Origin of the sequence: Patulibacter defluvii, from assembly GCF_034096925.1 — a bacterium.
Taxonomy (GTDB): domain Bacteria; phylum Actinomycetota; class Thermoleophilia; order Solirubrobacterales; family Solirubrobacteraceae; genus Patulibacter; species Patulibacter defluvii.
The window spans coordinates 112,593-169,287 of sequence record NZ_JAWZSQ010000006.1 but is presented as its reverse complement, the minus strand read 5'-3'; the positions used below and the strand labels follow the sequence as shown (position 1 = coordinate 169,287).

Annotated in this window: 49 protein-coding genes, 1 tRNA gene and 2 pseudogenes (2 of these 52 only partly in view); 29 read left to right on the top strand and 23 right to left on the bottom strand. The window is 74.4% G+C overall.

Annotated features, from left to right (window positions below; all coding sequences use genetic code 11):
* Positions 1-939, bottom strand: the 5' end (the start) of a protein-coding gene (locus SH587_RS08765; protein WP_320670211.1) for an ABC transporter substrate-binding protein. The gene continues 1,947 nt to the left of window position 1, outside the view; only the first 939 of its 2,886 coding nucleotides appear in the window; its start codon is at positions 937-939; its stop codon lies off the left edge, out of view.
* A 7-nt stretch (positions 940-946) separates the two neighbouring features.
* Positions 947-3,298 (bottom strand): hypothetical protein, encoded by a 2,352-nt coding sequence (locus SH587_RS08760; RefSeq protein ID WP_320670210.1) that lies wholly within the window; start codon positions 3,296-3,298, stop codon positions 947-949.
* 292 nt (positions 3,299-3,590) lie between these two features.
* Between SH587_RS08760 and SH587_RS08755 the strand changes: the two genes are divergently transcribed.
* The 9 genes from SH587_RS08755 (at position 3,591) to SH587_RS08715 (ending at position 13,477) form a co-directional block, all read left to right on the top strand.
* Positions 3,591-4,445 (top strand): MlaE family ABC transporter permease, encoded by an 855-nt coding sequence (locus SH587_RS08755; protein ID WP_320670209.1) that lies wholly within the window; start codon positions 3,591-3,593, stop codon positions 4,443-4,445.
* Entirely contained in the window at positions 4,442-5,287 is an 846-nt protein-coding gene (locus tag SH587_RS08750; RefSeq protein ID WP_320670208.1) for an ABC transporter permease, read from the top strand. Before SH587_RS08755 ends, SH587_RS08750 begins: the two co-directional genes overlap by 4 nt.
* Entirely contained in the window at positions 5,284-6,546 is a 1,263-nt protein-coding gene (locus tag SH587_RS08745) for an MlaD family protein (RefSeq protein ID WP_320670207.1), read from the top strand. The genes SH587_RS08750 and SH587_RS08745 overlap by 4 nt, the downstream gene beginning before the upstream one ends.
* On the top strand, positions 6,543-7,775 hold the full coding sequence (locus SH587_RS08740) for an MlaD family protein (protein WP_320670206.1): 1,233 nt from the start codon (positions 6,543-6,545) through the stop codon (positions 7,773-7,775). Before SH587_RS08745 ends, SH587_RS08740 begins: the two co-directional genes overlap by 4 nt.
* On the top strand, positions 7,772-9,010 hold the full coding sequence (locus SH587_RS08735) for an MlaD family protein (RefSeq protein ID WP_320670205.1): 1,239 nt from the start codon (positions 7,772-7,774) through the stop codon (positions 9,008-9,010). Before SH587_RS08740 ends, SH587_RS08735 begins: the two co-directional genes overlap by 4 nt.
* Positions 9,001-10,326 (top strand): MlaD family protein, encoded by a 1,326-nt coding sequence (locus SH587_RS08730; RefSeq protein WP_320670204.1) that lies wholly within the window; start codon positions 9,001-9,003, stop codon positions 10,324-10,326. The genes SH587_RS08735 and SH587_RS08730 overlap by 10 nt, the downstream gene beginning before the upstream one ends.
* The gene (locus tag SH587_RS08725) at positions 10,323-11,708 is read left to right on the top strand and encodes an MlaD family protein (RefSeq protein ID WP_320670203.1); all 1,386 of its coding nucleotides are present in this window, start codon (positions 10,323-10,325) and stop codon (positions 11,706-11,708) included. Before SH587_RS08730 ends, SH587_RS08725 begins: the two co-directional genes overlap by 4 nt.
* Complete coding sequence (locus SH587_RS08720; RefSeq protein ID WP_320670202.1) at positions 11,705-13,030, top strand: MlaD family protein; 1,326 nt, start codon at positions 11,705-11,707, stop codon at positions 13,028-13,030. Before SH587_RS08725 ends, SH587_RS08720 begins: the two co-directional genes overlap by 4 nt.
* Positions 13,031-13,099: 69 nt before the next feature.
* Positions 13,100-13,477: a VOC family protein gene (locus tag SH587_RS08715; protein WP_320670201.1), complete on the top strand. Its 378-nt coding sequence runs from the start codon at positions 13,100-13,102 to the stop codon at positions 13,475-13,477.
* Between the two features lie 56 nt (positions 13,478-13,533).
* On the opposite strand, the gene SH587_RS08710 is transcribed toward SH587_RS08715, so the two are convergent.
* The 3 genes from SH587_RS08710 to SH587_RS08700 are packed head-to-tail and all read right to left on the bottom strand — an operon-like array spanning position 13,534 to position 16,992.
* Positions 13,534-14,865 carry a nucleotide sugar dehydrogenase gene (locus tag SH587_RS08710; protein WP_320670200.1) on the bottom strand — a complete coding sequence of 444 codons (1,332 nt, stop codon included), beginning with the start codon at positions 14,863-14,865 and terminating at the stop codon, positions 13,534-13,536.
* Positions 14,862-15,998 (bottom strand): Gfo/Idh/MocA family protein, encoded by a 1,137-nt coding sequence (locus SH587_RS08705; RefSeq protein WP_320670199.1) that lies wholly within the window; start codon positions 15,996-15,998, stop codon positions 14,862-14,864. The genes SH587_RS08710 and SH587_RS08705 overlap by 4 nt, the downstream gene beginning before the upstream one ends.
* A gap of 46 nt (positions 15,999-16,044) precedes the next feature.
* Positions 16,045-16,992, bottom strand: a complete 948-nt coding sequence (locus SH587_RS08700; RefSeq protein WP_320670198.1) for a peptidoglycan DD-metalloendopeptidase family protein — start codon at positions 16,990-16,992, stop codon at positions 16,045-16,047.
* A 135-nt stretch (positions 16,993-17,127) separates the two neighbouring features.
* Here SH587_RS08700 and SH587_RS08695 point away from each other — a divergent pair, with 135 nt between their 5' ends.
* From SH587_RS08695 to SH587_RS08685, 3 genes are read left to right on the top strand one after another with little or no spacing between them, the layout of a single operon-like run.
* A complete protein-coding gene (locus SH587_RS08695) occupies positions 17,128-18,018 on the top strand; it encodes an N-acetyltransferase (protein ID WP_320670197.1) in 891 nt (296 codons plus the stop codon).
* Between the two features lie 53 nt (positions 18,019-18,071).
* The gene (locus SH587_RS08690) at positions 18,072-18,875 is read left to right on the top strand and encodes a hypothetical protein (protein ID WP_320670196.1); all 804 of its coding nucleotides are present in this window, start codon (positions 18,072-18,074) and stop codon (positions 18,873-18,875) included.
* A complete protein-coding gene (locus SH587_RS08685) occupies positions 18,872-19,525 on the top strand; it encodes an RDD family protein (RefSeq protein WP_320670195.1) in 654 nt (217 codons plus the stop codon). The genes SH587_RS08690 and SH587_RS08685 overlap by 4 nt, the downstream gene beginning before the upstream one ends.
* Before the next feature lie 61 nt (positions 19,526-19,586).
* Here SH587_RS08685 and SH587_RS08680 read toward each other — a convergent pair whose 3' ends face one another.
* The 10 genes from SH587_RS08680 to SH587_RS08635 form a co-directional block, all read right to left on the bottom strand.
* Positions 19,587-20,900: an adenylosuccinate synthase gene (locus SH587_RS08680; RefSeq protein ID WP_320670194.1), complete on the bottom strand. Its 1,314-nt coding sequence runs from the start codon at positions 20,898-20,900 to the stop codon at positions 19,587-19,589.
* Between the two features lie 74 nt (positions 20,901-20,974).
* Complete coding sequence (locus SH587_RS08675; protein WP_320670193.1) at positions 20,975-21,847, bottom strand: ATP-binding protein; 873 nt, start codon at positions 21,845-21,847, stop codon at positions 20,975-20,977.
* A gap of 3 nt (positions 21,848-21,850) precedes the next feature.
* Entirely contained in the window at positions 21,851-23,377 is a 1,527-nt protein-coding gene (gene dnaB, locus SH587_RS08670) for a replicative DNA helicase (RefSeq protein ID WP_320670192.1), read from the bottom strand.
* A 256-nt stretch (positions 23,378-23,633) separates the two neighbouring features.
* A complete protein-coding gene (gene rplI, locus SH587_RS08665; protein ID WP_320670191.1) occupies positions 23,634-24,086 on the bottom strand; it encodes a 50S ribosomal protein L9 in 453 nt (150 codons plus the stop codon).
* Between the two features lie 390 nt (positions 24,087-24,476).
* Entirely contained in the window at positions 24,477-25,115 is a 639-nt protein-coding gene (locus SH587_RS08660; RefSeq protein ID WP_320670190.1) for a single-stranded DNA-binding protein, read from the bottom strand.
* Positions 25,116-25,369: 254 nt separating this feature from the next.
* On the bottom strand, positions 25,370-25,720 hold the full coding sequence (rpsF, locus tag SH587_RS08655) for a 30S ribosomal protein S6 (RefSeq protein ID WP_320670189.1): 351 nt from the start codon (positions 25,718-25,720) through the stop codon (positions 25,370-25,372).
* 744 nt (positions 25,721-26,464) lie between these two features.
* Positions 26,465-27,967, bottom strand: a complete 1,503-nt coding sequence (locus SH587_RS08650; protein ID WP_320670188.1) for an alpha,alpha-trehalose-phosphate synthase (UDP-forming) — start codon at positions 27,965-27,967, stop codon at positions 26,465-26,467.
* A 75-nt stretch (positions 27,968-28,042) separates the two neighbouring features.
* On the bottom strand, positions 28,043-29,239 hold the full coding sequence (locus tag SH587_RS08645) for a S1C family serine protease (RefSeq protein ID WP_320670187.1): 1,197 nt from the start codon (positions 29,237-29,239) through the stop codon (positions 28,043-28,045).
* Positions 29,236-30,651 carry a sensor histidine kinase gene (locus SH587_RS08640; protein WP_320670186.1) on the bottom strand — a complete coding sequence of 472 codons (1,416 nt, stop codon included), beginning with the start codon at positions 30,649-30,651 and terminating at the stop codon, positions 29,236-29,238. The genes SH587_RS08645 and SH587_RS08640 overlap by 4 nt, the downstream gene beginning before the upstream one ends.
* A 2-nt stretch (positions 30,652-30,653) precedes the next feature.
* Complete coding sequence (locus SH587_RS08635; protein ID WP_320670185.1) at positions 30,654-31,352, bottom strand: response regulator; 699 nt, start codon at positions 31,350-31,352, stop codon at positions 30,654-30,656.
* A gap of 72 nt (positions 31,353-31,424) precedes the next feature.
* Between SH587_RS08635 and SH587_RS08630 the strand changes: the two genes are divergently transcribed.
* Positions 31,425-33,203, top strand: a complete 1,779-nt coding sequence (locus SH587_RS08630) for a M28 family peptidase (RefSeq protein WP_320670184.1) — start codon at positions 31,425-31,427, stop codon at positions 33,201-33,203.
* A complete protein-coding gene (locus SH587_RS08625; protein ID WP_320670183.1) occupies positions 33,200-33,988 on the top strand; it encodes a class E sortase in 789 nt (262 codons plus the stop codon). The genes SH587_RS08630 and SH587_RS08625 overlap by 4 nt, the downstream gene beginning before the upstream one ends.
* 20 nt (positions 33,989-34,008) lie before the next feature.
* On the opposite strand, the gene thiL is transcribed toward SH587_RS08625, so the two are convergent.
* The 4 genes from thiL to SH587_RS08605 all read right to left on the bottom strand — a co-directional run bounded on the left by thiL (position 34,009) and on the right by SH587_RS08605 (position 40,015).
* Entirely contained in the window at positions 34,009-34,992 is a 984-nt protein-coding gene (gene thiL, locus SH587_RS08620; RefSeq protein ID WP_320670182.1) for a thiamine-phosphate kinase, read from the bottom strand.
* A gap of 394 nt (positions 34,993-35,386) precedes the next feature.
* Positions 35,387-35,605 carry a translation initiation factor IF-1 gene (gene infA / locus SH587_RS08615; protein ID WP_007577037.1) on the bottom strand — a complete coding sequence of 73 codons (219 nt, stop codon included), beginning with the start codon at positions 35,603-35,605 and terminating at the stop codon, positions 35,387-35,389.
* 105 nt (positions 35,606-35,710) lie between these two features.
* Positions 35,711-37,906, bottom strand: coding sequence for a transglycosylase domain-containing protein (locus SH587_RS08610; protein ID WP_320670181.1), 2,196 nt, complete (start codon positions 37,904-37,906; stop codon positions 35,711-35,713).
* Positions 37,907-38,053: 147 nt separating this feature from the next.
* Complete coding sequence (locus SH587_RS08605) at positions 38,054-40,015, bottom strand: transglycosylase domain-containing protein (RefSeq protein ID WP_320670180.1); 1,962 nt, start codon at positions 40,013-40,015, stop codon at positions 38,054-38,056.
* Between the two features lie 259 nt (positions 40,016-40,274).
* On the opposite strand from SH587_RS08605, the gene SH587_RS08600 reads away from it, so the two are divergent.
* From SH587_RS08600 to SH587_RS08575, 6 genes are all read left to right on the top strand, one after another.
* Positions 40,275-41,597 (top strand): mannosyltransferase family protein, encoded by a 1,323-nt coding sequence (locus SH587_RS08600; RefSeq protein ID WP_320670179.1) that lies wholly within the window; start codon positions 40,275-40,277, stop codon positions 41,595-41,597.
* Positions 41,598-41,699: 102 nt separating this feature from the next.
* Positions 41,700-42,503: a CPBP family intramembrane glutamic endopeptidase gene (locus SH587_RS08595; RefSeq protein WP_320670178.1), complete on the top strand. Its 804-nt coding sequence runs from the start codon at positions 41,700-41,702 to the stop codon at positions 42,501-42,503.
* Positions 42,504-42,614: 111 nt separating this feature from the next.
* A complete protein-coding gene (locus tag SH587_RS08590; RefSeq protein ID WP_320670177.1) occupies positions 42,615-43,685 on the top strand; it encodes a L,D-transpeptidase family protein in 1,071 nt (356 codons plus the stop codon).
* A 10-nt stretch (positions 43,686-43,695) separates the two neighbouring features.
* The gene (gene pyrE, locus SH587_RS08585; protein ID WP_320670176.1) at positions 43,696-44,247 is read left to right on the top strand and encodes an orotate phosphoribosyltransferase; all 552 of its coding nucleotides are present in this window, start codon (positions 43,696-43,698) and stop codon (positions 44,245-44,247) included.
* Between the two features lie 159 nt (positions 44,248-44,406).
* Positions 44,407-45,087, top strand: coding sequence for a helix-turn-helix transcriptional regulator (locus tag SH587_RS08580; RefSeq protein ID WP_320670175.1), 681 nt, complete (start codon positions 44,407-44,409; stop codon positions 45,085-45,087).
* A gap of 13 nt (positions 45,088-45,100) precedes the next feature.
* Positions 45,101-45,754 carry a class I SAM-dependent methyltransferase gene (locus SH587_RS08575; protein ID WP_320670174.1) on the top strand — a complete coding sequence of 218 codons (654 nt, stop codon included), beginning with the start codon at positions 45,101-45,103 and terminating at the stop codon, positions 45,752-45,754.
* A gap of 8 nt (positions 45,755-45,762) precedes the next feature.
* Here the strand turns inward: SH587_RS08575 and SH587_RS08570 are convergent, their stop codons facing one another.
* Positions 45,763-46,191: a hypothetical protein gene (locus tag SH587_RS08570; protein WP_320670173.1), complete on the bottom strand. Its 429-nt coding sequence runs from the start codon at positions 46,189-46,191 to the stop codon at positions 45,763-45,765.
* A 92-nt stretch (positions 46,192-46,283) separates the two neighbouring features.
* On the opposite strand from SH587_RS08570, the gene SH587_RS08565 reads away from it, so the two are divergent.
* The 4 genes and pseudogenes from SH587_RS08565 to SH587_RS08550 all read left to right on the top strand — a co-directional run bounded on the left by SH587_RS08565 (position 46,284) and on the right by SH587_RS08550 (position 48,910).
* Positions 46,284-46,355 (top strand) — tRNA-Arg (locus SH587_RS08565).
* Positions 46,356-46,516: 161 nt separating this feature from the next.
* Entirely contained in the window at positions 46,517-47,392 is an 876-nt protein-coding gene (locus SH587_RS08560; RefSeq protein ID WP_320670172.1) for a tyrosine-type recombinase/integrase, read from the top strand.
* Positions 47,393-47,416: 24 nt separating this feature from the next.
* Positions 47,417-47,800 (top strand): annotated as a pseudogene (locus SH587_RS08555) (tyrosine-type recombinase/integrase); the annotation flags it as partial.
* Between the two features lie 405 nt (positions 47,801-48,205).
* On the top strand, positions 48,206-48,910 hold the full coding sequence (locus SH587_RS08550) for a hypothetical protein (RefSeq protein ID WP_320670171.1): 705 nt from the start codon (positions 48,206-48,208) through the stop codon (positions 48,908-48,910).
* Positions 48,911-49,092: 182 nt separating this feature from the next.
* Here the strand turns inward: SH587_RS08550 and SH587_RS08545 are convergent, their stop codons facing one another.
* On the bottom strand, positions 49,093-49,314 hold the full coding sequence (locus SH587_RS08545; protein WP_320670170.1) for a helix-turn-helix domain-containing protein: 222 nt from the start codon (positions 49,312-49,314) through the stop codon (positions 49,093-49,095).
* Positions 49,315-49,632: 318 nt separating this feature from the next.
* Positions 49,633-50,847 (bottom strand): IS256 family transposase, encoded by a 1,215-nt coding sequence (locus SH587_RS08540; RefSeq protein ID WP_320670169.1) that lies wholly within the window; start codon positions 50,845-50,847, stop codon positions 49,633-49,635.
* 121 nt (positions 50,848-50,968) lie between these two features.
* Between SH587_RS08540 and SH587_RS08535 the strand changes: the two are divergent.
* The 3 genes and pseudogenes from SH587_RS08535 to SH587_RS08525 form a co-directional block, all read left to right on the top strand.
* Positions 50,969-51,280 (top strand): annotated as a pseudogene (locus SH587_RS08535) (ATP-binding protein); the annotation flags it as partial.
* Between the two features lie 341 nt (positions 51,281-51,621).
* On the top strand, positions 51,622-52,464 hold the full coding sequence (locus tag SH587_RS08530) for an integrase catalytic domain-containing protein (RefSeq protein WP_320670167.1): 843 nt from the start codon (positions 51,622-51,624) through the stop codon (positions 52,462-52,464).
* Positions 52,465-52,588: 124 nt separating this feature from the next.
* Positions 52,589-52,900, top strand: a complete 312-nt coding sequence (locus SH587_RS08525; protein ID WP_320670166.1) for a hypothetical protein — start codon at positions 52,589-52,591, stop codon at positions 52,898-52,900.
* A 75-nt stretch (positions 52,901-52,975) separates the two neighbouring features.
* Here the strand turns inward: SH587_RS08525 and SH587_RS08520 are convergent, their stop codons facing one another.
* Positions 52,976-53,902, bottom strand: coding sequence for an SDR family NAD(P)-dependent oxidoreductase (locus tag SH587_RS08520; protein WP_320670165.1), 927 nt, complete (start codon positions 53,900-53,902; stop codon positions 52,976-52,978).
* Positions 53,903-54,158: 256 nt separating this feature from the next.
* Between SH587_RS08520 and SH587_RS08515 the strand changes: the two genes are divergently transcribed.
* Both SH587_RS08515 and SH587_RS08510 read left to right on the top strand, forming a co-directional pair.
* Positions 54,159-55,700, top strand: coding sequence for an MlaD family protein (locus SH587_RS08515; RefSeq protein ID WP_320670164.1), 1,542 nt, complete (start codon positions 54,159-54,161; stop codon positions 55,698-55,700).
* Positions 55,697-56,695, top strand: the 5' portion of a protein-coding gene (locus SH587_RS08510; protein ID WP_375341742.1) for an MlaD family protein. 258 nt of this gene lie beyond the right edge of the window; the window shows 999 of its 1,257 coding nt (coding positions 1-999); it begins with the start codon at positions 55,697-55,699; its stop codon lies beyond the right edge, outside the window. Before SH587_RS08515 ends, SH587_RS08510 begins: the two co-directional genes overlap by 4 nt.

The following is a 56,695-nucleotide window of genomic DNA, read 5'->3' as shown; positions in this document are numbered from 1 at the left end:
CGCCCCCAGCAGGGCCGCGACGAGGGTCCCGTCGCCGAGCCCCTGGACGTGGCCGTCGGTGCCGTAGGCGATCAGCGCCACCACGCCCGACGCGGCCAGCAGCCCGTCGCTGCGCGGGTCGTTGCGGCGCCGCAGCCAGAGCCCGGCCCCGCCGAGCGCGGCCGCCAGCAGCAGCCGCAGCAGCGCGATCCGGCCGTTGCCGTTGCCGGTCAGCAGCGCCAGCGAGGGGTCGCCGACGCCGGCGGTCGCCAGCACGGCGACGGCCTCGGCGGCCCCGAAGAGGGAGAGGGCCAGGGCCAGCGTCGCCAGCCGCTGCCAGCGCCGCTCGGCGCCGGGACCCCGTTGGGCGCGCGGGACGCGCCAGCGCAGCAGCACCCCGCCGAGCAGCGTCGCCGCCCCCAGCAGGCCGAGCCAGCGGACGGCCAGCTCGAACCAGCCCTCGCCGGAGACGTCCTCGCCCCCGCGCGAGCCGATCCCGGTCGAGGCGCCGCCGCCGAGCCGCTCGGCTCCGGGCGGCGGGCTGCCCTTCGGGCCCGAGACGCCGAAGCGGAACGAGCCCGACGTGGTGTGCCCGTCGGAGCCCAGCGCCACCCACCGCACGTCGTAGACCGCCGGCCGCAGGCTCCCGCGCAGCGGCGCGACCAGCAGCGAGCCATCGCTGACCCGCAGCGGACCGGTGGCGACCCGCTCGCCGCGCGGCCCGCGGACCTCGATCGACGAGCCGCGGGCGATCACGCCCTCGGTGAAGGCCAGCCGGACGGCGGTCGGCGGCTGGTCCGCGGAGAGGCCGCCGAGCGGCGCCGACTGGACCAGCGATGGATGTGCGGAAGCGGCCGCCGGCATGACGGCGGCGAGCAGGAGGGCCACGACGAGCGCGGCCGCGGTGGCGAACCACCGTGGCCGCGTCGTCACGGGCCCCGGAGGGGTGCCCGTGCTCATCGGCGAATCAGAGGCGGACCGAGCGTCGGACGCTGACGCTCTTGCCCTCGGGAGTCCGCCCGGTCACCGTCACGGTCACCTTCGACCGCTTCGCCCAGCCCGAGCGCGAGGCCCGGCTGAGGGTGACCTTGACCTTCTTGCCGGCCGAGATCGTCCGGGCCTTCGACGCCGCCAGGGCCCGCTTGCGCGCGTTCCGGACGACGACCTTGACCCGCGACAGCTTCGCGCCGGTGACCTTCACCCGCACGCTCGCCTTCGACCGCTTCCCGGCCAGCGCCCGGACCGCGGACGCCTCGCCGCCGACCGCGACCGCCGGGGCCGGGGCCGGGTCGTCCGGGAGCACCGGCAGCGGGCCGGTGTTCTTCGGCGCGATCCCGGGCGGGGTGATCCACAGCATCGAGTGCGGCTTGTAGAAGCCGGCGTCCGGCGAGCCGGGCCAGTTGCGACGGTTGAAGTTGACGCCGAGGGCGCCGGTCTTCTCGTCGCGGAAGTCCTCGTCGTACGAGAGCTTCCCGTCCTTGTCGATGTTGACCAGGTAGAACCGGTGGTCGCCGTCGACCCCCGTCCGCGAGACGAAGTAGTTCGAGAACGTCAGGCGGGTCGGGAACCCGTCGGGGGTGTAGCTGTGGTTGTCCAGCGCCGCCCAGTGCGGGCCGCCGGAGGTGTTGTCGTTGACCTTCAGCGTGTCGATCAGCGTCGGGCAGTCGGCGACCTTCTCGCCCTTGGCGAGCTTGTGGACGGCCTGGATCGCCGTCAGGTCCTTGCTGCCGTCACCGTCGGTGTCGATGCCGTTGGTCAGGTCGCACTGGACCTTGCCGTCCTGCGCCGACTTGATCAGGTCCTCGATGTTGAGGTCGTACAGCTGCTTCGTCGCGCCGCGATCGAAGTAGTTGTCGCCGCCGGGGTTGCGGCCCTGGACCGAGCGGAAGAACCACTTGTTGTTGCGCGACACCTGGTGCCAGGCGCCACCGGCGCAGTCGCCGGGCTGGTCGATGAACTTGCTGGCGTCGCCGTCGCCCTTCGAGAGCAGGTCGGAGAGCCCGTCGTCCCAGACCTGGACCCACTTGTCCGACGCGTCGCCCTTGAGCTTCGTGATGTCGGGGGTGAAGAAGATGCCGCCGCCGCACATCGAGCCGGCGAAGGCGCCCTTCGACTCCAGCGTCTGCGGGAACGCGGCCGTCTTCGGCCAGGTCTTGGCGTTCTCCATGATCCCGTAGTTCTCGTGCGCCCGCTGGACCGGCTCGCGCCAGCCCTTCGGCATGTGCGAGACCGACTTCAGGACCGGCGCGCCGGGGTTGGTCAGGTCGAAGGTGCGGACCGTCGGGCGGAACGCGTACTTGTCGAGCGTCTTGACCGGGTCGAGCACGATCTCGCGCGGCTCGGCGTAGTCCGAGGTCACGACCGTCTTGAGGTCGGGACGGACCTGGATGCCGTGCGGGTTGGCGCAGGTGCCCAGCGGCCGCGACTCACGACCGGAGCAGGGCTCGGGCACGCCGTTGGCGTTGCCGATCGCGGTCCCGAAGGTGTTGCCGGCCGGGACCACGTTCTCGACCACGAGGCCGAGGTTGGGGTCGGGCTTGAAGACGGCCAGGGCGCCCGGCGAACCGCCGAAGTTGGTGATCGGGCCGCCCATGTAGGTGCCGATGAAGCGGCCGTCGCCGACCGCGTCGTAGGCGTCCGGGATCGAGTACCCGACGCCGGTCAGCGGCACCTGGTTCTTGAGCTTGACGTTCGGGATGTCGCTCACGTCGAGGACGTGGGTGGTCGACACGAACAGCGCGCCGGCGATCACCGGGTCGCCGTCCTCCCACTCGTACTGCATGTGGTGCGGCTCGTTCTCGACGCCCCACGGCAGCGGCAGCTGGACGAAGTTGACGACCTTGCCGTAGTCGGGGTTGGCCTTGCCGGAGACGTCCTGCTTGCGGACGTCGATCACCTGCCAGCCGTCGAGGCCGGGCAGGAACTGCGGCCCGAGCATCTCCAGCAGGCCCTGCGGGTTGACCGTCAGGTTCTGGATCAGCTTCGAGATCACGTCGGCGTTGATGTCGGCCACGTTCTGCTTGCCGGACCAGACGAGGCTGTACTCGGGCTTCGCCTTCGGGTCTGGGTAGAGCTTCTTCGCCTCGGCGATCGCCGCCGTGCGGGCCGCGCCGGTCTGCTTGGCGGCGTTGGCGTAGGCCGTCTTGTACTTCGCGACGGCGGTCTTCCACTCCGTCTTCGCCCGGTCGCGACGCTCGATCGCCCCGGGGATCGTGTTGTTGTCGACCTGCCCCAGCTTGAGCCCGCGGCTGAGGGTGTTCGCCAGCCACTCGGCGCTGATGATCTGGTCGTTGTCCCCGGCCGAGGCTGGGCCTGTCACGAGGAGCGTCCCGCCCCCCAAGCTCGCGATCACCGCCACCAACGCGGCGATCGTTCGGCGCCCCCGCGGGAGCGCCCTCCACATCGCTGTCATCTGCCTGTCTCCTGGTCGGCGCGCGGCTGCGCGCAGTCACCGGACACCCCGTCGACGGCATGTCCGGGCGGAAAAGCTACTACCCGATCGGATTTCAAGCAATCTGGACGACCGTTGGACCGCGGTCGCTATTATGCGGAAATCCGGTCAGGAAGTCGACTTTCCCGTCGACCGCCTTTCCGGAATTCGGGTCCGAAAAATGCAGATTTCCTCGTCCACCCCGGTCGCCGCTCGACCACGGAGCGTCCGGCCGGCCCCCGCCGAGCGACTGCTGGCCGCCGTCGGCGAGCGGCTGCGACGGCTGGGCGGGATCGTCGCGCTGACCGTCGCCGTCGCCCGGGCGCTGCTGCGACCACCGTTCGCGTGGCGCCGCGAGTTCGTGATCGCGTCGATCGACACGCTGCGGGCCACCTTCTGGCCGATCGCGATCTCGGTCGCGGTCTGGGGCTTCTCCGGTCCCGGGCTCCAGGCCGGCAACTTCCTCCAGGCGTTCGGCTCGGTCGACCGCGCCGGCGGCTTCATGGTGGTCGCGATCGTGCGCGAGTTCGGCACCTTCGTGACCGCCGGCGTCGTGGCCGGGATGGTCGGGACGATGCTCGCGGCCGAGCTCGGCACCCGCCGCGTGCGGGGCGAGATCGACGCGCTCGAGGTGCTCGGCGTCGACCCGGTGGCGGCGATCGTCGCCCCGCGGACGCTGGCGCTGGTGGTCGTCCTGATGGTGCTCGACGTCTTCGCGTTGCTCTTCGGCGTGCTCGGCGGCTACGTCGCCTCGGTCGGCGTGCTCGGCGGCACCACCGGCGCCTTCCTCGAGTCGTTCGTGGCCAACGCGACCTTCCTCGACCTGCTGGCCAGCGTCGTCAAGGTCGGGATCTTCGGGCTGCTGATCGGCGTCATCAGCTCCTGGCACGGGCTCCACGCCGAAGGCGGCGCCCACGGCGTCGGGCGGGCGGTCAACCGCGCGGTGGTCGGCAGCCTGCTGGCGATCTTCGTCGTCAACCTGCTCTACACCCAGTGGTTCCTGGCCACCTTCCCCGAGGTCAACGTCCTGCGATGAGCGAGCCGGACGCCACCCTCGGCCTCGAGGGCGCCCGCGGGATCGACGCCCGCCACCCCGCCGGTGTCCACGGCCACGGCGGGCTGCTGGGGCTGCTCGGTGCGCTGACCTCGTTCGCCGGCGAGCTGCTGCGCGAGCTGCCGCGGGCCCGCGGGATGGCCGGCGAGACGATCCGCCAGGCCTCGCTGATCGCCTCCAGCTCGCTGCTGGTGATGCTGGCGATCGCCTTCTTCGCCGGCGGCTCCTGCGGGCTCGAGTCGACGGCGCTCGCCCGCGCCTTCGGCTTCGACCCGATCGCCGGCGGCTTCAGCGCCTGGTGCAGCCTGCGCGAGGTCGTCCCCTTCGTCTTCGGCTACATCCTCGCCGCCAAGGTCGGCTGCGGGATCGTCGCCGAGCTGGGGGCGATGCGGGTCAACGAGGAGGTCGACGCGCTCGAGGCGATGGGCGTCCGCTCGCTCGCCTACCTGGCCGTGACCCGGCTGCTGGCCTGCGTGCTGGTGCTGCCGGCCGCCTACCTGCTGTCGATCGCCTCGGCCTACGTCGCCACCTACCTGATGTCGGTCGTCCGCTTCGGCGACGTCTCGCCCGGCACCTGGCGGCTCTTCTTCTTCGCCTTCCAGGACGGCTGGGACGTGCTCTTCAGCGTCCTCAAGGGGATGGCGATCGCCGCCTGGGTGGTGCTGGTCGCGCTCTTCCACGGCTACCGCGTGCGCGGCGGCCCGGTCGAGGTCGGGATCGCGACCGCCCGCTCGATGGCGATCAGCGTCGTCGGGGTGACCGCGATCTCGATGCTCGGGACGCTCGTCTTCTGGGGCGCCAACCCGCGGATCCCGATCGGATGAGGCGGCCGGTCGCCACCGCCGGCGTGCTCGTCGTGGTCGTCGCCGCCGCCGTCGTCCGCCCCTGGGAACAGGACGGCGGGGTCCGGGTCGTGGCCGAGTTCGACGCCGTCCCCGGACTAGTCGAAGGGGCCGAGGTCGAGCGCGCCGGGGTCCGGGTCGGACGGGTCGAGCGGATCGCCCTGGTCGACGGCCGGCCGCGGGTGACGCTGCGGCTGCGCGAGGGCGAGCGGCTGCACCGCGGGGCCCGCGCCGACCTCCGGATCGTCTCGCTCAGCGGCCAGCTCAACCGGGTCGTGGCGCTGGCCGACGGCCGCGGTCCGCGACTCCGCGACGGGGCTACGCTGGGCCTGGCCCGGACCGACCAGCCGGTCGAGATCGAGACCGTGCTGGCCACCCTCGACCCACCGACCCGGCGGGCGGTCCGCGAGCTGGTGGCCGGCGCCGACCGCGCCACCGCCGGCCGCGGCGAGGCGCTGGCCGCGACCCTCCGGCGCGCCTCGCGAACCCTCGCCGCCGCCGAGGGCGCCATCGCCGACGCGACGGCCGACGGCGCCGCGCTGCGCCAGGTGGTGACCACCACCCGGCGGGTGACCGACGCGCTGGCCGCCGGCGACGGCGAGCAGCGGACCGCGGCCGCGGTCGACCGGCTGGCCGCGGTCGTCGGCGACAGCGCCAGCGAGCAGGCGGCGCTGCGGGACGCGCTCGCCGCGCTGCCGGACGGCCTGCGGGCGCCGCGCGCGACCCTCGACCGCTTCCGCCGCCAGCTGCCGCGGCTGCGGACCACCGCCCGCCGGGCGCGACCGGCCGTCGACCAGATCGCCGCCGCCGCCCCCGAGCTGCGGACGACGCTGGCCGCCGCCGGCCCGGTCCTGCGCCAGACCGAAGCGGTCGTCACCGACGGCCCGCGCCAGCTCGGCGCCGTCGCGCCGCTGGTCGCCGAGGCGACCCCGGTCCTGCGGACGGCCACCCGCGCGCTGCGGCAGGCGAACCCGATCCTCGACGAGAGCCGGGTCCGGCTGCCCGACTTCTTCTCGTTCTTCAGCAACTGGGCCGACGCGACCGCCAACTACGACGCCAACGGCCACGGGTTCCGGGTCGGCCTGACCTTCCCGCCGGCGCCGCTGCGGGTGGCGTCGCCCGACGGCCAGGACGCCGGCCACCTGGCGCGGCCGTTCCTGCGCCCGCCCGGGTCGCTCCAGGGCGAGCCGTGGAACGGCTGGCGCAGCAGCCTGCTGACCGCCGGGAGCGACGCCCCGTGACCCGCGGTCCGCGCTGGGCGCTGGCCACCGCCGCCGTGCTGCTGCTGGCCGCGGTCGTCGCCGCCGGCTTCGTGCTCGGCGTCCAGCGGCTGGTCCGCGGCGGCGAGGGGGCGACGATCGACGTCGACTTCCGCGACGCCCGCGGGCTGGTCGCCGACGCCGACGTGATCGTCGGCGGGGCGAAGGCCGGGCGGGTCGAGCGGATCTCCCTGACCGACGCCGGGACCGCCCGCGTGCGGCTGCGGCTGCACGAGGGGCTGGAGCCGCCGCGGGCCGACGCCAGCGCCGCGATCCGGCCCGCCGACCTGCTCGGCGACGTCGTCCTCGACCTCTCCCCCGGCCACGACCGGCGGCCGCTGCGGGGGCCGATCGCGGTCGCCCGGACGGTCGACGCGCCGCGCCTGGAGCAACTGCTGGAGAGCTTCGACGGGCCGGTCCGCGACGGGCTGCGGGCGCTGCTGGTGGCCGGCGGCCAGGCGCTCGCCGGCCGCGGCGAGGACCTGGCGCGGACGCTGGTCGCGCTGCGGCCCGCCATCACCGCCGGCGACGGGGTGCTGCGCGAGCTGGACGACCAGGACGCGGCCCTCTCCTCGGTCGTCGCCGACGCCGAGCGGGCGGTCGGCGCGCTGGCCGCCACCGCCCCCGACGGCGAGCGGGCGCTGGTGGCGCTGGAGCGGCGGCTGACGACGGTGGTCGCGGTCCGCCGGCCGCTCGACGACGGCCTCCGCGGGCTGCCGGCCACGCTCGGGCGGCTGCGGACGACCGCCGCGTCGCTGACCGCCACCGCCGGGCGGCTGCGCCCGCTGGCCCGCGACCTGCGCGCGCTGGCGCCGGGGCTGACGACGGCCGCCGACCGCGTGCGGCCGTTCCTCGGCCGCGCCCGCCGCGCCTCCTCCGACTTGATCCCGGCCCTGCGGCAGCTGCGCGGGGCGCTGGTCGGCCGCGAGGGCACGTGGACGGCGCTGACCCAGGGGCTCGGCACCGCGGCCGCGGTCGCCCCCGACCTCGACCGGCTGCTGACCGCGGTCGAGGACGCGGCGCCGGCGATCTCGAAGGGCTTCTTCGTCAACTTCACCGACCAGGGCGCCGAGCCCGGCACGCAGCCGGCCGACCCCTTCGCCGACCCGGCCCGCAACTACTGGCGCGGGGCCGCGGTCTTCTCGTGCGAGGCGTTCGGCGTCCCGATCGAGCCGGGCTGCCTGCTGAAGGCGCTGGGGAGGGACAAGTGAGCCGCCGCGCCACCCCCGAGGACCGCCGCCGGCGCGACCTGCTGCTCGGGCTGCTGGTCGTGGTCGCGATCGGGGCCGTCGTCTACCTGTCGACGGTCGCGATCGACGGCGGACCGCTCTCCGACCCCTACGAGCTGCGGATCGACGTCGCCGGCGACGCGCCGCTGCTGAAGGACGGCGACGACGTCCGGATCGCCGGCCAGCGGGCCGGCACCGTCCGCCGGGTCGAGCCGGCGCGGGGGCCCGACGGCACGCCGCGCGCCCGGGTCACGCTGGCCCTCGACGAGGGCCCGGTCGGCCGCGGCGCGCGGGCGACGGTGCGGCTGCGCGGGATCGCCGGCGCGGTCTACGTGGCGCTCGAGCCCGGCGACCGCTCGCGGCCGCTGCCCGACGGCGCGCGGCTGGGGACGGCTCCCGCGACCGTCCAGCTGAGCGACGTCGCCGCCGCCTTCGACGCCCGCACCCGCCGGGCGCTCTCCGGGACCCTGCGCCAGGTCGGGAGCGGGATCGCCGGCCGCGGTCCCGACCTCAACCGGACCCTGGCCACGCTGCCGGCGACCCTCGACGGCCTGACCCCGCTGGCCCGCGGGCTCGCCGCCCGCCCGGGCGCCCTCGCCGGCCTGCTCGGCGCCGCCGACGCGGTCCTGCGGAGCCTCGACGCCGACGGCGCGCTGGCGGCGATCGTGCCCGCTGCCCGCCGCACGCTCGAGGCGATCCCCGACGACGGCCTGGCCGCCACGATCGGCGCGCTGCCGGCCGTCGAGCGGCAGGCCGCCCGGACGCTGCCGCCGGCGCGGGCGCTGATCGACGACGTCGGCGGGCTGGCCGCCGAGCTGCGGCCGGTGACCGCGGCGACCGAGCGGGCGCTGCCGTCGCTGCTCTCGGCGCTGCGGCGGAGCGACGGGATCGGCGCCTTCGCGCGGCTCGGCCGCCAGGCGACCCCGGTCCTCGCCCGCAGTGGCCCGGTGCTCGGCGCGGCCCGTGACCCCGCCGCGCTGCTGGATCCGCTGACCGCGCCGCTGGGGCCGCTCTCCCGCTACCTGGCGCCGTACCACGACGACATCGTCGACGCGGTCGTCGGCTTCGACCGCTGGGGCGACTTCGCGTTCCCCGACGGCCAGGCCTCGGGCGCCCGCGCCGTCCGCTTCTCGATGGTCCTCACCTGCCACTTCGGCCGCAACCCCTACCCGCGGCCCGGCGAGGCCTCGACCAAGGACCGCAAGTCGTGCCGCTGACCGCCCTCCGACTGCGCGGGGCGCTGGCCGTCGTCGTCGTGCTCGCCGCGGTCCTGCTGGCCTGGCAGCGGCCGAACCCGTTCTCCTCCGACCGGACGGTGCGGGTGGCGCTGGCCGACGCCACCACGCTGCGGACCGGCAGCGAGGTCCGCGTGGCCGGCACCGCCGCCGGCCGGGTGACCGCGATCGAGCGCGCCGGCGACCACGCGCTGGTGACGATGCGGGTGGCCCGCGACGCCGGCCCGATCCGCCGCGACGCCCGCGTCGAGCTGTGGCCGCGGCTGGTCTTCGAGGGCAACGCCTACCTGGAGCTGCGGCCCGGATCGGCCGACCAGCCGCCGCTCGGCGAGCGCGTGATCCCGGTCGCGCGGACGATCGCCTACGTGCCGGTCGACCGCGCGCTGCGGCTGGCCGACGGCCCGACGCGGGCGGCGATCCGCGGCGGCGCCCGCGGGCTGGCCGCGGCCGGCGACCGTCGCACCACCCGTGCCGTCGGCCGCACGCTCGAGCGGCTGCCGCCGCTCCTGGGCCGGGTCCGCCGGGTGGCCGACGCCGTCCGCGGTCCGGCCGGCGCCGGCGACCCCGATCCGACCGCCCGCGGCGCGTCGCTGCGGCGGGCGGTCCGCGGCCTCGCCCGCACCGGCAACGCGGTCGCGATCCGCCAGGCCGACCTGCGGCCGCTGATCGACGACGCCGAGCGGACCGCGGCCGCGCTCCACGGTCCCGACGGCGCGGCGCTGCGGGCCACGATCGCCGCCCTGCCGGAGACGCTGCGGGCGGTCCGCCGCGGCAGCGCCGCCGCCGACGGCACGCTCGCCCGGCTCGACGGCCTGACCCGCGACCTCGACCCGGGGCTCGGCGACGTCGCCCCGACCGTCCGCGCCGCCCGTCCGGTCCTGCGTCGCGCCGGCCGGGCCGCGACCGCCGCCACGCCGCTGGTCCGCGACGGCCGCGCCGCGCTCGAACGGGCGGCGGCCGCCGCCCCCGACGCCCGCGCGCTGGTGGCCCGGACCGCGCCGACGCTGGGCGTCCTCGACCGCTCGCTGCTGCCGGCGCTGGCGAAGCCGACCCCGACCCTGAAGCTGCCCTCCTACCTGGCCTTCCTGAACATGTTCGCCGGCGGCGGCGGGGCCTCCCGCTACTTCCAGCCGTCCGACCCCAGCAACGGGCTGCAGCAGGGCGAGGGTCACTTCATGCGCTTCCAGATCCGCTTCCTGACCGGGCTCGGGCTGCCGCTGCCGCCGTGCGCGACGATCACCGGCCTCAGCCCCGACCTCGGCAAGCTGCTCTCCGGCCTGGAGCTGTGCACGCCATGAGCCGTCGTCGCCTCCTGCGGCCCGCCGGCGGGGCGCTGCCGCCGCTCGGCCGGACGGTGCTGGTGCTGCTCGGCCTGGTCGGGCTGGCGCTCGTCGCCTGGGTGCTCGAGGTCAACCGCAGCTGGCCGTTCGCCGGCGATGGCTACACGGTCCGGGCCAGCTTCGCCGACGCCGCCGGCCTCCGCCCCAGCGACGACGCGACGGTCACGATCGCCGGGGTCGAGAGCGGCCGGGTGACGGGGATCGCCCACCGCGACGGCCGCGCCGAGCTGACCCTGCGGCTCGACCGCGCGACCGCCGGCAAGCTCCACGCCGACGCCCGGGCCACGATCCGGCCGCGCTCGCAGCTCGGCGACCTGGTGGTCGAGCTGACGCCCGGCCGCCGGACCGCGCCCGCGCTCGGCGAGGGCGACCGGATCGACGACGCCCGGACGGCGGCCAGCGTGCCCTTCAGCCGCGTCGTCTCGACCCTCGACGCCGACACCCGCACCCACCTCCAGCTGCTGATCGGCCAGCTCGATCGCGGCGTCGGCGGCCGCCGCGGCCGCACGTTGGCCGACGCGCTGCGGCGGGTCGAGCCGCTGACCCGCTCGGCCGACGCGGTCACGGCCAAGCTCGACCACCGGCGGCAGCTGCTGACCCGGCTGGTCGGCCACCTCGACGTGCTCTTCACCACCGTCGGCCGCCGCGACCGGACGCTGGCGCGGGCGATCGCCGCCGCCCGCGCGACGCTGGCCGTCGGCGGGGCCCGCTCCGGCGAGCTGCGGCGGACGGTCGCCGAGCTGCCGGCGACGCTGACCCGCACCCGCCAGGCGGTCGCCGCGGTCGACGAGCTGGGCGACGACCTCGACCCCGCATTGACGGCGCTGCGGCCGCTGGCGCGGGCACTGCCGGCGACCCTCCGCGACGTCCGCGGGGCGCTGCCCGACCTGTCGCGGCTGCTGGCCGAGCTGGACGGCACCGCGACCGCCACCGGCCCGGCGCTGCGGGCCGCGCGGCAGACCACCACCACGCTCGCGACCGCCGTCCCGCTGCTCGAGCACCCGGTCGGCCGGCTCGACCCGATCGTCCGCGCGATCGACCGCAACCGCGACGGGATCGGCCTGCTCGGCGAGCGCTTCAGCGGGATCTTCTCGACCGCCGACGTCAACGGCACGCTGCTGCGCGGGCTCGGCTTCTTCGAGCCGTTCAACCCGGCCAACTTCGGCTTCCCGATCGAGACCAAGGGCACGGCCCGCCGCGACGCCGAGCGGCAGGTGGTGACCGCCTCGCTGCGCGCCTGCCGGACCAACGCGCTGGCCTGCCTGGTGCCGTTCCTGGTCCCCGGCCTGGCCGACGACGCGCGCCGGCTCGGCGCCGCGGACGCGGAGGCCCGGCGGTGAACCGGCACGTGCCCCGCGGCGGCGCCGTCCTGCTGCTGCTCTTCCTGGTCACGGGCGTGGCGCTGTTCCTGCTGCTGGCCGCCCGCTTCGGCGGCCCCGCGATCGAGGTCGACCGGCCGTTCCTGCTGCGGGCGCGGGTCGACGACAGCCAGGCGCTGGCCACCCGCTCCGACGTCCGCGTGCGCGGCGTGGTGGTCGGTCACGTACGGCGGATCGAGCGCTCCGGCGGCCGCGCGCTGCTGACGCTGGCGCTCGACGGCACCCCGGTCGCCGTCCACCGCGACGCGACGCTGCGGATCGGCACCAAGACCCCGCTCGGCGAGGGCTACGTCGACCTCGACCCGGGCCACGCCCGCCGTGGCCCGCTGCGCGACGGCGCGACCCTCGCCGCGACGGCGGTGCGGCCGGCGGTCGAGATCGACGAGGCGCTGGAGATGCTCGACCCGCCGACCCGCCGGCACTTGCGGGGTGCGCTGCGGACCGCCGGCCGGGCGACCGCCTCGCCACGCGCGGGCGAGCAGCTGGACGGCGCCCTCCGCGAGCTGCGGACGACGGTCGACGCCGCCCACCGGCTCGGCGCGGTGCTCGACGGCCAGGGACCGGCGCTGGCGGCGATCGTCGACGGCGGCGGCCAGGTGGTGCAGGCGCTGGCCGCCCGCCGCGAGCGGGTGCGGGCGCTGGTCCGCGACGGCGCGCGGACGCTCGACGCCGTCGCCGACCGCGACCGGGCGCTGCGCGCGACCCTGCACGAGGCGCCGCGGCTGCTGCGGGCGGCCGACGCCGCGCTCGCCCAGGCGCGGCCGCTGCTGGCCGAGGCGCGGCCGGTGGTGGCGGGCCTGCGGGCGGCCGCGCCCGACCTGACCGCGGCGGCCGCGGCGCTGCCGGCGGCGACGGCCCGGGTCGACCGGATCCTCGGCGGGGCCGAGCGGCTGCGGCGGGCGGCGGCCCCGCTGCTCGACCTGCTGCCCGACGCGCTCGACGCCGCCACCCCGGCCGCCCGCGTCGCGACCCCGGCGCTGTCGAACCTGACGACGATCGTCCGCTACCTGGCGCCGCGCCAGCGCACGATCGCGGCCTGGTTCTCGAACACCGCCGCCTTCGGCACCAACGGCGACGCCAAGGGCCGCTGGGCGCGGTTCTTCGTGATGATCGACCCGGCGACGCTGCTGGCGGCCAAGAGCGACCTGCCGACCAACGCCTACACCCTGCCCGGCGACGCCGCGCGCAACGCGCCCTACCGCCCCGGCGACTTCCCGCGCCTGCGCGCGACCCCGCCGCCGGCCTCCCCACCGACCCCCACCCCCACCTCGCGTGGCGGTTGACCCCCGGCGTCCGGGGCGAATCCGCCACGCGAGCGATGAGTTCCGGCGACGGGCGGGGTCTGGAAGGGCATGCCGCTCACCAACAGCCCCGCCTTCGGCGGCTTTTCGGTCGACGACACCGACGCCGCTGCCCGCTTCTACCGCGACGTCCTCGGCCTGCGGGTCACCGGTCCCAACGAGATGGGGATCGTGACCCTGCACCTGGCCGGCGGCCGCGACGTGATCGCCTATCCGAAGCCCAACCACCAGCCCGCGACCTTCACGATCCTCAACTTCCCGGTCGACGACGTCGACGCCGCGGTCGACGAGCTGACCGCGCGCGGCGTCGCCTTCGAGCGCTACGAGGGGATGCCGCAGGACGAGAAGGGGATCATGCGCGACAACGGCCCGACGATCGCCTGGTTCACCGATCCGGCCGGCAACGTCCTCTCGCTGATCGACGCCTAGCCCTGCCGGCCGCCCGCCCCCGCCTCGCGTGGCGGATCGGCCCCGGACGCCGGGGGTCAACCGCCACGCGAGCCGATCCGGCGCAGCGCCACGCCGGCAGCCCGCCAGCGGTCGGCGTCGAGCACGCCGCGGCCGTCGACCACCGCCCGCGCCCCGGGCACGTCGGCCGGGCTCAGCGCGCGGTAGGCGGCGTGGTCGGCCTGAACGATCGCGCCGTCGACCGGACCGCCGTCCCACGGCGCCAGCCCGAGCGCCCGCAGCTCGTCGTCGCCGTAGAGCGGGTCGGCGACCAGCGGCTCGGCGCCGGCTGCGGCGAGCGCGTCGCGGAGCCCGAAGACGCCGCTGAAGGCCGTCTCCTTGACGTCGCCGCGATAGGCCGCGCCGAGCACCAGCACCCGCCGCCCGGCCAGCCCGCCGAGCAGTCCCCCGAGCAGCTCGACCGCGTAGGCCGGCATCGCCTCGTTGACCGCGCGGGCGGCGGCGGGTAGCGTCGCGCCCGGGTCGCCCTCCAGGTAGAAGCGCGGGTAGACCGGGATGCAGTGGCCGCCGACGGCGACGCCCGGCCGGTGGATGTGGCTGAACGGCTGGCTGTTGGCGGCGTCGATCACGCCCTGCACGTCGACCCCGATCCGGTCGGCGTGGCGCGCCAGCTCGTTGGCGAAGGCGATGTTCAGGTCGCGGTAGGTCGTCTCGGCCAGCTTCGTCAGCTCGGCTGCCTCGGCCCCGCCCAGCTCGCGGACCTCGACCACCGGCGCGTCGGGGCCGTTCAGCAGCCGCCGGTAGCGGGCGGCGGTGCGGGCCTCGCCGATCGCGTCGAGCCCACCGACCAGCTTCGGGTAGGTCTCCAAGTCCCGGAAGATCCGGCCGCTGTAGACCCGCTCGGGGCTGTGGGCGGCGTGGAAGTCGACGCCCTCGCGCAGACCACTGGTCCGCTCCAGCAGCGGCGCCACCCGCGCGCGGGTGCTGCCGACCGGCAGGGTCGTCTCGACCACCACGCTCGGCGGCGCGCCGTCGGGGCCGGCGGCGGTCCCGCGCTCGGCGACGGCCTGGGCCAGCCCGCGGCCGATCGCCTCGACCGCCGCGTCGAGCGCCCGCCACTCCGGCTTCGCGTCGGCGTCGACCACCAGCGGCGGGACGGCGAGGATCAGGTCGGCGCCGGCGGCGACCGCGGCGACGGTGTCGGTCGTCGCCCGCAGCGTGCCGGTCGGGACCGTCGCGGCCAGCGCCTCGGCCAGCCCGCCCTCGCCCGGGAACGGCTCCCGCGCGGCGTTGACCTGGGCGACGACCGCCTCGTCGATGTCGCAGCCGATCACCTCGTGCCCGTGACGGGCGGCGAACGCGGCCAGCGGCAGGCCGATCTTGCCCAGCGCGACGACGACGACCCTCATCGCGGCGCCTCCACACCGTCGGTCGGGTCGGCGATCCCGTCGTGCGAGCGACCGCGCAGGCCGCCCGGTCCGCCGGGACCGTCGGTCGGGACCAGGTGGACCGTCTCCCCGGCGGCCGCGCTGCGGAGCACCGCGTCGGCCAGCTCGACCGCGGCCAGGCCGGCCTCCAGCGGCACCACCGAGGCGTCCTCGTCGCCGCGGACCAGGGCGCAGAAGCCCTCCAGCTCGACCAGCAGCGGCTCGCGGCGGGCGATCGCGTAGCGGGTCATGTCGCCCTCGCTGACCCCGCGCAGGGTGCGGGCGGCGTCCCACTCGCTGGCCACCTCGCCGTTGGCGTAGAAGGTCAGGTCGGCGGTCAGGGTGTCGGCCACCAGCATCCCCCGCTCGCCCAGCACCCGGGTCCGGCGGACCTTCGTCGGCGACAGCCAGTCGACCATCGTCGTGAAGGTCGTGCCGCCCTCCAGCCGCCCGACCACGTTGACCAGGTCCTCGTGGGCGCGGCCCATCCGGTGCTGGGTCTGGGCGGCGAGCGTGACGACCGGCCCGTCGCCGAGCCAGCCGACCAGGTCGAGGTCGTGGGTGGCCAGGTCCTTGACCACGCCGACGTCGCGGATCCGGGCGGGGAACGGCCCGATCCGCTCGGTGGCGACGTGGAAGACCCGGCCCAGCTGCCCGCCGAGCACCCGCCGCCGCAGCTCGCGCAGCGCCGGGTTGCAGCGCTCGACGTGGCCGACGACCCCGTGGACGTCGGCCGCCCGGACCGCCGCGATCAGCTCGCGGGCGCGGTCGGGATCCTCGGCCAGCGGCTTCTCCACCAGCACGTGGACGCCGGCGGCCACCAGCTCCAGGACCGCGGCCAGGTGCTCCTCGGTCGGGACGGCGACGATCGCGATCTGCGGCCGCTGGTCGGCGGCACCGTCGAGCAGCGCGCCGACCGTCGGGAAGACGAGCGCCGGGTCGCCGACCGCGCCGTGGCGGTCGCCGCCCGGGTCGACGGCCCCGACCAAGGTGGTCAGGCCCGAGGTCTGGAGCAGCCGGGCGTGGTGGCGGCCCATCATGCCCAGGCCGACCACGGCCCCCCGCAGGGGCGCCGGATCGGCCGTCCTCGGGCCCTGCTGCTCGGCGTCGCTCACGGGGAGGAAGCCTATTCGAGCGGCTGCTCCCTCCCCGCGGCGGGGGCTACGGGCAGTTCGGCGCCACCCGGCCGTCGCTGCCGGTGTAGACGTAGGTGTCGGTCAGGTAGGCGCCGCGGCCGTTGCCGAGGTCGACCAGGTCCCACAGCCGCGAGGTGCCGAACTTGCCGCTCACCTGCTGACCGCGCTTCTGGCAGACGATCCGGACCGTGGCGCCGGAGGCGAAGCGGCGGACGAGCGCGGCGTTGGTCGAGGCGCCGGCGCGGGCGATCACGCGCAGTCCGTTGTCGGTCCGGACCGTCGCCGCGCGGCGGTGGGCGATCGCCGGCAGCGGGACCCCGACCTGCGGCTGCGGGGTCGGCGTCGGGGTGGGAGTCGGGGTCGGGGTGGGCGTCGGCGTCGGCGTGGGCGCCGGTGCCGGGGCCTTGGCGCAGTTGCCGCTGCGGTGCCGGACCGACTGGCCGAAGTGGCTGTACTCGGCGGCCAGCTTGCCGTTGAAGCGGGCCTTGATCACCGAGCCGCCGGCCGAGCGCTGCTCGTAGTGCAGGTGGGCGCTCCACCACGACTCGTGCTCGTACTTGGCGCTGCTGCGGCCGAGGTGGCCGATCAGCTGGCCTCGCTTGACCCGCTGGTTGACCTTCACCTTGCGGTCGCGCAGGTGGGCGTAGAAGCTGCGGACGCCGGAGTGGGTGATCTCGATCGCGTTGCCGTAGCCGTTCGACGTGTAGTACTTCGAGATCGTCACCCGGCCCGGGCCCGAGGCCACGATCGGGGTGCCGAGGTCGCTGTCGCCCCCGCCCGGCCCGTTGAAGTCGATCGCGTTGGCCGGCCGGTGCCCGCTGTAGACCTTGCCGAGCATCACGGTGCCGCAGGCGAAGGGCAGCCGCAGGTCGGTGACGGCCCCGGCCGGCGCCGCCCCGGCCAGGGGGACGACCACGGCCAGGGCGGCGGCGGCGAGGGCCGCGCGGGCGGCGGGACGGGAACGACGGGACATCGGGCTGCGCCTCCGGGGGGGGACGGGCGGAACGGGACGAGCACAACCTAGGGGCCGCCGGGCCCGGGCGACAGCGGCTCTCACGCCCTTCTCACGGATCGTTCACGGCGCCGTCACGGGCTACGCTCCCGGGCCATGGCGAAGTCCGGCGGCGCCCGCGCCACGATCCACCCCCAGGCGATCACCGAGCCGACCGCGACGGCCGGCGCCGGCGCGCTGATCGGCGCCGAGGCCCGGATCGGCGACGGCGCCCGGATCGCGCCCTACGCGGTGATCGACCGCGGGACCACGGTCGGCGCGCGCACGATCGTCGGGGTCCACGCGGTCGTCCATCACGACGTGACGCTGGGAGCGGGCGTGGTGCTCGGCAGCCACGTCGTCGTCCACCCGGGCACGGTGGTCGAGGACGAGGTCGTGGTCGGCGACCACGCGGTGCTCGGCAAGCCGCCGCGGCTGCGGGCCGGCTCGGCCGCCGCCGGCGGACCGGCGCTGCGGCCGCTGCGGCTCGCGGCCGGGGCCAGCGTCGGGGCCGGGGCGGTGGTCTTCGCCGGCGCGGCGGTCGGGCCGCGGACGATCCTCGGCGACCAGTCGTTCGTGCGCGAGCGGGCCACGATCGGCGCCGACGCGATCGTCGGCCGCGGCAGCACCGTCGACTGCGACGTGGTGATCGGCGACCGGGTCAGCATCCAGACCGACGTCTACGTGACCGCCCGCAGCGTGATCGAGGACGACGTCTTCCTCGGTCCCGGGGTGGTGACGACGAACGACGACCGGATGGGCCGGGCGCCGCGGGCCGCCGACGGCACGCCCGACCCGGCGGGGATCGAGCTGCGCGGCGCGACCGTCCGCCGCGGGGCCCGGGTCGGCGGCCGGGTGGTGCTGGTGCCGGGGGTCGAGGTCGGCGCCGACGCGTTCGTGGCGGCCGGGGCGGTCGTCACCCGCGACGTCCCGCCGCGGACCCGGGTGATGGGCGTGCCGGCGCGCGCGGCCGGCGCGGTCGTCGACGAGGACCTGCTCGACCGCTGAGCGAACGGGCGCGTCGCCACTCGCCGGGGCTCCCGCTGGGATACCCTCGCGCCGTGGCCGTCTCCCCCCTCGTCCCGGTCCTGCGCCCGCGCGGGGGTCGGCGTCGCCGCGCGCTGCTGCGCGCCGGGCGGCGGGTGGCCCGGCTGCCGGGCGCGATCGAGTCGCCGGCGGCGGTCCGGCGGCGGACGGCGGCCGAGCGCCGCACCCGCACGCTGGCCGCGGCGGCCGCGTTCACCGGCGCCGGCGCGATCGCGCTCGAGGTGGCGCGGGTCTGGCGCCGCGGGTCGGCGCCGTTGCCCTCCGAGGCGGACCGGGTGCTGGACGCCGGGGCCGAGGCGGTCGGCGAGACGGTCCAGGTGGCGGTCGCCGGCTACCGCGAGGGCTCGGAGCGCGAGAACGCGCTGCTGAACCTGCTGCTGTCGTTCACCGGCACCTGGCTGGTGACCCGGCTGTCGACGACGATGATCCGCCGCCGCGGGCGGTTCGGGCCCCTGCGCGACGTGGTCGTCAGCGACACCCACGTCCACCACTTCGTGCCGGGGATCGCGATGGCGTTCCTGGCGGGCGGCGCCTCGATCGTCGCCCGCTCGCCGGGCGCGGACCGCTGGCTGGCGGTGCCGTTCGGGGCCGGGGTGGCGCTGACGCTGGACGAGTCGGCGCTGCTGCTGAAGCTCGACGACGTGTACTGGACCGAGGAGGGCGCGGTGAGCGTGCAGGTGACGTTGGCCTCGATCGCGATGCTGTCGACGCTGCTGGTGGCCTCGCGCGTGCTGCGCCGCGGCGAGCAGGTGGTGCTGGAGACGGTCGCCGCGGCGACGCCGGCCGCCGAGCCGCACCTGCGGGTGGTGTCCGCATGAGCGAGCGCGACGAGCCGGGCGCGCCGCCGGCGGGAACGGTCGAGCCGCCGGAGGAGCGGCCCGCGGACGCGACCGAACGCGACCCGGTCGACGATCCCGCCGGTCCGCCGAGCACGCCGGCCGGTCGTCCGCTGCACCCGGTCGGGCCGGGCGGGGCGCTGCTGGCGCCGTGGCGGGCGCGGGTGCTGGCGGCCCTGATCGACTCGGTGATCACCGGCGTGCTGGCGCTCGGGATCGGCTACCTGGCCGAGGCCCTGACCGGCGACAACGTGATGGTGATCGGCGAGGACCGTCGCGACGCGGTCGGCCTGGAGACGATCTGGAACGACGTCGGCGTCGGGCTGGCGGCGACCCTGCTGGCGACGATGCTCTACGTCGTCCCGATGCTGACCCGCACCAACGGCCTGACGATCGGCCGCCGGATGGCCCACACCCGCCTGATCCGCGCCGACCAGCAGCCGATCGAGCTGTGGTTCGCCACCACCCGCGAGGTGCTGCTGAAGGGCATCGGGATCGCCGCCGTGGCGATGATCCCGCTGCTCGGCCCGCTGCTGATCTTCGCCGACTACCTGTGGCCGCTGCGCGACCCGGAGCGCCGCGCGCTGCACGACTTCCCGCTCGACACGCGGACGATCTGGACCCGGGATTGAGCCGGCCGCGCGCCGTTCGTTACCGCTGAGGTACCAAACGACGCGCGCTCGGCCGAGAGGGCTAGAGCGCGGCCGCGGCGGCCTTCGTCGCCCGGCCGGCGGCCGTCCAGATCACCTGGTGCTGGGCGGGGCCGACGCCGATCATGCCGATCGGGACGCCGGCCTGGGCCTCGATGTACTCCAGGTACTCGCGGGCCGCCTGCGGCAGGTCCTCGTAACGCGAGACCTTGGAGATGTCCTCCTCCCAGCCCGGCAGCTCGTCGTACTCGGGCTCGGCGTGGTGGAGGACGGTCTGGTGGTACGGGAACCGCTCCAGGACCGCGCCGTCGGCGCTGCGGTAGCGGGTGGCGACCTTGATCGTCTCCTGCCCCGTCAGCACGTCGAGCTTGGTGATGCAGAGCTGGTCGAGCGTGCAGAGCCGGGCCGCGTAGCGCAGCGCGACCAGGTCGAGCCAGCCGATCCGGCGGTCGCGGCCGGTGGTGGTGCCGCGCTCGGCGCCGACCTCGCGCAGCTGGTCGGCCAGCGGGCCCTCCAGCTCGGTCGGGAACGGCCCGGCCCCGACCCGGGTGCAGTACGCCTTCACGACGCCCCAGATCTCGTCGAGGTCGCGGGGACCGGCGCCCGAGCCGACCGCGGCGGCGCCGGCGACCGGGTTCGACGAGGTGACGAAGGGGTAGGTGCCGTGGTCGATGTCGAGCAGCGCCGCCTGGGCGCCCTCGAAGAGCACGTTGCCGCCGCCGTCGAGCGCGTCCCAGACCAGCGCCGCGGTGTCGGCGACGTGCCGCTCCAGCTTGTGGCCGTAGCTCAGGTAGGTGTCGGTCATCGCCTGCAGGTCGAGCTGCGGGTCCTTCGCCCAGGGGCGCAGCGAGCGCTCCTTCGGGTGGAGGGCGGCGACGATCTTCTTCTTCAGGATCGTCTCGTCGAGCAGGTCCTGGATCCGGATCCCCAGCCGCAGCGCCTTGTCGGCGTAGCAGGGGCCGATGCCGCGCTTGGTGGTGCCGATCTGGTTCTTGCCCAGCCGCGTCTCGCCGGCCACGTCGAGCAGCTTGTGGTACGGCATGATCACGTGCGCGTTGGGGCTGATCCGCAGCCCGCTGGCGTCGACGCCCTGGGTCGACAGCTGCGCCAGCTCACGCAGCAGCACCTCGGGGTCGACGACGACGCCGTTGCCGATCACGCAGGTGGTGCCGGGGTAGAGGATCCCCGACGGCACCAGGTGGAAGGCGTACTTGACCTCGCCGTGGACGATCGTGTGGCCGGCGTTGTTGCCGCCCTGGAAGCGGACGACGACGTCGGAGCGCTCCGCCAGCAGGTCGACCAGCTTGCCCTTGCCCTCGTCGCCCCACTGGGCGCCAACGATCACGATGCCTGGCATTTCGGACGGAGGGTATCGGTGCGGTACCGCTCGCCGCCGAGCCGTCGCCGGCCGCCTGGACGGTCGGCGGGGTGCTAGCGGTCGTCGCGACCGCGGCGGACGGGCCGGTGGGCGCCGGCCGGATCGAGCCCCCAGGTGGGCGGGACCGCCGGCCGCGGCGGCGGCTCGTGGTCGTGGTCCAGGTGACCGGGGAAGGGCGGCGCGGGGCCAAGGCCGCCGTCGGGCGGGCTGCTGGGGACGGCGTGGCCGGCGACGCCGAGCCGCGGGCCGGGCATCGCCTGCCGGTGGTCGACCTCGTCCGGGATCGCCACCACCCGGCACATCTCCTCCAGCCGCGAGACGGTCCGCTCCCCGACCTGGTCGCGCAGCGCCATCGGGTCGAGGTTGGTGGTGATCGTGACCGCCTTCTCCTCCTCGTAGCGCGCGTTGACGATCGAGTAGAGCTGCTCCAGCACCCACGGCGTCGACTGCTCGGCGCCGACGTCGTCGATCTGGAGCAGGTCGACCCGGGTCAGCGCGTCGAGCAGCTCGAGCGTGCGCGGGCCGCCGTCGGCGTCGTAGGTGCGGCGGATCTCCGACAGCAGCCGCGGCAGCGAGTAGATCGCGACGGTATGCCCGGCCTCGATCGCGTGCTTCGAGATCAGGGTCGCGAGCGTGGTCTTGCCGTTGCCGGTGCCGCCGGTCAGCCACAGGCCCTCGCCGCGGCCGAGCCGCGCCGGCAGGTCGGCCACGTACTCTCGGACGATCCCGATCACGGTCCGGTCCATCGACGACACCGGTGGCCGGTCGAAGGCGACGTCGCGGTACTTCTTGCCGATCCGGGCCCGCAGGCTGCCGGCGACGCGGCGGGCGCGCTGCTCGGGCATGCAGCGGCACTCGGTGGCGGTGCGGGCGCGGTCGTCGACGATCCAGCCGGAGCCGTCGCAGATGTCGTAGGGGCAGCGCACGGGCTACGTCCTCGGCAGCGGCGGTCCCCCGCCGGGCAGGGGCGGTCCGCCACCCGGCGGGCCCGCGGCGGCGCCGACCGGCGGGCCCCCGGAGAAGTGCGCGGGCGGTCCGCCGTCGTCGGGCCGCTGGGCCATCGTCAGGAACCGCGGGTACTCGTTCTGGAACAGCAGCCGGACGGTGGCGAGCCGGCCGGAGCGGTTCTTGGCGATGATCAGCTCGGCCACGCCGGGCTCGGCCGTCTCCTCGTTGTAGTACTCGTCGCGGTAGAGGAACATCACGAGGTCGGCGTCCTGCTCGATGTTGCCCGATTCTCGAAGGTCGCTCAGCATCGGCCGCTTGTCGGGCCGGCTCTCGACCGCGCGCGACAGCTGCGAGAGGGCGATCACCGGGCAGCTCAGCTCCTGGGCCAGGATCTTCAGCCCGCGGGACATCTCGCCGACCTGCTGGACGCGGCTCTCGGCGCGGCCGTCGGCCCGCATCAGCTGCAGGTAGTCGACGATCACCAGCGAGACGCCGCCGGGGTGGCTGGCCGCCAGCCGCCGGGCCTTGGCGCGGATCTCCATGATCCCGATGTCGGAGCTGTCATCGACGTAGAGCGGCGACTGGGCGAGCTTGTCGGCCACCTCGAGCACGTCCGGCCAGCGGTCGCCGATCCGGCCCTTGCGGACGTCGTCGCCCTTGATCGCCGCCTGCGAGGCGATCACGCGCTGGAGCAGCTCGCGCTCCGGCATCTCGAGCGAGAAGAGGGCGACGGCGCCGCCGTTCTGAAGCGCGACGTTCTCGGCCAGGTTGGTGACCAGGGCGCTCTTGCCCATCGCGGGACGGGCGGCGAGCACGATCATCGCGCCGGGCTGGAGGCCGGCGGTGGCGATGTCGAGGTCGCGGTAGCCGGTCGCGAGGCCGGTGATGTCGCGGCCGTCCTTCTCCAGCTCCTCCAGCCGCCGGACCTCGTCGTCGATGAAGTCGCGGACGGCGCGCAGGCCCGTCGAGGCGTCGGTCTGCGAGACCTCGAAGACCTTGCCCTGGGCCTGCTCGACGATCTGGGCCGGGTCCTCCTGGGCCTTGAGGACGTCGGCCTGGATCTCGTAGGTGGCCTGGAGCAGCCGCCGCAGCTTGCCCAGCTCGCGGACGATCTGCGAGTGCTTCGGCAGCGCGGCGACCTCGGTGACGGTCGTCGTCAGCTGCCAGACCGCCTCGCGGCCGCCGGCCTGGTCGAGGGTGCCGCTGCGCCGCAGCTGCTCGACGACGGTGATCGAGTCGACCGGCTGGCTGTCGGCGTAGAGCTGGCGGATCGCCTCGAAGGTCGCCTGGTGCTGGGGGGCGTAGAAGTCGTCGGCCCGCAGCCCGTCGTCGATCGTGACCGCGTAGCGCGCCTGCTCGGAGAGCATCAGCGCCCCGAGCACCGCCTGCTCGGCGTGGAGGTCGTGCGGGGGGACGTGGGCGGCCGGGCCGGCGGGGTCGTACTCGCCCTCCGGGGGCGGGACGTAGCCGTCGTCGGCGGGGTAGGCGTGGTCGTCGTCGTAGGACACGGGCGGGGGCGTTGGGGCGGCGGGGCTGGGAAGACCCTCGAGCCGGGCAGGACCGCATGCAGGAGGCCCTGCGGGCGGCGCCGACGAGCGGCCGCCCGAACCTAGCAGCAGGCCCGCTGGAGCCGGCCGTCGCCGGGGTGCTGATCCCGCACGCTGCGGAGATCGGTGGGGCGGGAGGGCCCCGGAACGACGAACGGCGCCGCAGGTGCGACGCCGTCGGTGCAGGGCCACCCGCGGGTGGCCAGAGGAGAGCGGGCTACCGCTCCGTCACGACCATGGTCTTGACGTTGGCGATGACGCCCTCGGCCAGCTCGACGTCGACGACGTAGGTGCCGGTGGCGCGGATCGGCTCCGCCAGGCGGACGCGGCGACGGTCGATCTCGACCCCGCGGGCCTCCTGGATCGCGTCGGCGATGTCCTGGTTGGTGACCGAGCCGAAGAGCCGGCCGTCCTCGCCCGTCTGGTGCGAGATGGTGAGGACGGTGTTCGTCAGCTGATCGGCCAGCTCGCGCGCCTGGGCGACGGCCTCGGCCCGCTGACGCGACTGCGCCTCGGCCTGACGGGCGGCGTCCGCGATCGCCGACTTCGTGGCCGGAGCGGCGAGCTTGCGCGGCAGCAGGTAGTTGCGCAGGTACCCCTTGGAGACGTCCACGACGGCGCCCTTGGCACCGAGCTGGGGAACGTCCTGCAGAAGAATCGCCTCAGGCATAGGTCACAGAAGTCGAGGTGGAACCGGGCGCAGCATCGTGCGCGCCGCACGGCCGGACAGGGAAGGATGGCACGTCCGCCCGGTCCAACGCGTTGCGATGACACGTCGACCGGACGGAAGCGGGCCTCCCTGCCGCCCAGGGATGGATGCCGGCGTTCGCGGACCGAGCAAGGTCGGGGCCTGCAACGCGAGAGCCGGACGCCTGTCCTGCCGAGCGAACCCGGGGGCGAGATGCGCCGGCAGACCTGCGCCTCGTGCCGCCCCCCGGGGCGGATGCGAGGGGCACGTAGACCAAGCAGGTCGCCGCCGGGAAAGCGAGAGCTGTACGCCGGTACTGCCGAGCGAACCCGGTGGCGAGATGCGCTGGTATACGTGCGCCTCGTGCCGCCCCTAGAAGGGGATGTCATCCTCCGCCGGCGGGGCGCTGTTGCCCCCACCGCCGCCGGCCGGGGCCGGGCCGCTCGGCGGGGCCGGCTGCTGGGGCGCGTTGCCCCAGTTCTGCTGCGGCGGGGCCGGCGCCGCGGGCGGGCCGCCGAAGTCGCCCTGGTCGACCGGGTAGCCGTTGCCGGGGCCGTCGAAGCCGCCGGACGGCGCGGCCGGCGCCGCCGACGGCGCGGGGCCCCAGTCGTCGGCCGGCGCGGACCCGCCGCCCTGCTGACCGCTCCAGCCGCCGCCCTGGCCGCCACCGCCGGGACCGCCCTCGCGGCCGCCGATGAACTGGACCTCCTGGGCGACGATCTCGATCGACTCGCGCTTGTTGCCCTGCTGGTCCTGCCACTCGCGCCAGCGCAGACGACCGTCGACGGCCACCTGCCGGCCCTTGCTCAGGAAGCGGGCGGCGTTGTCGGCCGAGTTGCCGAAGATGGTGACGTTGAAGAAGTTGGGCTCGTCGACCCACTGGCCCGCCTGGTCGCGCCGGCGACCGTTGACGGCCACGCGCAGACTGCAGACCGAGCCGCCGGACGGGAGTCCGCGGAGCTCGGGATCCCGGGTCAGGTTCCCGACGATCGTGACGCGATTGATCGGCATGGGGTCCTCTTTCTCGATTGCGTTGGCCGAGCGTAGCGGCCGCGGGGCCCCCGGAGCGCACGCTCCACGAAGTCGGCACGAAGGTCGTGCGGAGCCGGAACACGCGGTCTCCGTTCCGCCGGAGAGGCAGGATGCCAGGCGCCCCGGACGACGCCCGCGCCGCCGCGAAAAGGCCCCGGAAACGGGACGTGCCGCCCGGTGGGCGGCACGAGCGGTGTTCCGCCGAGACCGGCGGGACGGAGGAGCGGGGCTGCTCAGGCGGCGGCGGCCGCGGCGTCGATCTCGGCGAGATCGGGCAGGTCGACCGGGTTGCGCTGGAGCTTGATGATCCGGTGGCGCAGGACCGTGTCGTTGATCTTCAGCTGACGGTCCAGCTCGTTGAGCAGCTCGACCGGGCCCTGGAAGCGGAAGACGCGGTACTCGGCCTTCGTCTCGTCGCCGATCGGGTACGCGAGCTGGCGGACGCCCCACTCGCGGCCCTCGAGCACGGTGCCCTGGGCCTGGATCAGCTTGTCGAGGTCCACGGCCAGCTTCTGCCGGGTCTCCTCCTCCGCCGAGGCGTGAAGGAGAAGGACGAGATCGTAAGAAGGAGCGGGAGCGGCCATAGGAGTCAGCGCTTGCAGGAAGCGACGAGCGAGGCTACCAGAGGTCCGGTCCCGGAGGTCGGCCGCCTCTGCCCGCGAAATTGGGGGGGCGTACTTCCGGGGGCTGGCGGGTCTCTTCAGCATGACATCCGCACCGACCCGTCGGCCCGCGCTGCCCGCGTGGTGGCCGTCCGGCCCCTGGACCACCCCGATCGCGATCGTTGCCGCCGGCCTGGCCGTGGTCCTGGTCGCGCTCTGGCCCCGCCTCGGCAGCGCCCCGCCCGCGGTCCCGAGCGGCCGGCCGCAGCCGCTGGCCGACCCGTCGCCGCCCGCCGACCCGGCGGCGACGCCCCGCGCCCCCGCCACCGCGACCGCGCCCACGCCGACGTCCACGCCCGAGAACCCTCGGCCGCGGCCCCGCGGTCGCAGCCACCCGCACCGCGGCCGCGACGTTCCGCGCCGTTCCCCTCCCCCGCACCGCGTTCGTCCCGGGAAGCGGCTGCCTCCGCGAACGCCGCGCGCGCCGGTCCGGCGCCGCGCCACCGCCGCCCGTCCCGCGCCGCCGATCGCCCCGCCCCGCCGGACCGCGCCCGCGACCCCGCCGACGGCCAGGGCCACGCCCACGGCGGCTACCGCGCGCCCCTCCGCGACCCCGTCCGCGCCCGCCCCGACCCGCCGCGGCGGCGACGCCCCCGCCGAGTTCGGCCAGCCGTGACCGCCGTCCGCGACCCCAGCCCGGCCCCCGGTCCCGCCCCGCGGCGGGCCCTACCGCGCCTGGTCGGCGGCGGTCGGCGAACCCTCGCCGGCCCCGGCCCCGGCCGCCTTGCGGCGGACGTCGGCCAGCTGCTCGTCGATCCAGTCGCCCGGGTTGCGGAGGGTGATGATGTCGCGCAGGCCCTCGGCCCGGTGCTCGCGCTCCTCGCCGCTCATCGTCAGCGCGCGGTGGATCGCGTTGGCCAGCGCCTGGACGTCGAAGGGGTTGACCGTCAGCGCGAACTCGCCCAGCTCCTCGTGGGCGCCGGTGTTCTCGGAGAGGATCGAGACGCCGTCGCGCTCGTTGACGATCGGCCCCTCCTTCGCCACCAGGTTCATGCCGTCGAACATCGCGTTGACGATGTGGACGTCGTAGTGGCGGTAGGCGGCCATCGCCTCCTCGACGTCGTCGCGCAGCTTCAGCTGGATCGGCATCCAGTCCGGCGTCCCGTGGCGGTGGTTGACGACCGCCACCAGCGCCTCGATCCGCTCCAGGTACTCGCGGTACTCGGGCACGTCGGTGCGGGACGGCATCAGCTGGGCCATGAACGTGACCCGCTCGCGGAACTCCGGGTGCTGCTCCAGGAACAGGTCGAAGGCGGTGAACCCGCGGAGCACGTTCTTCGACAGGTCGGCGCGGTCGACGCGCAGGATCAGGAAGTCGCGCCGGCGGTGCAGCAGCTCCTGCTCGAACTCGCGCACCCGCGCCCGCCGCGAGACCTCGCGGGTGGCCTTGGCGTCGATCGGCAGCGGATAGGCGCGGACCCAGACCTCGCGGTCGTCGATCCGCACGACCCCCTGCTCGTGGTCGACGTCGAGGTCGAGCAGGTCCTCGCAGCACTGCAGGAAGTTGCGCCGGTAGCTGCGGGTGTGGAAGCCGACGATGTCGTTGGCCAGGATCCCGCGGTACAGCTCCTCGCGGATCTTCGTCGGCAGCACCCGCCAGCTGTCGGACTGCGACCACGGGATGTGCACGAAGTGGTGGAGGAACGCGTCCGGCCGCCGTTCGCGGACCATCTGCGGCACCAGGTACAGGTGGTAGTCGTGGACCATCACCACCGGCTGGTCGGCGCCGTCGATCTCCTCGACCACCGCGTCGGCCAGGTCCTGGTTGACCAGCTTGTAGCCGTACTCGTAGGCCTCGACCTCGTGCGAGCGGATGTCCGGCGCGTTCGACTGGTCCCACAGGTAATGCTGGATGAACCACAGCATCGGGTTGGCGATGATGCTGTAGAAGCGCTCGTAGGCGACGTCGTCGGAGACCACCAGCCGGACGTCGTAGGAGCCGCCCGACGGCGAGTCGACGGTGAAGGCGCCGCCGCCCGCCGCCCGCGCGCGATCGGCGTCGCCGCGGCCCATCGCGCTGGCGATCCAGGTCGCGCGGCGGTGCGAGGCCAGGCCGGTGAGGGCGGTGACCAGGCCGCCGGTGCCGCGGCTGATCGAGCCGTCGACGTCGAAGGTCACCGGCCCGCGGTTGGAGACGAGGACCAGGGGCTGCTGAGCGGGCTCGGCCATCGCCCCGAGCGTATCGCTCGCCTCCCTCCCGTTCGTCAACGACCGGTGGACGGGACCCCCGACCGGGGTCCCCGCCTACCGCCGCGGCAGCGTCATCGGCCGCGTGCCGAGCTTCAGCTCGATGTCGCGCGGCTTGCCGGCGCGGATCACGTGGACGGTGACGCGCTGGCCGGGCCGGAAGCGGAGGGCGACCTCGGCCAGGTCGGTCGAGGTCCGGACCTCCTGGTCGTCGATCCCCACGATCACGTCGCCGCCGGCGCGGTACTCGCCGACCTGGAACGACTTCGGCCCGCCGTCGGGACCGGCGATCCCGGCCTCCTTGCCGGGGCCGTCGGCGGGGACCTCCTGGACCCAGGCGCCGTGGTCGACGCCGAGCCCGAAGCGCTTGCCCAGCTGCGGGTAGACCTCGACGGTCGAGACGCCCAGGTAGGGGTAGGCGACCTTGCCGCCGTCGCGCAGCTGGCGGACCGAGCGACGGACCGTCTCGGCCGAGATCGCGAAGCCGACGCCGCTGCCGTCGCCCGAGGTGGTCTCGATCTGCGAGTTGATCCCGAGCACGCGGCCGCGGGCGTCGAGCAGCGGGCCGCCCGAGTTGCCGCGGTTGATCGCCGCGTCGGTCTGGATCGCGTCGACGGTCTCGAAGCCGGTCAGCGACTGGATCGAGCGGTCGAGGGCGGAGACGACGCCGATCGACAGCGACTGCTCCTCGCCGAACGGCGACCCGATCGCGACCACCGGCTGGCCGACGTGCGCGTCCTTCGGATCGGTGAACTGGAGCGGCACCAGCGACAGGCCGGCCGGGTCGATCCGCAGCAGCGCGACGTCGTTGAAGGGGTCGAAGCCGAGCACCTTCGCCCGCACCTGGTTGCGGTCGGCGAAGCGGACGTAGACCTCGTCGGCCTCGCGCAGCTTGTCGCCCTCGCCGCTGGTGACCACGTGGGCGTTGGTGACGATCAGGCCGTCGCCGGAGATCACGAACCCGGAGCCGAGGCCGCCGCGGGCGTCGAGCGGCCCGCTGCCGCTGCCCTTGGTCAGGACGGTCACCACGCCGCGCCCGAAGCGGGAGAAGATCTGCTGCGGGTCGATGTTGACCCCCGGCCGGCCGGCGCTGCCGCGGTCGGCCGCGACCTCGCGCACGACCTCGACCCGGGTCGAGGTGGCCGCCGCCGTGCCGTTGCCGTCGCCTCCGTCGTCGCCGCCGCAGGCCGCTAGCGCGAGGGCGGCGACGGGAACGAGCAGCAGGCCGGCGAGGCGCGGGCGGATCGAGGTCATGCGGGAAGCTCCAGGGTGAACGTCGTGCGGTGGGGCTGGCTGTCGACCTCGAGCTCCCCGCGCATCCGGTGCGCGAGCTCGCGGGCGATCGCCAGCCCCAACCCGGCCCCGGAACCGTCGCCGGTGCCGTGGAAGGGCTCGAACAGGTGCGGCAGGTCCTCGGGCGCGACGCCCGGCCCGCGGTCGCTGACCGCGATCCGGGAGACGCCCCCGCTCCGCGCGACGCGGATCTCCACCGCGGCGCCCGGATCGGAGTGCTTCAGCGCATTGTCCACGAGAATCCGGATGATCTGCTCCACCCTGGCCGGATCGCAGTGTTGCAGCACCGGCGTCCCGACCAGCCGGACCTGCAGCGCGCGACCGTCGCGCTCGACCACCGGCCGGAACTCGGCCGCGACCGTCTCCGCCAGCTGGTGCAGGTCGACGGTCTCGGGCCGCAACTCCAGCCCGCCGCTCTCGATCCGCGACAGGTCGAGCAGGTCGTCGGCCAGCCGCGCCAGCCGCTGGGTCTGCTTCGCCAGCTGGTCGAGGAAGCTGCGCCGGGTCTGCTCGTCCAGCTCCTCGTCGCGCAGCAGCTCGACGAAGCCGGAGAGCGAGGAGAGCGGGGTCCGCAGCTCGTGCGAGGCGGTCGCGATGAAGCGCTTGCGACTGCCGTCGAGCTCGGCCAGCTGCTGCCGCATCGTGTCGAGCGAGCGCGCCAGGTGCCCCAGCTCGTCGCGCGAGCTGGTGTCGAAGCTGGTGGTGAAGCGGCCGGCGGCGACCTCGCGCGAGCCCCGCTCCAGCCGCCGCAGCCGGGTCGAGACGCCGACCGCGACCAGCGCCCCGGCGGCCAGCGCGACCAGGATCGCCAGCACCGCGCCGAAGATCACCCGTCGCCGCACCAGGCTGACCGTGGCGTGGACGTCGTCGAGCTTCTCGCTGACCAGCAGCACCTCGAAGCCCGGCCGGTCGAGCAGCGCGTCGACCGGGACCACCACCCGCGCGACCGGCCGCGCGCCGTCGCTCGAGACGAACCGCAGCCGCCCGTCGGCCAGCGTGCGCCCCGCGAGCCGGGTCGCCGCCTCGTCCGGGGCGGCCGTCCCCTTGGTCGTCTGGAGCACGAACGTGCGCCCGTCCTGGGCGCGGGCCAGCAGCGAGACCGATCCGCCGGTGCGGGCCCCGGCGGTCTCGACGATCTCGCGCGCGGTCGGCGCGGCGACCCGCGGGGCCCCGTGCGGCCGTCGGGTCGGCGCCCGGGCGGCGGCGGCCACGTCCCGCGCGACCCGCTCGCTCTCCCCCACCAGCGAGCGCACCCGCTGCTGCGCCATCGAGCCCTCGAGCGTCGGCAGCACCTGCAGCGCGACCGCCGCGACCGCCACCAGGGCGACGCCGACGAAGGCCAGCGTCAGGCGAACGCGCAGCGACCAGCGCATGGTCAAGCATCACGGAAGCGGTAGCCGAGGCCGCGGACCGTGATCACGTACTCCGGCGCCTTCGGGTTGCGCTCGATCTTCTCGCGCAGGTGCAGGACATGGACGTCGACGGTCCGCCGCTCGCGGTAGGCCGCGCCGCCCCAGGCCCGCTCCAGCAGCATGTCGCGGGTGAAGACGCGCCCGGGCGCGCGGGCCATCGTCACCAGCAGCTCGAACTCCAGATGGGTCAGCTCGACCTCCTGCCCGCGGACCTCGACCCGGCGACGGTCGGGGTCGACGCGCAGGTCGCCGATCTCGATCGGCGGCGCGGCGCCGGTGACGGCGGCGGGCAGCGCCGCGCGGCGCAGCGCCGCCCGCACGCGACTGCGCAGCTCGCGGACGGAGAACGGCTTGGTGACGTAGTCGTCGGCGCCGTTCTCGAGCCCGGCGATCCGGTCGCTCTCCTCGCCGCGGGCGGAGAGCATGATGATCGGCACCGGGCTCTTCTCGCGCAGCCGGCGGCAGACCTCGACCCCGTCCATCCCCGGCAGCATCACGTCGAGCAGGACCAGGTCGGGACGGACGCGGTCGAACTGCTCGAGCGCCTCGGTACCGGTCCCGACCGCGACCACGTCGTGGCCGTCGCGCCGCAGCGGGAACGCGAGCAGCGTGCGGATCGACTCCTCGTCGTCGACCACGAGGATGCGGGCGGGAGCGTCCATGGCGGGAAAACAGCGTACTTCGCCGTTCACGGCGTCCGCCCGCCCGTCGTGCCGCCGGTACGCTGCGAGACCGTGCCTCTCCGGGTCGGCATCGGCGCCGTGCTGCTGGCGGTCCTGATCGCGGCGTTCTCGCTGCAGCAGCTGCCCGACCCGCTGCGCGCCGACCTCACGGCGGACGCCTTCGACGGCCCCGCCGCCGTCCGGACGCTCGACGAGCTGGCCACCCGCTACCCCGACCGCCGGGCCGGTTCGCCGGGCGACCAGGCGCTGACCGCGCGGGTCCGGGAGGAGCTGCGGCGGGCGCTGCCGGCGGCCTCGATGGCGGCGGACCGCTTCCGCGCCGACACGCCCGACGGCGAGCGGGAGCTGGAGAACGTCTCCGCCACGCTGCCCGGCCAGCCGGGTCCCGAGATCGTCGTCGTCGCCCACCGCGACGCGCTCGAGCGGGGCGCGAAGGCCGAGCTGTCCGGGACCGCCGGCCTGATCGGGCTGGCGCGGGCCGCGGGCAACGGGCGCTTCCGCCACACCGTCCGCTTCGTCTCGACCTCGGGCGCGTCGGGCGGCGGGCTCGCCGGGGCCACCCAGCTGGCCCGCACGCTCGGCGGCCGGACCGCGGCGGTGCTGGTGCTCGGCGACCTGGCCGGGCGGCCGGACCAGGCACCCTCGGTGGTGCCGTGGTCGAACGGCGGCCCGGCGGCCCCGGTGCGGCTGGAGCGGACCGTGGTCGAGGCGCTGCGCGAGGAGGGACTGCACGCGCGGGCCGAGACCGGTCTCTGGACCCAGGTGGTCCGGCGGGGCCTGCCGGCGACGGTCGGCGAGCAGGGCGAGATCAACCAGGCCGGGGTCCCGGCGGTGCTGCTGTCGGCCGGCGGCGCGACCCCGCCACGGGCCGACGCGCAGGTCGACCAGGCGCGGCTGACCGCCTACGGCCGGGCCGCGCTGCGGACGCTCTACGCGCTCGACGACCGCGGCGGCAGCATCGGCGCGCAGCAGTCGGGGATCGTGCTGGTCGGCCAGGAGCTGCCGGTGTGGGCGCTGCGGCTGCTGCTGCTGGCGCTGCTGGCGCCGCTGCTGGTGGGGGCGGCGATCGTCGGCCTGACGCTCGGGCGCGACGGCCACCCGCTGGCGGCGGGCGCGGCGTGGACGGCGGGCTGCGCCGTCGGGCCGCTGGTGGCGGGGCTGCTGGCGATCGGGCTCGGGCGGATCGGACTGGTGTGGCCATCGGTGCCGGCTCCCTACGCGGGGGCGGCGGTGCGGACGGGGCCCGGGGCCGGGTTCGTGGTCGCGCTGCTGGCCGCGATCCTGGTGGCGACGGTCGTCGTCGCCCGGCCGACGCTGACGCGCGACGCGACCGGGCTCGGCCGGCCGACGCGGGTGACGGTCGCCGCCGGGGTCTTCGCGACCCTGATGCTGGTGGTGCTGGCGCTGGTGGTGGTCGATCCGATCGCGGCGCTGCTGGTGCTGCCGGCGCTGCTGGCCTGGCCGGCGGCGATCGCGCCGCTGCCGATCGAGCCGATCCACCGGCTGCTGCTGGTGTTCGGCGGACTGGTGCTGCCGCTGGCGGCGGGCCTGACGGTCACCGCCAGCCTCGACGTGCCGTGGACGCAGGTCCCGTGGTGGCTGGTGCTGATGATCGCCGGCGGCCAGATCACGCCGGTCGGGCTGCTGCTGATGAGCCTGCTGGTCGGGGCGCTGATCGCGACGGTCGCCACCTTCGGTCCGCGACCGCGACGCAACCGGCGGCCGGCGGACCGCGAGCGGCGTCCCCCGCCCGACCGCGGTGCGCGGCGGCGGGCGTCGCGAGAGGCCCGTGAGGACATGGCCGACGCCTACGCGGAGGGGACGACGTGAGCCGAAGCGGATGGCCGGGGCGCGGACGGCTGCGGGTCGACCGGCGGCGGCAGCGCTACCACCGGCGCGGCGACGGCCCAGCCCGACGCTCGTCCGGGGTGATCCGGGAGCTGCTGCGGGGGCTGTCGGCGGTGCTGCTGATCGCGGGCACGATCGTGCTCGCCGACGTCGGCGCGACGCTGCTGTGGCAGGAGCCGGTGACGGCGCTGATCGCCAAGCTGCGCCAGGACGACCTGGCCAACCAGCTCGATCGGGCGCCGCTGCCGACGGCGTCGCCGGTCCAGCGGCGGGCGCTGGCGGAGATCGACGGCGACCGGGCCCAGCTGGCGTTCCTGGCCCGGCGCTACAAGCGGGAGCTGCGGCGCGGCGAGGCGGCGGGGCGGATCCGGATCCGCAAGATCGGGGTCAACAAGGTGGTGGTCTTCGGGACCGACCACGACGACCTGACGAAGGGGCCGGGGTTCTATCCCTCGCAGCCGCTGCCGGGGGCGCCGGGGACGGCCGCGATCGCCGGCCACCGGACGACCTACGGGGCGCCGTTCCGCAAGATCGACCGGCTGCGGCGCGGCGATCCGATCGACGTCGAGCTGCCGTACGGGCGCTTCCGGTACCGGGTGCTGCGGCTGCGGAGCGTGACCCCGGACAGCGTCTGGGTGCTGCGGCGGCGGTCGTACGACCAGCTGATCCTGTCGGCGTGCGACCCGCCGTTCAGTGCGGCGCGGCGGCTGATCGTGTTCGCGAAGCTCGAGCGCGGCACGGTCCGGCGGGCGGGCGACACGGCCTAGGACCGGGCGCCGCTGGCCGCTCAGGCGCGGTGCTCGAAGCCGGTCCAGGCGACGGGCGCGCCGTCGCGTTCGAGGACGACGCCGGGCGAGTCGCCGGCGGCCGCCGCGGTGACCTCGCCGATCCAGGTGACGCCGGCGCGGGCGAGCGCGTCGGCGCGGGCGGGCGGGGCGGCGACCAGCAGCTCGAAGTCCTCGCCGCCGGCGGCGGCCAGCTCGGCCGGGTCGCGCTCGACGGCGGCGGCGACGGCGTCGACCCCCGGCTGGCGCGGGAGCCGGTCGACGGCGATCCGGAGCACGGCGTCGGAGGCGCGGCCGACGTGGCCGGCGTCGGTGGCGACGCCGTCGGAGAGGTCGATCGCGGCGCGGGCGCCGAGCCGCCGCAGCCGCTCGCCGAGGTCGAGCCGCGGGTGCGGGCGCAGGTAGCGGTCGAGCAGCGCGGCGCGGACGTTGGGGGCGAGGGCGGCGCGACGGGCGCGGGGGTCGGTGAGCAGGGCGAGGCCGGCGGCGCTGCCCCCGAGCGGCCCGGTGACGCCGACGCGATCGCCGGGTCGGGCGCCGGAGCGGAGCAGGAGGGCGTCCTCGTCGGCGGCCCAGCCGACCACGGTGACGGTGACGACGAGGGTCGAGCCGGCGGTGACGTCGCCGCCGGCGATCGTGGTGCCGGTGGCGGCGGCCAGGCGTTCCATGGCGCCGACGAGGCTGATGACGTGGCCGTCGTCCCAGTCGGCGGGGAGGGTGAGGGCGACGTAGGCCTCGCCGGCGGCGACGCCCATCGCGGCCAGGTCGGAGAGCGCGGTCGCCAGCGCCCGGTGGCCGACCACGTCGGGGGTGACGTGGGGATCGTCGGCGGGCAGGTGAACGCCGAGGACGGTGGTGTCGATGCTGGTGACGGCCAGCGCCCCGGCCCGGACCACGGCGGCGTCGTCCCCGGGCCCGACCACCAGCCGCTCGTCCGGCGCCCGCAGCCCGGCGAGGATCCGGGAGATCAGGTCGCGTTCCGCCACAGGCAGAGGATGGCGGGGGCGGCGGATGGGAGGTGGGGTCGGTCGGGCGGGCGGCAGGGCGCCGGTCGGCGGGCGGCGGGCGCGCGCGGCGGACGGGGCCGAACCGGTGTCAATCCGCCCCTCCCCTTCCGAACTGGCGTCAATCCGCCCCGCCTACCGGGGTGAGATGACGCCACTACGCGGGGGCAGGGGTCGTTTGACGCCAGTTCGCCGGATGCCGGACGTGGATGCCTGGTGTTCGTGGACCGAGGAGGTCGCCGCCGGGGAGCGAGAGCCGTACGCAGTACTGCCGAGCGAACCCGGTGGCGAGATCCAAAGCGTCCACGGACGCCAGGCGCCGCAGCGGGCGGATGCGAGATGCGCCGGTCGACGCGCGCCTCGCGCCGCCCGCGTCCTAGCGGTGGCGGTACACGATCCGCGCGCGGCTGAGGTCGTACGGGGAGACCTCTACGCGGACCCGGTCGCCCGGGAGGATGCGGATCCGGAAGCGGCGCATCTTGCCGGCGACGTGACCGAGGACTTCGTGACCGTTGTCGAGCTGCACCTTGAACATGGCGTTGGGCAGCGCCTCAACGACCTCGCCCTCGAACTCGACCTTGTCCTCTTTGGCCATACCCCTTGACGGTAGCACCGAACGGGGGTTCGACGTCCTGCGGGTAGGAAAGCGGATCGCCCGTCGTGACCGGGGATCGCGGCGTCCGCCCGTCACGGTGTCGACCTACCGCGGCGGAGCCTGAGGCGGCGACTCGTACAGCTCGCGCGGGTAGCGGCGGCCGTCGCGACCACCGCCTCCCCCGCCACGATCACCACCGCGCGGGGTCGTCGAGGTCCCGTCGCCGGTCCCGTTGTCACCGCTCGCCCCGCTGCCCGGATCGGCGCGGTTGCCCTCGCCGTAGTCGTACCCGTAGCCGTCGGGGTAGGTCTGGCCGTCCCCGCTGCCGCTGCCGTCGCCGTAGGGGTCCGTCCCCGCCGGGCTGCCGGAGCTGGTGCGGACGCCGCTGAAGGGCACGAGGCCCTGGAACTCGCCGCAGAACTTGCCGTGGGCGGCCGCCATGTAGTCGTGCCAGATCGGCCCCGGGACGGTGGCGCCTTGGATGTTGCCGCCGGCGCTGGAGGTGGAGTAGATCGTCTTGCGGCTGGCGGGGTAGCCGACCCAGACCGCGGTCGACATCCGCGGGGTGTAGCCCACCAGCCAGACGTCGGAGGGCCCGTCGGTGGTCCCCGTCTTCGCCGCCGCCGGGCAGCCGAAGTTGGCGCTCGAGGCGGTGCCGCTCTGGATGTCCTTCTGGAGGATCCGGGTGACCTCGCTGGCCACCGGCTTGCTGACGGTGCGCACCAGCTTGACCGGCTGTGGATGGTCGACCTTGCCGCCCGGCCGCACGACCTTCGTGATCGCCCGCGGGTTCACGCGCCGGCCGCCGTTGGCGAAGGTCGCGTAGGCCCGCGCCATCTCCAGCGGGCTGACGCTGGCCGCGCCCAGCGCCTCCGACGGCACGCTGATCAGCTTCGACGTGATCCCGACCTTGCGGGCCATCTTCGTCACGTTCTTCGGCCCGACGTCGAGGTCGAGCTGGAAGAAGACGGTGTTGACCGACTTCAGCGTCGCGGTGACGAGGTCCATGTTGCCGCCGCCGCTCTCGCCGGCGAAGTTCCGCACCACGCCCGTCCCCCACTGCGGCGGGATCGGGAAGGTCGCCGGGGCGCTGTAGGTGGTGCTGGGGCTGAAGCCCTGGTTGAGCGCCTCGGCAAGCACGATCGTCTTGAAGGTCGAGCCCGGCTGCCGGCGGCCCTGGGTGGCCAGGTCATACTGGTTCTGGCCGAAGACGGCCGACGAGGCCGCGGCCTGGATGTCGCCGGTCCGCGGGTCGATCGTCACCACCGCCGACGACGGGTCGCCCGCCGCGGGGTTCAGGTGGGCGGCGATCGCCTTGCGGGCCAGGGCCTGCTTCTTGAGGTCGATCGTCGTGTAGACCTTCAGCCCGCCCTCGGCGACCGTCTTCTCGCCGTAGAACTTGATCAGCTTCGCGCGGACGTAGTTGAGGAAGAACTGCTCGCGGCGCTTGGCGTAGTAGCCGCCCTTGGTGATCCCCAGGTCCTCGCCCTGGGCCTCGGCCGCCTCGGCGTCGGTGATGTAGCCCTGGTCGGCCATCCGCCGCAGCACGTCGTTGCGCCGGTCGAGCGCGGCCTGCGGGGCCCGGTACGGGTTGTAGGCAGACGGCGCCTGCGGCAGGCCGGCGATCATCGCGGCCTGGGCCAGGGTCAGCCGCTTGGCGGTGGTGTTGAAGTAGACCCGGGCGGCGGCCTGGACGCCGTTGATGTTCTGGCCGTTGGGCGCGTTGCCGTAGGGGGCGGTGTTGAGGTAGGTGGTCAGCACCCACTCCTTGCCCGAGCGGCCGGGGTGGCGCTTCTCCAGCTGGTCGGCCAGCTTCGCCTCGCGGATCTTGCGCTTGTAGCTGTCGTCGCGGTCGCCGGTGTAGAGGTTGCGGATCAGCTGCATCTCGAGGGTCGACGCGCCCTCCTTCGTCTCCCGCTCGGCGAAGTTCCGCAGCGCGGCCCGGAAGACGCCCTCGACGTCGACGCCACCGTGCTCGAAGAAGCGACGATCCTCGACGGCGACGGTCGCCTCGCGGACGTTGTCGGCGATGTCGCGCTGGCGGACCGGCGTCCGCAGCGTCGGTCCCGAGATGAAGCCGAGCCGCTGGCCGTCGGCCGCGTAGACGACCGACGTCGCGCCCGGGTTCTTCGGCCGCAGCTCGTCGAGGTCGACCCCGTTGGCGACGCTGGCGACGTAGGCGACGGCGCCCGCGCCGGCGACCGCCATCCCGACCACGAACGTCGCGATCACGATCAGGAGGACGCGGGCGGCGCCTCCCCTCGCGCGACGCTGACGGCGCTTGCGGGCTGCGTGGGACATCGGGAGTTGGGCGCAGGACACCCCCGTCGACGATCGACGGACGGGTCGAGGCGCTCATGAACAGTACCGTGGCCCAGGATCCGGTCCTGCTGGGCGGCGCCGTTCCTGGCGCCGTGCCGTTCGCGCCGCGGCGCGTGGCGCGACCGCTCAGCGACCCGGCGTGGCCGGGTCGACCGCGGTTCCGCCACCGTCCGGCGTCGCCGCGCCGTCGGCCCCGGTCGCGCCGTCGAGCGGCTGGCCGTCGGGGCCGGTCTTCTCGTCGCCGCGGCTGCCGGCGTGGGCGCCGGTGCCGCGGGTGCCGGAGAACGGCGCCTTGCGGAACGGGCCGCAGCTGCTGCCCTTGGCGGCGATCATGAAGTCGTGCCAGGTGCGCGCGGGGCGTCCGCCGCCCTGCTCGCCGGTCGGGTTGCGCGAGAGCGGGTAGCCGACCCAGGCGACGGTGGTCATGTCGCGGGTGAAGCCGGCGAACCAGGCGTCGGCCTCGTTGTCGGTGGTGCCGGTCTTGCCGGCCACCGGGCAGTTCGGCAGCGCGGCGCTCTTGCCGGTGCCGCCCTGGACGTTCTTCTCCAGGATCTCGTTCGCCTTGCTGGCGACGCCGGCGGAGAAGGTCCGCACGGCCTTGACCTTCTGCGGCCGGCGGACGGTGCCGTCCTGGAGCACGACCTTGGTGACGATCCGCGGCACGATCCGCTTGCCGCCGTTGGCGATCGTCGAGTAGGCGCGGGCGACCTCGAGCGGGCTGACGCCGTCGGTCAGGCCGCCGAGGCCCTCGGCCGGGGCGCTGATCAGCTTCGAGGTGATCCCCATCAGCCGCGCCGCCTTGGTGACGTTCTCCGGGCCAACGTCGAGGTCGAGCTGGGCGTAGACCGAGTTGTCCGAGGCCAGCGTCGCCTTCGTGATGCTCATCGAGCCGCCGCTCTTGCCGCTGTAGGTCTTCGGCGACCAGCCGGGCAGCAGCTCCTCGCCGCTGCGCGAGGTGTAGACGGTCGAGTCGGGGTCGATCCCAGCCCGCAGCGCGGCCATCAGGACCATCGTCTTGAAGGTCGAGCCGGGCTGGCGCTTGCCCTGGGTGACGAGGTTGTACTTCGTGTCCGAGTACTGGGCCGTCGAGGCCATCGTCGTCACGTCGCCGCTCTCGGGTCGGATCGAGACGATCGCGCTGGCCGGGCCGCCGGGGATGAAGTTCTTCTGCAGCGCGGCGCGGGCCTGCTGCTGCTTCTTCAGGTCGATCGTGGTGTAGATCTTCAGGCCGCCCTCGCGGACCCGCTTGCGACCGTACTTCTCGATCAGCTCCTGCCGGACGTAGTCCATGACGAACTGCTCGCGGCGACGGGTGTAGAAGTCGCCGTTGCGCAGCCCCAGCGGCGCGTCCTGGGCCTCGGCCGCCGTCGTCCCGGTGACGTAGCCCTGCTCCGCCATCCGCCGCAGCACGTCGTTGCGGCGGACCAGCGCCGCCTTCGGGTTGCGGAAGGGGTTGTACTGCGACGGCGCCTGCGGCAGGCCGGCGATCAGCGCGGCCTGGGCGAGCGTCAGGTCCTTGGCCGACTTGTTGAAGTAGACGCGGGCCGCGGCCTGGACGCCGATGATGTTCTGGCCGTTCGGCGCGTTGCCGTAGGGGACGCTGTTGAGGTAAGTCGTGAGGACCCACTCCTTGCCCTCGCGGCCCGGGTGGCGCTTCTCCAGCTGGTCGGCCAGCTTCGCCTCGCGGATCTTGCGCTTGTAGCTGTCGTCCTTGTCGCCCGTGTAGAGGTTCCGGATCAGCTGCATCTCGAGGGTCGACGCGCCCTCCTTCGTCTCCCGCTCGGTGAAGTTGCGGAGCGCGGCGCGGAAGATGCCCTCGACGTCGACGCCACCGTGCTGGTAGAAGCGCCGATCCTCGACGGCGACGGTCGCCTGGCGGACCAGCGGCGACATGTCGCGCGAGCGGACCGGCGTCCGCAGCACCGGACCGTCGATGTAGCCGAGCTTCGTCCCGTCGGCCGCGAAGACCACCGAGTTGCCGCCCGGGTTGGCCGGGCGCAGGCGGTCGAGGTCGACGTCGTCGGCGATGCTGGCGACGTAGCCGACCGCGCCGGCACCGCCGATCACGACGCCGACGGCGATCGTCACGAGGAGGACGAGGAGGACGCGCGTGGCGCCTCCCTTGGCACGGCGCTGACGGCGCTTGCGGGCTGCGTGGGACATCGGCGGGGGAGGAACGGTCCGCTCCCGGCCGACCCGATCTGGACGACCCCGCGGCGAACGCGTTGCGCCACAGGGTACCGGGCCGCGGACGCCGTTCCTTCCCGCTGCACGGCGGCGTGCGCGGCCCGGCGACCGGCGGAGGACCGGTCGCACGGAGCGCGCGAGTCCGCCACCATGGAGCCGGATGGCCGCTCGCGACCAGTCGCTCGACGCCCCGGCCAGGCTCCGTCCGCCGCGGGTCCGGACGGCCGCCGCGACCGCCGACGCGACCTGGGCCCGGACGGCGCTGGCGGTGCTGCCCGCGTACCTCGTCAGCCGCCTGATCGTGCTGCTCTCCGGGGCCGGCGCGGTCTCGCTCTGGGGGACGACCAGCCGCGACGGGGTGGCCACCGCGACGACCTTCGACCCGCTCGGCCGGACCGCCGAGCTGGGCCACGACCTGAGCGTGCTGATCGCGCCGCTGGCCCGCTGGGACAGCGTCTGGCTGCTGGACGTGGCCGACGTCGGCTACCCGACCGACTACGCGCCGCGGACCGCGTTCTTCCCGCTCTACCCGCTGCTGGTGCGGCTGGTCGGGACGGTCCTCGGCTCGCCGCTGCTGGCCGGGCTGCTTGTCTCCGGCGCCTGTGCGTTCGGCGGCGCGATGCTCGTCCACCGCCTGACCGCCCGCGAGCTGGGCGCGCCGGCGGCCGGCGCGGCGGTCTGGGCGCTGCTGCTCTTCCCCGGGTCGCTGTGGCTGAGCGCGGTCTACAGCGAGGGGCTGTTCCTGCTGCTGTCGGCCGCCTGCGTGCTGGCCGCGCGCCAGGACCGCTGGGCGCTGGCCGGGGTCCTCGGGCTGCTGGCGGCGCTGACCCGCAGCGCCGGCGTGGTGCTGGTGGTGGCGCTGCTGGCGACCGCGGGCGAGCGCTGGTGGCGGGCGCGACGGGCCGCCGCCGACGGCGACCGCGGCGGCTGGTCGCCGCGACCGGCGCTGCTGGCCGCGGCCGCGGTCCCGCTCGGCACGGTCGCCTTCCTGGTCGGGCTGGCGCTCGGCGGGCACCCCTGGGACCAGCCGTTCGCGGTCCAGGGCGAGTGGGGCCGGGAGAGCGCCGGGCCGCTGGTCGGCGTTGCCGAGGGGGTCCGCGCCGGCGCCGACGGGGTCGCGCAGCTGCTCGGCTGGGTGGCGGCCCAGGGACCGACCTCGACCGCCTGGATGAACGTCGGCCTGCTGGCGACGCTGGCGGTGGCGGTGGCGGCGCTGATCGGGGCGGCCCGACGACTGCCGCCGGCCTACGCGGCCTACGCCGGCTGCGCGCTGCTGCTGCCGCTGAGCACGCCGGCGCTGGGCGAGAGCCAGCCGCTGATGTCGCTGCCGCGGTTCGTCGGGGTGCTGTTCCCGCTGGCGATGTGGGCCGGCTGGTGGCTGGCGCGCGGCCCCCGCTGGCGGCGCTGGGGGCTGGCCCTGCTCGGCGCGGCGCTGCTGGCCGGGACCGCGGCCCTGACCGCGCGGTGGACGTTCGTCGCCTAGCCACGGGGACGCAGAACCCCCTCCGCCAGTACCGTTGCGCCGACGATGAACGCGTCCGCGAACCGGTCCAGCGCTCCGCCGCGGCGCAGCTCCTGGGGGCTGATGGAGGGATTCCTCGCGCTGGTCGTCACCCTCGGCGTGACGCTCTTCGCCAGCGTTCCGGCGGCCGCGATCGGCGACGGCTCGGACACCGCCGAGGTCGCCGGCAAGGTCCTCTCGCTGGTGATCCAGAACGTGATCTTCGTCGGCGCGCCGGTGGCCTTCCTGACGATCGTCGGCGTGCGGGTGCGGCGCAGCAGCCTCGGCCTGCGGGTGCCGGCGCGGATCTGGACGGCGCTGGCGATCGTGGTCGCGGCGTTCGTCGTCTACCTGCTGCTCTCGAACGGCCTGGCCGAGCTGCTCGGCGTCGGCGACAAGCAGGACGACCTGCCGAAGGACCTGGGCGTCGACATCAGCCCGCTGGCCGCGATCCTGATCGGGCTCTGCACCACGGTCCTCGCCCCGATCGGCGAGGAGGTGCTGATGCGCGGCGTGGTCTTCCCCGGCCTTCGCGACGGGCTGGCGCGGTGGATGCCGATGGGCGTGGCGATCGGGACCGCGGCGCTGATCGACGGGATCCTCTTCGGCGGGCTCCACGCCGGCGGCACCGACGCCGGGTTCCTGCCGATCCTGGCCGCGTTCGGCGCCGTCCTCTGCCTGCTCTACCAGGCGACCGGCTCGCTCTACGCCCCGATCCTGCTGCACGCGACGAACAACGCGATCGCGATCTCGGCGGCGAAGGAGTGGAGCTTCGGCCAGGGCGCCGCGCTGTGGGCCGGCGCGATGGTGCTGCTGGTCGCGATCGCGCTGGCCGCACGCGCGATCGAGGGTCGGGTCGTCGGCGGCGACAGCACCGCGCCGGCCTGACGCGACTCCCCCGTCCGCGCTAGCCGGCGCCCGCTCCCCCGGCCCGCCCCGACCATTCCTGGGGTGTTCTCCCGGGTCCCCCAGGTGCCCCTCCGGGGTATCTTGTGGGCGATGACTGGCTCCCGCTGCCGCGCCCGCGGCTCCCTCGCAGCGCTCGTTCCCGTCGCGCTGCTCGTCGCCGCTCCGACCGCCGGGGCCCAGGTCGCGACGCCCTCCGCCGCGCCCGATCAGACCGTCACCGCGCCAGCCCCGGAGCCGGCCGCGACCGTCCGCCAGGAGGGCACCGAGCCGCCGACGACCCCGGTCCCGCCGCCCACGCTGAAGCTGACGCTCTCGCCGGAGAAGGCCCGCGGCGGGCTCGCGTTCAAGGGCGACCACTGGCGCGCGCTGGTGGTGACCGACAAGTACGTGCCGGGCGTGAAGGTCACGGTCAGCTTCGCGATCGACCACAAGCGGACGATCACCCGCCGGGTGCCGCTGGAGCAGGCGAAGTCGGGCGACCAGGGCGTCGCCCGCGCGGTCTTCTTCAGCCGCACCGCCAAGCGGGTCGTCGTCCACGCCCACATCGGCAAGGGCCAGCCGGCGGCGGAGACGAAGCCGAAGACGACGATCGTCAACCAGATGACGCCGTCGGTCCAGGCCGGCAACCGCGGTCCGGCCGTCCGCTGGCTGCAGGCGAAGCTGAAGGCCAAGGGCTACGTGATCGGCGAGAAGGGCCTCTACGACGCGCGCACGCAGCGGGCCGTCCTGGCCTTCCGCAAGGTCCTGCGGATGGCCCGCACGACCAGCGCCAACAGCGACGTCTTCCGGGCCCTGCAGGCCGGCCGGGGCGCGTTCAAGGTCCGCTTCCCCAGCCACGGGCGCCACGTCGAGGGCGACATCTCGCGCCAGGTGATCGCGCTGATCGGCAAGGGCGGCAAGGTCGAGCGGATCTACCACACCTCCTCCGGCGCGCCGGCGACGCCGACGATCCGCGGCAGCTTCCGGGTCTACATGAAGGACCCGGGCACGAACGCCAAGGGCATGTACAAGTCCTCCTACTTCATCCGCGGCTACGCGGTCCACGGCTACCCGTCGGTCCCGACCTACAACGCCAGCCACGGCTGCTTCCGGGTCCCGATGGCCGACGCCGCGTCGATCTTCGCCTGGATGACGATGGGGACGATCGTCGACACGTACTAGCCTCCGGCGCATGAGCGCCGCGAAGGACACGCTGATCGCCGAGCTGCGCGAGCACGCGCTGGTGCTCGGCGAGGTGACGCTGACCAGCGGCGCGACCGCCTCGTACTACGTCGACGCCAAGCGGGCGATCCTGCGCCCGGCCGGCTTCCGGGCGCTCGGCGAGCTGGTCGTCGCCGAGGCCGAGCGGCGCGGCGCGACGGCGGTCGGCGGGATGACGATGGGCGCCGACCCGGTCGCCTGCGCGGCGCTCGCCGGCGGGGCGGACGTGAAGGCGTTCTTCGTCCGCAAGGAGACCAAGGCCCACGGGCTCCAGCGGCGCGTCGAGGGGCCGTTCCTGACCGACGAGGACCGCTGCCTGGTGGTCGAGGACGTCGTCACCACCGGCGGCTCGACGGTCAAGGCGCTGGAGGCCCTGCAGGCCGAGGGCCGGACGGTCGTCGGCGTCGTCTCGGTGCTCGACCGGCTGGCCGGCGGCGGCGAGCGGATCGAGCAGGCGGCGGGCGCCCCGTACGTCGCGCTGGCGACGATCGACGACGTCTACCCCGACCGGCCCGCCAGCTGAGGGAGCGGGCCGATCGCCGCCGATCCGCCGGACTGGGGCGCCACGCGCGCCGAGGGCGGGGCGGACGGCGATGGCGCCTCGCTGCTGGTCGGCCACGGCTTCGCGCTCTACCGCGGCCCGGGCGGGACCGGTGACCGCCACGCCCACCACGCCGTCCAGGTGGCGTGCGCGTTCGACGGCCGGCCGCTCGAGCTGGAGCTGGACGACCGGCGGCTGACGGCGGCCGCGGTCGCGATCCCGAGCAACGTCCCCCACCGGCTGGGGACGCTGTCGCGGCGGGTCGCGATCCTGTTCGCGGAGCCGCTCGGGCTCGACGGGCGGCGGGTCGACGCGGTCGCGCGGGCGCGGCTGGGGCAGCCGCTGAACGGGCTGCTCGGGTCGCTGGCGTGGCCAGCGGCGGACGCGGCGGCGGCGCGAGCGTTCGTCGCCGGGGCGCTCGGCCGGCTCGGTGGCGCCCCGGCGGGCACGGCGCCGCTGTCGGAGCCGGTGGCCGCGGCGGCGGCGTACGTCGAACGGACGCTGCCCGGCCCGCCGACGCTGGTGGCGGCGGCGCAGGCGGCGCACCTGTCGCCGTCGCGGCTGACGCACCGCTTCTCGCCCGAGATCGGGCTGCCGTTCAGGCGCTACGTGCTGTGGATGCGGCTGCGGCTGGCGGTGGCGCGGCTGGCCGAGGGCGGCTCGCTGACGCGGGCGGCGGCCGACGCCGGGTTCAGCGACTCGGCCCACCTCAGCCGGAGCTTTCGGCGCGCGTTCGGCCTGCCGCCGTCGGCGCTGCTGGCGATGCGGCTGCTGGCCGACGACGACCGCTCCGTTCAAGCGGCAGCGGTGCCGCCGGCCTAGCGTCGGTCGGGCCATGAGCGACGACGCGATCCTCCCCGCCAGCGGCCGCTTCCTGCCGGTCGGGGTCTACGACCTGGGCCTGGCCCTGATGATGCGCGAGGGCCGCTGGCGGCCGGCGCTGACGCGGGCGGTGCTCGACGAGTTGCCGCTCGACGGCCGCGCGGTCGAGGTCGGAGCGGGAACGGGCGCGTTGACGCGGCGCCTGGCCGAGGCGGCGGCACCGGGCACGTCGATCACCGCGGTCGAGCCGGATCCGAACGCGCGGGCGATCGGCGAGCGGCGGACGCCGGGGACGGCGGTGAGCTGGCGGAGCGGTCGGGCGGAGCAGCTGCCGCTGGCGGACGCCAGCCAGGACGCGGTGGTGCTGGCGCTGGTGCTGCACCACCTGCGGCCGGACGCGAAGCGGGCGGCGCTGGTCGAGGCGCGGCGGGTGCTGCGACCGACGGGCGCGCTGCTGATCGCGGACTTCGGGCCACCGCAGGACCCGCTGATGGCGGTCGCGTTCGCGTCGATCGAGTTGCTGGACGGGCCGGCGACGACGCGCTCCCACCGCCGCGACGTGGTCCGGCGGACGATCGCCGAGGCCGGGTTCGCGCCGCCGGCGATGTTGGTGCGGCTGCGGACGGTGGCGGGGACGCTGGAGCTGCTGAGGGCGCGGCCGGCCTGAGGGCCACGTCAGCCGCGGCCGTCGCCGCCGGGCTTGTCGAGGCGGTCGGCGAGCCCGCTCTTCAGGATCCGCCGGCCGAGGGCGGCGCCGCGCGAGTTGCCGCCGACGAGCCCGGTCTGGGCGATCGAGAGCGCGAGCGTCGAGACCGCGCGCCGCAGCTCCTCGATCGTCTCGGCCTCGCTGCGGGTGGCCGGCGGGGCGGCGGCGTCCGGCGCGGGCGCCGTGGCCACCGGATCGGGCTCGGGGGCGTTGGCCGATGGTCGACCGAGCAGGCCGTCGCCGGCGAGCATCTGGCGGGCGCGCGAGCCGCCGATCTCGACCGTCAGCTCGCGCACGAGCTGGGCGTCCTCGCGCAGCGCGATCCGCTGCTCCTCGGGCAGGGCGCGGTACTGGCGGAGCGTCGAGACCGACAGGCGGAGCAGCTTGAAGGGAAGCATCGGCGGGGGGAGCGACCAGCCTACGGCCCCTTCCGCCCACCGTCCACCGCCCCACGCCGCCCGCCCCGACGAGCGACTACGCTCCAGCCTGCGCCCCCATAGCTCAGGGGATAGAGCATCGGTTTCCTAAACCGTGTGCGCAGGTTCGAATCCTGCTGGGGGCACCTCGCACGAACAACCTGCAAATCAGCCACAGTCGCGGCTCTTGGCTGATTCAAGGCCGCAGATTTGTTCAAGATTCTTGTTCCCCAGCGGTCGCGACCGTGGCAAGCTGGGAAACATGGCAACGACCGCTGCCGCTCCCGCGACCCGCGAGGTCACCGGCTTGGTTCGCGTCGAGGAGCGCGCGAAAGGCAAGGTCTGGGTCGCTGCCTACTTCCGCCGCGATGGACGCAAGGTCCGAAAGACCCTCGGCATAGCGTGGGTCCGCGACAGCGGCCGGCGCACGGCCCGGGGCGCCATCATCTGGCGGGCCGGCGCCGGGTCGAAGCCGGAGGGCTACCTGACGCCCAAGGAGGCCGACGCCGCACTCGCCGAGCTGCTTCACGCGGAGAAGCGGCGCCCGATCCGCGACGTGCCATCGGTTACCCGCAAGACGGTCGATGACGTCGTCGCCGCGTGGTTGACGCACGCGAAGAAGGTCAGCGGCGTCTCGGCGGCGACCTATCGGGGCTACGAGTCGCTCGGCGTGGTGATGCGCGAGCGTCTCGGGCGACGCACCGAGGTCCGGTCGTTGCGCGCGAAGGACATCCGCCAGTTGCAGTCGGAGCTCCTCGACGCCAAGCTCGCCCGCTCGACCGTCCACCACCAGATGACCGCGACCCGCGCCGCGCTCGCGTTGGCGAAGGAGAACGGCTGGATCGACGCCAACCCCGCCGACGGCGTGAAGATCGTTCCGCTGCCGAAGGTCGAGCCGGACTTCAACGTCCTGGAGCCCTCGCAGGTCGAGCGGGTCGCTGCCGCGGTGGCGACGGTGCCCGACGGCGAGTTGCCGCGGATGCGCAACGGCGAGCTGTGGGAGGACCTCGCGACGAAGGTCGTCTACACCCGGACCCTCTGGGCGGATCTCGTGCGGATCGCCGCCTACACCGGCCTGCGAATCGGCGAGCTTCGCGCGCTGGCGTGGGGCGACATCGACTGGAAGGGCCAGGTCCTGCGCGTCACGCGGAACCTCCCGGCGACCGCGCCCGCCGGCACCTAGCCGAAGGCCCCGAAGTCGGGCAAGGCGCGGCCGGTGCCGCTGATCCCGCAGGCGATCGAGGCGCTTCGCCGCGTCGAGAAGCTCGGGCACCCCACCGGCCCGAAGGACCTCGTGTTCCCGTCGCTCGACGGGGGGCCCTTCGACGCGGGCCGGGTGCGCACGGCGTTCTACGAGGGCCTGGTCGCGGCGAAGCTCGCTCATCTCCGCGAGGAGCCGAACCCGATGACCTTCCACGACCTCCGGCATACGTTCGGCACGATGGCGGCCCGCGTGTTCCCTCTCGCGGATGTCCAGGCGTACTTGGGCCACAGCGACATCACGACGACCATGCGCTACGCGCACCACGTGCCTCGCACCGACGCTGCGACCCGACTTGCGATGGCCTTCGACGCCGATATCGCGGTATAGAAACGCCCCGACCGGCGATCGCAGCGCAGGTTAGAGCGGCTGTGTTTTTGCTCGGCGGTGCGATCGTGGCCTCGTGAACCTGACGAAGGCCCACGTTGACACCGGCTCTGAACTATCTAGTTCATCTTCGCATTCTGTTCTCTGCATGGCTCTGAGCATAGCTGTGTCTGAGTTGGGTGCTCGAACGGCGCTTGTTCTGATACTCCGGGCGGCTGATCTGCGATGCTTCATCTCGTGGACGTTGTCCCGACAAACCTCCTCGGCGAAAGGCCGATGCGCACTCGCCCCTCGCTCGTTAGCGCGATTCTCGAAGCTTCGAAGCGAGACCATGTCCCGATCCGGCGCGCGTTCGTGCAAACGCCCGGGAAGGGGACCGCGCGCTCGACGCCTGGACCTCTCGCAGAGATGGTCCGCCGCGGGAACCCGGGGTTGTTTGAGCAGTGGCTCCTCGCGCGTGCACTCGCCAGCGGCCAAGGTCACCAGATTCGCCGCCCGACCGAGGTCTTCGCAATCGCTGCGGGCCTCGGTGACGGAGACGCTGGGATCCGCACGGCCAGGCGCAACTGGAAGATCCTCGAGCAGCTCAACCAGGTGTCGGTGGGTCGCGCGGGCCGACGGCTCGAGATCACGTTGCTTGACGAGAGCGGCGATGGCAGTCGTTACAAGCACCCAGGCCGCAGTGGCCGCTACTTCAAGCTGCCGCATGCCTATTGGACCTCCGGCTTTCACGAGCGGCTGTCACTGCCCGGCAAAGCGCTGCTCTTGATCGCGCTTTACGAGGACTTCGACTGGTTTGCGCTGGCGCGCGAGCACGCGACGAGGTGGTACGGGCTCAGTGAGAGCACGATCGCACGCGGTCTCGCAGAACTGCGCCGGCACGGAGTTCTCGAAGCACAGGGGTACTACAAGCCAGCGCTGCTCGAGGATGGACCCGGCTACACCGTCATGAACCGGTACTGCCTTCTCGCGCCGTTTGGCCCCAAGGGCCGGGTCCGCGAGTCGACTCCGGAGATCTTCAAGCTTGCTCCGTCGCGACGAACCGAGTCGCCTTCCCACGGCGATAGCGAGGTCGCGACAACGCCAGCGGCGCAATCCAGCGTCGGAGCGTGAGCGGGAACCGGGCGGGGCGCGACGGCGCCCCGCCCGGCTGCAGTCTCAGCATGACAAAGCCAACCACCGTCCGCAGCTCGAACGCTTCACACGACGGGATGTCGCCCCTCGCTCGGTAGTCGCGTGACGCGCTGCGTCTCGTCCGACTTCGCCCCCGAACGCCCCGTCGATCCGAGACGGGGCTACAGCGCCTTGCCGCTCTCCATAGCGTCGAGGAGTGCCCGCGTGACGGTGGGCAGGTGAAAAATCCGGCGCGTACCGAGTTTCACCGACGGGAGCCGGCGAGCACGCGCGAGGTCGGAAATTGTCGTCGCTGGCACGGCCTCCCCAAGGTAGGCCGCAACGCCCTCGGCGTCCGTCCACTCCGCAGCCGTGGCGAGGACCTCGCTGACAGCGGCGCTCATGCCGGTTCTCCTTCCCTCTTCACCAGCCCGGGAGAGCGCGTGGCCGGCTGGGCCGCTCCCTCAACCATCTTCTTGAGTCGTCTGTCTCGGAACCACGGTCGCAACCGGAGCCGGGCGGGTGGCAGGGTGCCGTAGACGAGGATGGTGCGGTCGTGTTCGCGGGCGGTGGGTCCGTCGACGAGCGGCCGGAAGGTCGAGTCAAGTAGCGGGACGTGGTGTACCTCGCTGACCACGCCACGAACGACGTAGGCCGGCGGGTGGCCGCGGGCGAGGAGCCCGAAGGGCGACGAGTCCGTGGCCACCCGCCGGCGCGCCGGGTCAGGCGGCCACCTCGAGCGTCAGGGTCGTGTCGACCTCGGGGTGGTCGGGGATACGACGCATCGAGAGCTCGGAGAGGTACCGGCGGCCGATCGGCCATTCCTCGTGCTGCTCGATCAGGACCATGCCCGCGAGGCGGATCAGGGCTTGGTCGTTGGGGTAGATCCCCACGACATCACTCCGGCGGGCGATCTCCTTGTTCAGTCGCTCCAGCGGGTTCGTCGAGCGGAGCTTGCGCCAGTGCTCCGGGGGCATCTCGTAGTAGCCGAGGAGGTCTTCTTCGGCGTCGGCCAACAGCCGGGCGACCTTCGGTGCCGGGCCCGAGAGCCGGTCGACGACCTCACCGAGCCGCTCCCGGGCCTCGAGCCCGTTCTCGCTGTTGAAGACCTGCCGGATCGCCGTGGCCACCGCGGGCTGCTGCGCGCGTGAGACGTGGCCGAGCATGTCCCGCAGGAAGTGGACGGTGCAGCGCTGCCAGCGGGCGCCGATCACCCTCCCGATCGCGTTGCGGAGTCCTTGGCGGGCGTCGGAGATCACGAGCTGCACCCCGGACAGGCCACGTGCCCGGAGGTCGTGCAGGAACTCCGTCCAGAACGCCTCGGTCTCGGCCTCGCCGACATCGAGCCCGAGCACCTCGCGCTGCCCGTCCTGATTGACCGCATACGCCACGACCAGCGCCTTCTGGCGGACCGTGCCCTGGTGACGGACTTTCTCGATCTTCGCGTCCAACCAGAGATACGGAAACCGACCCGCAAGCGGCCGGGTCCGGAACGCCTGCACCTGCTCATCGAGCCCCTGGCACATCCTCGAGACCTGGTCCTTGGACAGCGACAGGCCCATCTGCTCCACCAGCCGATCGACCTTGCGGGTGGAGACGCCGTTGACGTAGGCCTCCTGCACCACCGCCACGAGCGCTTGCTCGTGCCGCTTGCGGGGTTCCAGGAACGAGGGGAAGTACGAGCCCTGCCGGAGTTTCGGGATCGCGACGTCGACCTGTCCGGCGCGGGTGTCCCACGCGCGGTGGCGATACCCGTTGCGATGCGTGACACGACCCTCAGATCGTTCGCCGAGCTCGGCTTCGATCAGCCGCGAGACCTCGGCCTCGATCAGCTCGCCGACCATGAACGCGACGCTCTCCCGCACGACGTCGCCGTGGCTGGACAGCAACTCTTCCGCGGCGCTACGCGCCGCGGCCGTACCCTCGGAACGGGCCATCGTGGTGTTCTCCTCGGTGGATCGCCGAGTCGCCCCTGCCAAGAGAGGACCGGCGGTTCACGGGCCACCGCGATGGCCCGCCCTCGCCCTCGGCGAGGTACACCACTTCTACCGACGTGACCCGCAGCTGCTGATCATCGACGAGCTCGGGTACCTCCCGATGCCCGGCGAAGCAGCGAGCCATCTGTTCCAGGTGATCTCCCGGCGCTACGAGCACGGCTCGATCGTCCTGACGACGAATCGCGGCCTCTCGGAGTGGGGCCACATCTTCGAGGACACGACCGTCGCAGCGGCGATCCTCGACCGGCTCCTGCACCACGCCACGGTGCTGCCGATCACCGGCGACAGCTACCGGATGCGCCACCACCAGAGCGCGCTTCGCGCGCTCTGCCCGGCCCTGACGGGCCGCTCTCAGGGTGGGGAATTCACGTGATCCTTGACACACCAGGCCGACTATCCGTCGCGGTGGACGGCGATCGAGTCGATCGCGGGGAAGCTCGACAATCAACGCCCAGACGCTGTCCAACTGGATGAAGCAGGCGAGGATCGATCAGAATGAGATCCCCGGGGTCACGAGCGACGAGCAGCGCCGGATCAGGGAGCTCGAGCGGGAGAACCTGTCCCGCGTCAAGATCGGTGGCACACCCGTTAGTTGAGTCCGAAGGCCCCGCGAACGCGTGGGTCGGGCGGCTCGCGAAGGCCGCCCGGAGGGCGACCGAGCGAGCCGCCCGACCCACCGTCGCCAGCCGACCGTCGGGCTCCTGTTCGTGAAGGATGAGCACCGTGGGACGACCGTCAGCTCGCCGTCGCTCGGCGAGAGGCGTTCGTCGAGCTGCCACCCGCCGCAACCGCGTGTGGCAGATGGACTTCTTCGAGTTCGAAACGAGCGGTGGCGGCACCTGGCGCTCCGGCGACGTCATCGACTACGCCACGAAGTACGTCCTGGCTGGCCCGGTCACGGCCACCTCGACCGCCCGGGACGCGATCGACTCACTGCAGCTCGCGATCGCCGAAGCCGAACGGCTCCTCCGCGGGCCGCTCCTCGACGAGCTCACCGACCCCGAGACCGGCGAGCTCACGCCGGTGATCGTCGTCACCGACAACGGCCAGTGCTTCAAGAGCCGCACCTTCGAGCGGTTCATCGATTCCCGACCCGAGCTGACACGTCGGAACGCGGCGCCGGTCGCCGCAGACCAACGGCGTGATCGAGCGCTACCTCGGCGCGATCAAAGATCGAGCACCTCTGGCGCGACCTGCCACCCGACTGCCCCCAGATGCAGCAGATGGTCGCCGCGTTTCGAACGATCTACAACGAGATCCGCCCGCACGAAAGCCTCGCCGGCGCCCGGCCGATCGCGGCCTACCTCCCGAACCCTCGACCACCATCAGCACCCCAGTTCAAACACGCCATCTTGTGTCAGATTCTTGACGCGGGACATCGGCGCCGGTGGCCGCAATTTCTGCTTGGGTGCTGCGCTCGCCAAGCTCGAGTTGCGGATCCTGGTCGAGGAGACGGTGCGGCGATTCCCGCAGATGATGATCAGCGACGAGGCGACCTACGCCGTGTCACAGTTCGCCAGTCAACTGCGTACGCTCCCCGTCCGTCTCCATGGCTGACGTGGCCGTGCGGGGCGTGCTCGAGCGGGGCGCCCCGACCGGGCGGAGGTCCCGTGGACGCACCGACGGTCCGCACGCGGGGCGCGGGCCGAAGAGGGCCACCGCGCACGTGGCCGCGGGCTCGATGCTGACCAGCTACGTGCTGGCCTCGCGCGTGGGGTTCGCGACCGGCGCCCTCGCGGCCATGATCGGCGGACTCGGATGGTGCGCCGCGAGCTGGGACCGCGATCACGGGCCGGCGACCGCCGTCGGCCTCGTGGGCGTTTACGTCGGGGCCTTCGCGGTGTCCCACCCGGTCTCCCGGTGGGTGGGCGCCTGGCCCGCGGTAGCGGCGGGCACCGCGGCGACCGGTCTGGCGACGCACCACATCGCCGACCGGCGGTACTCGACGGGCCGCCGGTCCGAGACGCCCGCGGCCCGGCCCGACCTCGCATAGCCCGGATCCGGGCCGGTCCTCGTCGGATCCGCGCCCGGATCCGACGAGCTGCCCGGCGGGGACCCCCCGGGCGGCTCAGGAACGGTTGACCGGCGTGAGGCCCAGGTCGGGGAACGGCGCGGGGCCGGCCTGTGCTCCCAGCGAGTCGGAGAGGAACGCCTCGATGTCCTCCACCTCAGGCTGATCGCCGAACGTCACCTCCGCCGCGACGGAGTACGGGGCGATCACCTGCGCCACGCCGCCACCGCACACGAACACCTGGCCGGTGTACCCCGAGCCGTTGGGCCCGGCGAGCGCCGCGACGATCGGGGCCACGCTGGCGGGCCCCCATGGATCCGTGCCCCCCGACCCGCCGGGGAGCGCGCCGAAGGTCCCCTCGGTCATCCGCGTGCGCGCACGCGGAGCGATCGCGTTGCACATCACGCCGTAGCGCTGCATCTCCCGGGCGACGGTGACGGCGAACGACGCGATCCCGGCCTTCGCGGCCGAGTAGTTGGCTTGTCCGACGTTGCCGTAGAGCCCGGCCTCCGAGGTCATACAGAGCACACGGCCGTCGACCGGCGCGCCGGTCTCCTTCGCGCGGGCACGCCAGGCGGCACACGCGGCGCGGGTAACCAGGAAATGCCCGCGGAGGTGCACGGCGATACAGGCGTCCCAGTCGTCGTCGGTCATCGAGAACACCATCTTGTCCCGGAGGATGCCCGCGTTGTTCACCACGATGTCGAGCTGCCCGAACTCGCCGATGGCGCGCTCCACCATTCTCGCCGCGTCGTCGACGTCGCTCACGCTGCCGCCGTCGCCCACCGCCGTCCCGCCGGCCTCGGCGATCTCGCGGCAGACGTCCGCGACCGGCCCCTCGTCGGCACCCTCACCCCGCCAGTCGCCGCCGAGATCGTTCACGACGACCTTCGCTCCGCGGCTGGCGAGCAGCAGGGCAATCTCGCGGCCGATCCCTCGTCCGGCGCCCGTGACCAGGGCGACGCGTCCATCCAGGCTGTTCATGTGATCTCCGATCGTCGGTACAACGCCGTCTGAGAGGCGGCTGGGGCAATGTTAGTATCGATTAACTCGCGGGTGGGGCGAGCGCTTCGGTCGCTCGGCCTCGCGGGCCGGATCACCCGTGCCGCGATGAGCGGTCCGCGGTGCGTGGCCGCCACGTGGGCCGGACCGCAAAGACCGGCCCACTCGGGCGACGTGGACGCCATCGTCAACGGGCACCGAGCGGAGGAGTAGACCGCGCAGCCCCATTACTCGCAGTGTGCCGACCCGATCCGCACGTCTCGCACCTGCGGCGGCGTCGGCCCGAACCAAAGAAAACCTTACGCGCCGGTCGCTGTGGTTATTGTCGGCTAACGCGACGCCCTCTCAGGGCCGCCGAACCCCACGCGACCGCATGCCCGCGCGACCCCGCCGCCCACAGATTCTCGCTCTCTCCGCCCTGACCGTCGTCGCGGTGGTGATCGCGATCCTCGTCCTGACCGGGCGGGGCGAGCCGTACCGCGTCACCGCCGTCTTTCCCGACGCCGCACAGCTGGTCAACGGCAACCTGGTGAAGCTCGGGGGCAACACCGTCGGGACGGTCGCGGCTATCGACCTGAACGACCGTGGGCAGGCGGCGGTCGAGCTCAACATCACCGAGGGGATCGCGCGTCCGTTGCACGTCGGGACTCGTGCGGTGCTGCGCAACACGTCCCTCTCCAGCATCGCCAACCGCGTCGTCGTCCTCGAGCCGGGACCCGACGACGCGCCCACGATCGCCGACGGGGGGACGATCTCGGCCGTCGACACACGTGGCGCCGTCGACATCGACACCGTCGTGAACACGTTGGACGCCCGGAGCCGCGCCTACCTGCGCGACGTGACCCGCGGCGGGGCGACGGCGCTGCGCGGGAACGAGCAGGCGACCAACACCTTCCTCGAGAAGATCAACCCCGCGCTGACGCAGACGCGGCGGACGCTCGAAGAGGTCACCGCCGACGAGCCGGCCCTGCGCCGCCTGATCTCGGCCACTGCGGGGGTCTCGGCCACCGTCGCCGACCGGCGCGACGACCTGGGCTCGCTGCTGGAGAACAGCGCGGTCACCTTGCGCGCGGTGGCGTCCGAACGCGAGGCGCTCAGCAGGACGATCCGGCGCGCACCCCGCGTGATCGACCGGGCGAACACCACCTTCGCGAACGCGCGCCCGCTGCTGCGCCGGGCCGAGCCGTTGCTGCGGGACCTCCGGCCGGTGGCGCCGCGGCTGGCCGGCGTGCTCCACCGGACGCGGCCGCTGCTGCGCGACGTGCCGCCGCTGTTGCGCGACGCGCGGGCGACGGTGCCGTCGCTCAACCGCGGTCTGGATGCCCTTCCGGGTCTCGCCGACTCGGCGGTCCCCGCGCTCCAGCAGACGACCGGAGCGCTCGACGACGCCAAGGGGATCATCGACGAGGCCCGGCCCTACACCCCGGATCTCGTCGGGACCCTCACGTCGTTCTACTCCGGCAAGGCGGCCGGCGGGTACGACGCCAACGGCCACTACACGAGGATCTCCTTGAACGTCAGCAGCGACACGTTGCCCGAGGAGCTCGTCCCGGCCCCGCTCTCCGAGGGGCTCGGCGGACTCGTCGACCTCCTCGGTCCGATCACCGGCACGAACCTGTCGACGCCCCAGGACCGGGTGCTGCGGCGCTGTCCGGGCGGGACGACGCAGACGGCCGCCGACCGCTCCAACCCGTGGCCGATCGGCCTCGCCGGCACCTGCGACCCGGCCGGGGTCCCGCTCGGCGGGAAGCTCACCCCGGACGGGAGTCGGGCGAAATGACCGCCCGGGCCCCGTGGCGGCTCGTCTCCGCCTTGCTGCTCAGCGCGGCACTGCTCTCCGGGTGCGGCGGGTCGTCGACATCGTCCGACGACGCGGTCGACGCGCTGTTCCCGAACGCCAGCGGCGTCGGGAAGGGCCAGGACGTGCGGATCGCCGGCGCCCCGGTCGGCTCGGTGACCGACGTGCGGTTGACCGACGATCGCCGGGCACGCGTGTCGATGCGCATCGACCGGCAGTTCCTGCCGTTCCGCGGCGACGCCGGGTGCACGATCGAGCCCCAGTCGCTGATCGGCGAGAAGTTCGTCAACTGCGACCCGGGGACCGCGTCCGCGCGGCCGCTCGTCTCGCGAGGCTCCGGCACTCCGACGATCCCGATCGCCAAGAACACCAGCCCGGTCGAGCTCGACCAAGTCATCGCGATGCTCGGGATGCCTACCAACGTGCGCTTCCAACTCCTCCTCAACCAGTTCGGCGCCGGGTTCACGACCCGGGGTGAGGACCTGTCGACCGCCATCCGGCGGGCCGTGCCCACGCTCCAGTACGCCCGGGACACGACGCAGATCCTGGGCCGCGACCGCGCCCAGCTGCGTCGGCTGATCTCGGCGACCGACCGGGTCGTGGGGGCGCTGGCCGACAGCCGCCGCGCACTCGGATCGACCTTCGAGAACAGCGCGCGGACGCTCGCGGCCACGACGCGGTACCGGGTGCAGCTGGACCGCGCGATACGTGAGCTCCCGCCCACCCTCTCGGCGCTGCGACCGGTCCTCAGCTCGCTCCAGAGGCTGACCGCCGACGGCACGCCGACGCTCGCGGCGATCCGGCGGTCGACGCCGGCGGTCCGCCAGCTCGCCGGCGACCTGCCCCGGCTCTCCCGCGCGGCGCGGCCGACCCTCTCGCGGGTCGCCGACGCCTCGGCCGCCGGCACGCCCGTGTTCCGGCGACTCCTGCCGCAGCTCCGTCTCCTCGAGCAGGACACCAGGTCCCTGGCGCCGTCC

What these genes read in the sequence shown, in the direction of transcription:
- SH587_RS08745 (WP_320670207.1), top strand. Translation starts at nt 5,284, where the DNA reads ATGAGGCGGCCGGTCGCCACCGCCGGCGTGCTCGTCGTGGTCGTCGCC.
- SH587_RS08540 (WP_320670169.1), bottom strand. Translation starts at nt 50,847, where the DNA reads ATGGCCCGTTCCGAGGGTACGGCCGCGGCGCGTAGCGCCGCGGAAGAG.
- SH587_RS08595 (WP_320670178.1), top strand. Translation starts at nt 41,700, where the DNA reads ATGGAGGGATTCCTCGCGCTGGTCGTCACCCTCGGCGTGACGCTCTTC.
- SH587_RS08755 (WP_320670209.1), top strand. Translation starts at nt 3,591, where the DNA reads ATGCAGATTTCCTCGTCCACCCCGGTCGCCGCTCGACCACGGAGCGTC.
- SH587_RS08575 (WP_320670174.1), top strand. Translation starts at nt 45,101, where the DNA reads ATGAGCGACGACGCGATCCTCCCCGCCAGCGGCCGCTTCCTGCCGGTC.
- SH587_RS08700 (WP_320670198.1), bottom strand. Translation starts at nt 16,992, where the DNA reads ATGTCCCGTCGTTCCCGTCCCGCCGCCCGCGCGGCCCTCGCCGCCGCC.
- SH587_RS08725 (WP_320670203.1), top strand. Translation starts at nt 10,323, where the DNA reads ATGAGCCGTCGTCGCCTCCTGCGGCCCGCCGGCGGGGCGCTGCCGCCG.
- SH587_RS08610 (WP_320670181.1), bottom strand. Translation starts at nt 37,906, where the DNA reads ATGTCCCACGCAGCCCGCAAGCGCCGTCAGCGTCGCGCGAGGGGAGGC.
- SH587_RS08545 (WP_320670170.1), bottom strand. Translation starts at nt 49,314, where the DNA reads ATGAGCGCCGCTGTCAGCGAGGTCCTCGCCACGGCTGCGGAGTGGACG.
- SH587_RS08715 (WP_320670201.1), top strand. Translation starts at nt 13,100, where the DNA reads ATGCCGCTCACCAACAGCCCCGCCTTCGGCGGCTTTTCGGTCGACGAC.
- SH587_RS08645 (WP_320670187.1), bottom strand. Translation starts at nt 29,239, where the DNA reads ATGACCTCGATCCGCCCGCGCCTCGCCGGCCTGCTGCTCGTTCCCGTC.
- SH587_RS08750 (WP_320670208.1), top strand. Translation starts at nt 4,442, where the DNA reads ATGAGCGAGCCGGACGCCACCCTCGGCCTCGAGGGCGCCCGCGGGATC.
- SH587_RS08590 (WP_320670177.1), top strand. Translation starts at nt 42,615, where the DNA reads ATGACTGGCTCCCGCTGCCGCGCCCGCGGCTCCCTCGCAGCGCTCGTT.
- SH587_RS08695 (WP_320670197.1), top strand. Translation starts at nt 17,128, where the DNA reads ATGGCGAAGTCCGGCGGCGCCCGCGCCACGATCCACCCCCAGGCGATC.
- SH587_RS08550 (WP_320670171.1), top strand. Translation starts at nt 48,206, where the DNA reads ATGGTCCGCCGCGGGAACCCGGGGTTGTTTGAGCAGTGGCTCCTCGCG.
- SH587_RS08530 (WP_320670167.1), top strand. Translation starts at nt 51,622, where the DNA reads ATGAGCACCGTGGGACGACCGTCAGCTCGCCGTCGCTCGGCGAGAGGC.
- SH587_RS08520 (WP_320670165.1), bottom strand. Translation starts at nt 53,902, where the DNA reads ATGAACAGCCTGGATGGACGCGTCGCCCTGGTCACGGGCGCCGGACGA.
- infA (WP_007577037.1), bottom strand. Translation starts at nt 35,605, where the DNA reads ATGGCCAAAGAGGACAAGGTCGAGTTCGAGGGCGAGGTCGTTGAGGCG.
- SH587_RS08635 (WP_320670185.1), bottom strand. Translation starts at nt 31,352, where the DNA reads ATGGACGCTCCCGCCCGCATCCTCGTGGTCGACGACGAGGAGTCGATC.
- pyrE (WP_320670176.1), top strand. Translation starts at nt 43,696, where the DNA reads ATGAGCGCCGCGAAGGACACGCTGATCGCCGAGCTGCGCGAGCACGCG.
- rplI (WP_320670191.1), bottom strand. Translation starts at nt 24,086, where the DNA reads ATGCCTGAGGCGATTCTTCTGCAGGACGTTCCCCAGCTCGGTGCCAAG.
- SH587_RS08660 (WP_320670190.1), bottom strand. Translation starts at nt 25,115, where the DNA reads ATGCCGATCAATCGCGTCACGATCGTCGGGAACCTGACCCGGGATCCC.
- SH587_RS08525 (WP_320670166.1), top strand. Translation starts at nt 52,589, where the DNA reads ATGCTGACCAGCTACGTGCTGGCCTCGCGCGTGGGGTTCGCGACCGGC.
- SH587_RS08685 (WP_320670195.1), top strand. Translation starts at nt 18,872, where the DNA reads ATGAGCGAGCGCGACGAGCCGGGCGCGCCGCCGGCGGGAACGGTCGAG.
- SH587_RS08570 (WP_320670173.1), bottom strand. Translation starts at nt 46,191, where the DNA reads ATGCTTCCCTTCAAGCTGCTCCGCCTGTCGGTCTCGACGCTCCGCCAG.
- SH587_RS08710 (WP_320670200.1), bottom strand. Translation starts at nt 14,865, where the DNA reads ATGAGGGTCGTCGTCGTCGCGCTGGGCAAGATCGGCCTGCCGCTGGCC.
- SH587_RS08600 (WP_320670179.1), top strand. Translation starts at nt 40,275, where the DNA reads ATGGCCGCTCGCGACCAGTCGCTCGACGCCCCGGCCAGGCTCCGTCCG.
- rpsF (WP_320670189.1), bottom strand. Translation starts at nt 25,720, where the DNA reads ATGGCCGCTCCCGCTCCTTCTTACGATCTCGTCCTTCTCCTTCACGCC.
- SH587_RS08640 (WP_320670186.1), bottom strand. Translation starts at nt 30,651, where the DNA reads ATGCGCTGGTCGCTGCGCGTTCGCCTGACGCTGGCCTTCGTCGGCGTC.
- SH587_RS08650 (WP_320670188.1), bottom strand. Translation starts at nt 27,967, where the DNA reads ATGGCCGAGCCCGCTCAGCAGCCCCTGGTCCTCGTCTCCAACCGCGGG.
- SH587_RS08680 (WP_320670194.1), bottom strand. Translation starts at nt 20,900, where the DNA reads ATGCCAGGCATCGTGATCGTTGGCGCCCAGTGGGGCGACGAGGGCAAG.